The 57,671-nt window shown below is 58.4% G+C and carries 48 protein-coding genes (1 of these 48 running past the window's edge); 25 read left to right on the forward strand and 23 right to left on the reverse strand.

Going from position 1 to position 57,671, the window contains the following annotated elements; all coding sequences use genetic code 11:
• The 13 genes from AC097W_RS18850 to AC097W_RS18910 all read right to left on the reverse strand — a co-directional run.
• Positions 1–691: acyltransferase family protein (locus AC097W_RS18850; RefSeq protein ID WP_479604174.1), on the reverse strand; the 691-nt coding region annotated here is incomplete at its 3' end.
• 22 nt (positions 692–713) lie between these two features.
• On the reverse strand, positions 714–1,394 hold the full coding sequence (locus AC097W_RS18855; protein ID WP_479604175.1) for a class I SAM-dependent methyltransferase: 681 nt from the start codon (positions 1,392–1,394) through the stop codon (positions 714–716).
• Between the two features lie 3 nt (positions 1,395–1,397).
• On the reverse strand, positions 1,398–2,396 hold the full coding sequence (locus AC097W_RS18860; RefSeq protein WP_479604176.1) for a glycosyltransferase family 2 protein: 999 nt from the start codon (positions 2,394–2,396) through the stop codon (positions 1,398–1,400).
• Positions 2,396–3,844, reverse strand: coding sequence for a lipopolysaccharide biosynthesis protein (locus tag AC097W_RS18865; protein ID WP_479604177.1), 1,449 nt, complete (start codon positions 3,842–3,844; stop codon positions 2,396–2,398). The genes AC097W_RS18860 and AC097W_RS18865 overlap by 1 nt, the downstream gene beginning before the upstream one ends.
• Complete coding sequence (locus AC097W_RS18870) at positions 3,841–4,857, reverse strand: glycosyltransferase family 2 protein (protein ID WP_479604178.1); 1,017 nt, start codon at positions 4,855–4,857, stop codon at positions 3,841–3,843. Before AC097W_RS18870 ends, AC097W_RS18865 begins: the two co-directional genes overlap by 4 nt.
• Positions 4,858–4,862: 5 nt before the next feature.
• Positions 4,863–5,906, reverse strand: a complete 1,044-nt coding sequence (locus tag AC097W_RS18875) for a GNAT family N-acetyltransferase (protein ID WP_479604179.1) — start codon at positions 5,904–5,906, stop codon at positions 4,863–4,865.
• A 7-nt stretch (positions 5,907–5,913) separates the two neighbouring features.
• A complete protein-coding gene (locus AC097W_RS18880) occupies positions 5,914–7,071 on the reverse strand; it encodes a DegT/DnrJ/EryC1/StrS family aminotransferase (protein WP_479604180.1) in 1,158 nt (385 codons plus the stop codon).
• A 101-nt stretch (positions 7,072–7,172) separates the two neighbouring features.
• Positions 7,173–7,922, reverse strand: coding sequence for a tetratricopeptide repeat protein (locus AC097W_RS18885; RefSeq protein ID WP_479604181.1), 750 nt, complete (start codon positions 7,920–7,922; stop codon positions 7,173–7,175).
• Positions 7,919–8,815: a hydrolase 1, exosortase A system-associated gene (locus AC097W_RS18890; RefSeq protein ID WP_479604182.1), complete on the reverse strand. Its 897-nt coding sequence runs from the start codon at positions 8,813–8,815 to the stop codon at positions 7,919–7,921. The genes AC097W_RS18885 and AC097W_RS18890 overlap by 4 nt, the downstream gene beginning before the upstream one ends.
• Positions 8,812–9,663, reverse strand: a complete 852-nt coding sequence (locus AC097W_RS18895; RefSeq protein ID WP_479604183.1) for a hydrolase 2, exosortase A system-associated — start codon at positions 9,661–9,663, stop codon at positions 8,812–8,814. The genes AC097W_RS18890 and AC097W_RS18895 overlap by 4 nt, the downstream gene beginning before the upstream one ends.
• 161 nt (positions 9,664–9,824) lie before the next feature.
• Complete coding sequence (locus AC097W_RS18900; RefSeq protein WP_479604184.1) at positions 9,825–11,294, reverse strand: lipopolysaccharide biosynthesis protein; 1,470 nt, start codon at positions 11,292–11,294, stop codon at positions 9,825–9,827.
• Between the two features lie 21 nt (positions 11,295–11,315).
• Positions 11,316–11,567: an acyl carrier protein gene (locus AC097W_RS18905; RefSeq protein ID WP_479604185.1), complete on the reverse strand. Its 252-nt coding sequence runs from the start codon at positions 11,565–11,567 to the stop codon at positions 11,316–11,318.
• Between the two features lie 98 nt (positions 11,568–11,665).
• Positions 11,666–12,079, reverse strand: a complete 414-nt coding sequence (locus tag AC097W_RS18910; RefSeq protein ID WP_479604186.1) for a hypothetical protein — start codon at positions 12,077–12,079, stop codon at positions 11,666–11,668.
• Positions 12,080–12,178: 99 nt separating this feature from the next.
• Here AC097W_RS18910 and AC097W_RS18915 point away from each other — a divergent pair, with 99 nt between their 5' ends.
• From AC097W_RS18915 to AC097W_RS18965, 11 genes are all read left to right on the forward strand, one after another.
• Positions 12,179–13,783, forward strand: a complete 1,605-nt coding sequence (locus tag AC097W_RS18915) for an acyl-CoA ligase (AMP-forming), exosortase A system-associated (protein WP_479604187.1) — start codon at positions 12,179–12,181, stop codon at positions 13,781–13,783.
• 53 nt (positions 13,784–13,836) lie between these two features.
• Complete coding sequence (locus AC097W_RS18920; RefSeq protein ID WP_479604188.1) at positions 13,837–15,042, forward strand: pyridoxal-dependent decarboxylase, exosortase A system-associated; 1,206 nt, start codon at positions 13,837–13,839, stop codon at positions 15,040–15,042.
• 32 nt (positions 15,043–15,074) lie between these two features.
• Positions 15,075–16,991: a hypothetical protein gene (locus tag AC097W_RS18925; RefSeq protein ID WP_479604189.1), complete on the forward strand. Its 1,917-nt coding sequence runs from the start codon at positions 15,075–15,077 to the stop codon at positions 16,989–16,991.
• A 102-nt stretch (positions 16,992–17,093) separates the two neighbouring features.
• Positions 17,094–18,476, forward strand: coding sequence for a TIGR03013 family XrtA/PEP-CTERM system glycosyltransferase (locus AC097W_RS18930; RefSeq protein ID WP_479604190.1), 1,383 nt, complete (start codon positions 17,094–17,096; stop codon positions 18,474–18,476).
• 37 nt (positions 18,477–18,513) lie between these two features.
• On the forward strand, positions 18,514–20,544 hold the full coding sequence (gene prsK / locus AC097W_RS18935) for an XrtA/PEP-CTERM system histidine kinase PrsK (protein ID WP_479604191.1): 2,031 nt from the start codon (positions 18,514–18,516) through the stop codon (positions 20,542–20,544).
• Positions 20,545–20,570: 26 nt separating this feature from the next.
• Positions 20,571–21,932, forward strand: coding sequence for a PEP-CTERM-box response regulator transcription factor (prsR, locus tag AC097W_RS18940; RefSeq protein ID WP_479604192.1), 1,362 nt, complete (start codon positions 20,571–20,573; stop codon positions 21,930–21,932).
• A gap of 34 nt (positions 21,933–21,966) precedes the next feature.
• Positions 21,967–24,741: an XrtA/PEP-CTERM system TPR-repeat protein PrsT gene (prsT, locus tag AC097W_RS18945; protein ID WP_479604193.1), complete on the forward strand. Its 2,775-nt coding sequence runs from the start codon at positions 21,967–21,969 to the stop codon at positions 24,739–24,741.
• A gap of 192 nt (positions 24,742–24,933) precedes the next feature.
• On the forward strand, positions 24,934–25,542 hold the full coding sequence (locus tag AC097W_RS18950; protein WP_479604194.1) for a hypothetical protein: 609 nt from the start codon (positions 24,934–24,936) through the stop codon (positions 25,540–25,542).
• A gap of 260 nt (positions 25,543–25,802) precedes the next feature.
• Entirely contained in the window at positions 25,803–26,717 is a 915-nt protein-coding gene (locus AC097W_RS18955) for an HprK-related kinase A (protein ID WP_479604195.1), read from the forward strand.
• Positions 26,714–27,793: a nucleotidyltransferase domain-containing protein gene (locus AC097W_RS18960; protein ID WP_479604196.1), complete on the forward strand. Its 1,080-nt coding sequence runs from the start codon at positions 26,714–26,716 to the stop codon at positions 27,791–27,793. Before AC097W_RS18955 ends, AC097W_RS18960 begins: the two co-directional genes overlap by 4 nt.
• An 80-nt stretch (positions 27,794–27,873) precedes the next feature.
• Positions 27,874–28,614 (forward strand): S1 family peptidase, encoded by a 741-nt coding sequence (locus AC097W_RS18965; protein ID WP_479604197.1) that lies wholly within the window; start codon positions 27,874–27,876, stop codon positions 28,612–28,614.
• On the opposite strand, the gene AC097W_RS18970 is transcribed toward AC097W_RS18965, so the two are convergent.
• Positions 28,607–29,935 carry a GNAT family N-acetyltransferase gene (locus AC097W_RS18970; protein WP_479604198.1) on the reverse strand — a complete coding sequence of 443 codons (1,329 nt, stop codon included), beginning with the start codon at positions 29,933–29,935 and terminating at the stop codon, positions 28,607–28,609. The two genes, AC097W_RS18965 and AC097W_RS18970, sit on opposite strands and share 8 nt — an antisense overlap.
• Before the next feature lie 144 nt (positions 29,936–30,079).
• On the opposite strand from AC097W_RS18970, the gene prsT (AC097W_RS18975) reads away from it, so the two are divergent.
• The 10 genes from prsT (AC097W_RS18975) (at position 30,080) to AC097W_RS19020 (ending at position 41,960) form a co-directional block, all read left to right on the forward strand.
• Positions 30,080–32,944: an XrtA/PEP-CTERM system TPR-repeat protein PrsT gene (gene prsT / locus AC097W_RS18975; protein ID WP_479604199.1), complete on the forward strand. Its 2,865-nt coding sequence runs from the start codon at positions 30,080–30,082 to the stop codon at positions 32,942–32,944.
• Positions 32,945–33,115: 171 nt separating this feature from the next.
• Complete coding sequence (xdp1, locus tag AC097W_RS18980) at positions 33,116–34,003, forward strand: exosortase-dependent surface protein XDP1 (RefSeq protein WP_479604200.1); 888 nt, start codon at positions 33,116–33,118, stop codon at positions 34,001–34,003.
• A 151-nt stretch (positions 34,004–34,154) separates the two neighbouring features.
• On the forward strand, positions 34,155–35,228 hold the full coding sequence (gene rfbB, locus AC097W_RS18985; protein WP_479604201.1) for a dTDP-glucose 4,6-dehydratase: 1,074 nt from the start codon (positions 34,155–34,157) through the stop codon (positions 35,226–35,228).
• The gene (gene rfbD / locus AC097W_RS18990) at positions 35,225–36,136 is read left to right on the forward strand and encodes a dTDP-4-dehydrorhamnose reductase (protein WP_479604202.1); all 912 of its coding nucleotides are present in this window, start codon (positions 35,225–35,227) and stop codon (positions 36,134–36,136) included. Before rfbB ends, rfbD begins: the two co-directional genes overlap by 4 nt.
• Positions 36,133–37,026 (forward strand): glucose-1-phosphate thymidylyltransferase RfbA, encoded by an 894-nt coding sequence (gene rfbA, locus AC097W_RS18995; protein WP_479604203.1) that lies wholly within the window; start codon positions 36,133–36,135, stop codon positions 37,024–37,026. Before rfbD ends, rfbA begins: the two co-directional genes overlap by 4 nt.
• On the forward strand, positions 37,026–37,568 hold the full coding sequence (gene rfbC / locus AC097W_RS19000) for a dTDP-4-dehydrorhamnose 3,5-epimerase (RefSeq protein ID WP_479604204.1): 543 nt from the start codon (positions 37,026–37,028) through the stop codon (positions 37,566–37,568). Before rfbA ends, rfbC begins: the two co-directional genes overlap by 1 nt.
• A gap of 74 nt (positions 37,569–37,642) precedes the next feature.
• On the forward strand, positions 37,643–38,662 hold the full coding sequence (galE, locus tag AC097W_RS19005; RefSeq protein ID WP_479604205.1) for a UDP-glucose 4-epimerase GalE: 1,020 nt from the start codon (positions 37,643–37,645) through the stop codon (positions 38,660–38,662).
• 18 nt (positions 38,663–38,680) lie between these two features.
• On the forward strand, positions 38,681–39,784 hold the full coding sequence (locus AC097W_RS19010) for a nucleotidyltransferase family protein (protein ID WP_479604206.1): 1,104 nt from the start codon (positions 38,681–38,683) through the stop codon (positions 39,782–39,784).
• Between the two features lie 37 nt (positions 39,785–39,821).
• On the forward strand, positions 39,822–41,291 hold the full coding sequence (locus AC097W_RS19015) for a mannose-1-phosphate guanylyltransferase/mannose-6-phosphate isomerase (protein WP_479604207.1): 1,470 nt from the start codon (positions 39,822–39,824) through the stop codon (positions 41,289–41,291).
• Positions 41,292–41,351: 60 nt separating this feature from the next.
• Positions 41,352–41,960, forward strand: a complete 609-nt coding sequence (locus AC097W_RS19020; protein ID WP_479604208.1) for a hypothetical protein — start codon at positions 41,352–41,354, stop codon at positions 41,958–41,960.
• Positions 41,961–41,969: 9 nt separating this feature from the next.
• Here the strand turns inward: AC097W_RS19020 and AC097W_RS19025 are convergent, their stop codons facing one another.
• Positions 41,970–42,392 (reverse strand): phospholipase A, encoded by a 423-nt coding sequence (locus tag AC097W_RS19025; protein WP_479604209.1) that lies wholly within the window; start codon positions 42,390–42,392, stop codon positions 41,970–41,972.
• Between the two features lie 300 nt (positions 42,393–42,692).
• Positions 42,693–44,819 (reverse strand): ATP-dependent helicase, encoded by a 2,127-nt coding sequence (locus tag AC097W_RS19030; protein WP_479604295.1) that lies wholly within the window; start codon positions 44,817–44,819, stop codon positions 42,693–42,695.
• 114 nt (positions 44,820–44,933) lie between these two features.
• Here AC097W_RS19030 and AC097W_RS19035 point away from each other — a divergent pair, with 114 nt between their 5' ends.
• Positions 44,934–45,908 carry an AEC family transporter gene (locus tag AC097W_RS19035; RefSeq protein ID WP_479604210.1) on the forward strand — a complete coding sequence of 325 codons (975 nt, stop codon included), beginning with the start codon at positions 44,934–44,936 and terminating at the stop codon, positions 45,906–45,908.
• 10 nt (positions 45,909–45,918) lie between these two features.
• Here the strand turns inward: AC097W_RS19035 and AC097W_RS19040 are convergent, their stop codons facing one another.
• Positions 45,919–46,461, reverse strand: coding sequence for a hypothetical protein (locus AC097W_RS19040; protein WP_479604211.1), 543 nt, complete (start codon positions 46,459–46,461; stop codon positions 45,919–45,921).
• Between the two features lie 102 nt (positions 46,462–46,563).
• On the opposite strand from AC097W_RS19040, the gene AC097W_RS19045 reads away from it, so the two are divergent.
• Positions 46,564–47,562, forward strand: coding sequence for a hypothetical protein (locus AC097W_RS19045; protein WP_479604212.1), 999 nt, complete (start codon positions 46,564–46,566; stop codon positions 47,560–47,562).
• On the opposite strand, the gene priA is transcribed toward AC097W_RS19045, so the two are convergent.
• From priA to AC097W_RS19075, 6 genes are all read right to left on the reverse strand, one after another.
• Positions 47,559–49,784, reverse strand: a complete 2,226-nt coding sequence (gene priA, locus AC097W_RS19050; protein WP_479604213.1) for a replication restart helicase PriA — start codon at positions 49,782–49,784, stop codon at positions 47,559–47,561. The two genes, AC097W_RS19045 and priA, sit on opposite strands and share 4 nt — an antisense overlap.
• 371 nt (positions 49,785–50,155) lie before the next feature.
• Positions 50,156–51,322, reverse strand: coding sequence for a uroporphyrinogen decarboxylase (gene hemE / locus AC097W_RS19055; RefSeq protein ID WP_479604214.1), 1,167 nt, complete (start codon positions 51,320–51,322; stop codon positions 50,156–50,158).
• Positions 51,323–51,408: 86 nt separating this feature from the next.
• Positions 51,409–51,843, reverse strand: coding sequence for a CoA-binding protein (locus AC097W_RS19060; protein WP_479604215.1), 435 nt, complete (start codon positions 51,841–51,843; stop codon positions 51,409–51,411).
• Positions 51,840–54,140, reverse strand: a complete 2,301-nt coding sequence (locus tag AC097W_RS19065) for a protein-disulfide reductase DsbD family protein (protein ID WP_479604216.1) — start codon at positions 54,138–54,140, stop codon at positions 51,840–51,842. The genes AC097W_RS19060 and AC097W_RS19065 overlap by 4 nt, the downstream gene beginning before the upstream one ends.
• Before the next feature lie 131 nt (positions 54,141–54,271).
• The gene (locus tag AC097W_RS19070) at positions 54,272–54,847 is read right to left on the reverse strand and encodes a porin family protein (RefSeq protein WP_479604217.1); all 576 of its coding nucleotides are present in this window, start codon (positions 54,845–54,847) and stop codon (positions 54,272–54,274) included.
• 142 nt (positions 54,848–54,989) lie between these two features.
• A complete protein-coding gene (locus AC097W_RS19075; RefSeq protein WP_479604218.1) occupies positions 54,990–55,307 on the reverse strand; it encodes a DUF167 domain-containing protein in 318 nt (105 codons plus the stop codon).
• A 45-nt stretch (positions 55,308–55,352) separates the two neighbouring features.
• Between AC097W_RS19075 and AC097W_RS19080 the strand changes: the two genes are divergently transcribed.
• Positions 55,353–56,951, forward strand: coding sequence for a B12-binding domain-containing radical SAM protein (locus AC097W_RS19080; RefSeq protein ID WP_479604219.1), 1,599 nt, complete (start codon positions 55,353–55,355; stop codon positions 56,949–56,951).
• Positions 56,948–57,671 carry the 5' portion of a creatininase family protein gene (locus AC097W_RS19085; protein WP_479604220.1) on the forward strand. 125 nt of this gene lie beyond the right edge of the window, so 724 of the gene's 849 nt are visible here — the first part of the coding sequence; its start codon is at positions 56,948–56,950; its stop codon lies beyond the right edge, outside the window. Before AC097W_RS19080 ends, AC097W_RS19085 begins: the two co-directional genes overlap by 4 nt.

A 57,671-nucleotide genomic window follows, 5' to 3' on the forward strand; every position in this document is an offset into this window, starting at 1 on the left:
CGGCCAGCACCGGGTAATTGAATGACTGAAGTGTGCACGTGTCCACCTTATTGAAGTGGACACCATGCTCCCAACTATTGCCGCCTCCAACAAGATGGGTTTGCCGCGCGCTTACAGTAATGGTGAGGGCGACACACATATAAACTGAGAATTCACGTCGTACGGGAATCATCGCCCCCAACAACACGTACATCAGCAACTCATACTTGATCGTCCAGAGCGAACCGTTGAACTCCCCAGCCAGTGGCAGGTTGTCGAAGACACCCGGGACGTCCCCTTGGTTGCCGAATGCAGGGTTCTGGAATAGGTAGGTCCAAGTATGAATGTCAGCGAAGTATTCACCCATTGTGAACTGCGTAAGCAAGGGCCCGGCTACAAAGACGCTCGCTACCAAAAGAACAATCAGCGCAGGCATGATGCGGAGCAATCGTTTTATTGTGAACAACCTTACTGTGGCGCTCGCCAAACAACTCTTGGTGATCAGGTAACCACTGATCGCGAAAAAGACCCAGACCGCGAGGTTGCCCAAAGTCGATTTATACCCAATCAAAGGTTCAGGCAAGCCGCTGAGCGCAAAGCTATGCGAAAACAAGACTGCAAATGCCGCCAGAGTGCGGAGCAGGTCGAAGCAATTGTCGCGCGATAGCAAGCTTGCGCTTTCATCGTTGTGACTAGTGTTGGAGTGCGTCATAGTTGCATTTCGGACGCCTGCCTCAATTGGTCGGCTTGAGGCGTGCTACAAACAGATACTGGAACGCAAGGAATGGCCCCATGCCCAAGATGGCGAAACGGCGGGCATGTCGGTTGATTGGGTGAGGGCGTTCCAAAAGTCGATAGTTGCTTGTCATCTGCACTATCTCCAGATGTTCGGATGCAAACATGTCGAAGATATTTTTCTTCGTAAAGAAACGCATGTGGGTGCGGTCATGAATACCTCGATCTCTGTACGGCCATTCCCCCTTGACAACGAGGTGGTATATGGTATCTATGTGACGTACATTTGGAATCGAGGCCACGACGATGCTGTCCGGTGTCAAGTAAGGACGTATCCGCCCTAGCATCTTCCATGGATCACGCAAGTGCTCCAGAATGTCCGCAAAAATTACGACGTCAAATTTCTGACCTGCCAAACCGGCCAATGATTCTGGGGCCTCTATGTCACCGATAAAGACCTGATCGATACGGCTTGCCGCAACTGCACCCATCGGCTCAGAGAGTTCCATTCCAATGACTGTTGCAATAGGCCAATGCTGCTTAATAGAAGCACCCAAAGTACCATCGCTGCAGCCAACGTCAAGAACCATTTTCGGGCTTGCTGGCAACAGTTGGAGAATGTCGGGGCGAGGGCCGGTGTAAGCTTGCTTAAACTTTTCTGTAGAGTCTATGTGAGCCATTGCTTAATATTCCTTTAGGGCAGAGTTGCGGGGGTGAGGAGGTCCGGGCAACCAATGAGGCCCCTTCTCAAGGCACTTGCGACGATGCCTAGAAATTGCAGGAAGCTCAAATAGAAGTACCTGCAGCACGGCCATAAGAGTGGCGTAAGCCTCAATCCAGTTGAGATGGCTCAACAAGGCGGTTAGACCCAACAAGGAGCGTTCGCTGAGCGCGTGCCACGCGTTTTTCCAGATTTTCCCGCTCGGCTGTTTGATGTCTCTTACAAGTGAAGACCGTAGCCGTGAGGTCTTGCGCCGAATTTTTAGAGACCTGGTTTCACTCTTGACCTGACTGTGAAAGCCACGACCATGATAGAAAAGCGCAGCGGGTACCACGGCGACCTGGTAACCATGATGACATGCCCGGCTGCACAAATCATCGTCTTCGCAATACATGAAAAATAAGGGGTCGAAGCCACCAACTTCTTTAAGGAAACGGCGCGTTAAAAGCCATGCAGCCGCTGGTGCAGCGGCAACCGTGTATTGGGTTTTCAAGGGCCTTCCCAGCAGGGCGTCGTCCAGCATCGCCGAGGCATGGACGGCCAGGTAGTAACGCAAAAAGGTGGGGTCTGTTGCCCGGCCCTCGGCGTCCAGTTGCATCGGGCAAAGGATGCCAATCGTGGGATTTTTGGCTGATAGCCTGAGCAAGAGTTCGAGCGCATCTGTCGCGACGTGAGCATCTTGATTGAGGAGGAATACATGTTCTGCGCCAAGATCCAACGCGCGTGCGATGCCGATATTATTGGCGCGACCGAACCCTAGATTGGCCCCGGTTTCTATCAACTCCACACCGCGGTGAGAACGCACGATGGCCACGGTCTCGTCTTGCGATGCATTGTCAACGACGATTATTCGCGCTGACACGGTACTCTGTTGTATGGAGTCCAGGCATTGCGGTAACCAAGGTGCACCGTTATAGGTAACGATGATGCAGGCCAATACAGGTTCTGGTTGCGCTGCCATCACGTTGCTTCTCTTGAGAAACGGGGGGTCATTTTTCTTATCTCCTCGAACACAGGGTGGTGTGTGGCGCGCACGACCACCATCCAGATTGTTGCTCCGACCATGGCTGCAAGTAGCAGGGTGGCCAATGCAGGTAAGTTGGCCGCGCGACAACCCCACGCGGCAAGAGCCAGAGAGGCAGCGCATGCGGCCGACACCCAAGCGCTTGACAGGCTGGGTTTGAACATTTGGCGCGCGCTCATGTTCAGTATCTGTTGTAAATGATGGATGTAGAGCAGCAGCATGACCAGTTGGCTTATCCCCCATACCGCCGCAACGGCTTGGAGACCAAAGAATGAAGCGATGAAGATACCTGCCAAATGAACCGGACTGTATTGCAGTGAAATTTTGAGTCGTCGGGCCACATTGCCCGTGGCAGACAGTAGGTTCGGCCCAAGCGCATAAAGGTAGGCTGGCATCATGGCAAGAGCCAGAATGCTGGCAATGGGTGCGGCTGCAGCCCATTGAGGGCCAAACAACACGTTCACAATTTCCTTCGCCATCAAAGCGACAAAGGCAAAGAAAGGCCATGCAACGCTAGTGAAGATGGCAGTGCCGCGTGCAAACGTTTCTGCCAGGTCGCGACCGGCCCGATGATCATTTGCAAACGATGGGGTTGCTACCCGCAGGATCGCTGCGGAGACGTTGTTGTAAAACAATTCGAGCAAGCCGAACGCTCTGCTGAACAGCCCTACCGAAGCGAATCCGAATTGCTTGGCGATGACGAATTCATGTGCGTTTCGCGTGAGGGTTTCAATGACGCGCGATGTAACGAACATGGAGCCGTAACGCAAGACGCTTTCTGCATTTTTCAGGCTGGGCAGCAGGAAGGATTCGCGAGGACGATAGTAGCCAACAAGCAGGGTTTGTACCAGGATGCTCGCCACGGGAGCCCAAGCCAAGCTCATGTAGCCAAACCCCGCATAGGCCAGACTGACAGCAGTCACCGATTGAACCGTGTTGCTGGTGATCTGGATCACAAAAATTTTCCGAAAAGCCATTTCCCGGTTGAGCAATGCAAAGGCTGGCGAGGTAAAGGGCAAGATCAAAAAGTTGAGCGACAGTACGGCCAATACATCGGCTACTCCGGGCTCGCCGAAGTAGCTTGCCGCCAGTCCACGTGTACCAAAGATGAAGGCACCAATCGACCAAGCGATGACGATGGCTATTCCAAAGGCGGCGCGAAGCTTCTCGCGAGTGAGATCTTTTTCTTGTATGAGGTATTCAGTGACGCCAAAGTCGCGCAGGACGCCCGCAATGGTGGTTACCGCCGCACACAGGGAAAAAATTCCGACCTGCAGAGGGGTCAACAATCGGGCTAGTACCATCGTGCTCGCCACAGTAACAATCAGGCTTGCGTAACGCTCTGCGAAGGACCATACCAGCGCGCCCCGGACGGTAAGACTCACCGTCGGCCCCCGGTATCTGTTTGGTCTGCTCTGCCCCGTGTGACCAGCGCGCTTTTGACGATGCTGAGCACATGCGTCAGCATATGAAACGAGGGCGGGTTCTCTCGGAAAAACAGAGTGATGGTCTTCCAGTGCACCGGTTTTTTGTGGCGCAACCTGTGAACCATGTCCTGAAGCATGCCAGTCTGAAGTTCGGTCATCCGTTTGCGCAGGCTCTCCTTGGTTGCTTCGGCCTTCGCATAGTTGTCAAGTACCTTGCGACGAAAGCGTGCTTCGTCAACGATGCGCATGGCCAGACCATCTGTGCCCCAGCCGCTGCCGTACCACATGTTGATGCCTTCTCCACAGCGTACCTCTGCTCCGGTGGAGTAGACAAAGCGGGCGCCATGGGCGATCAGGTCCATCCAGTACAGATAGTCGCCACCGCCATGGCGGTGCGCCTGCGGAAAGCGGGCTGCACCCAGCGCAGCGACTGATATCACGAGCGAAGGCATAAAAATGATGTTGGCAGTGGCGATTTGATGAATCATGTCTCCTTGGTAGGCCCGCAGAGTCGGGTCGCCATTCACCGCAGGATGGTCTTCGTGCCGTACGCGTTTTGCCTTGTCGAACTCGTTGGTGGAGTCGCCTAAATGAAACAGGTTGGCAAAGTAGGCGCTGTAGCCAAGCGACAGCGAGAGCACGGCGCGCGACAGGTGGTTGCCGATCCATTCATCGTCAGAATCCAGATAGGCCACCAGATTGGTGTCTGGGTCCAGGTTGACCAAGCCGGTATTGCGAGCCTCGTTGGGCCCCGCATTAGGTTGGTGCAACACGCGAATATTCAGCTCCGCGGCTGGTGGGTGGTCGCGCAACTCTTGCTCTGCCGGTAGCGGCGATCCATCGTCGATGATCAGAACATACAAGGCCTCGGGCGGGTAGTGCTGGGCCGCAATGGAGGCGATCGAACGCGCCAACACGCCTGACTTACGTTGAAAAAAAGGAATAATTACCGCGATCTTGGACGTAGGCATGTGAGTCAACTGTTTGTGTCAATCTGTTTCGCAGCCTGGCGTCGCTGCGCCAGTTGTGCATGCAGAGTGTTGATGATTGGCCAACGGTAGCTCGTGGCGTGGTAGATGGGGCGCGTGTTGGTTGTCCAGCGGGTGTGCCATTCCATCACCTTGCCATAAAACTCGATGCGCTGATAGCGGCCTTCTTCGAATAATTGCCTAAACTGATCTTGCCGCATCAAAGTTGAGGGGGATACATTCTTATAGCTCTCGTCATAAGTTGTCTTCAAAATGATGATGACAGAGCCACTGTCGATGCATAGGTCCATAGATACCACTTTGTCGCCAAAGCAGTAGCGGTAGATTCGCCCACGCCCCGACGCGCAGAAATTCTCCAGCATCTTGCGGTAGAACCGGCCCTGCGCATTGTCGGGGTGTATGGCTGTGCCATCAGCCGCTTTCCAGCCAGCGCTTTCCAGTGCACCGTAGTCTTGCATGGCTTGCGCAACCTGCGTTGGATCGGTGATGCATTCGATTCTGGTTTCGGTGCCCTCAGTCAGCAGTTTGTTGCGCTGCTTTTTTGTATTCTGACGCAAGTTCTTTCCGAGTGCGTCCCAATAGTCGTCAAAACTACCGGAAATTTCCACCCAGGCTGTGTCTATGTAGTCGAGGGTGCGCAGTGTTGGGTTGTCGTCGGGGCGCGGCTGCAACATGGAGTCCAGTTGGGTTACGCCCAGTGCCAGCGCCAAGCCAGGCAATTGGGTCAACAATTCCCTGGCTTGACTTGCCAGGTGCATGTCAGAGTTTGCTACCCAGGCACCCAGGGGAAGCTGGGACGGCTGAAACGTTTCCCAACGCCCTTTGCCGCAGGGCCGAACAATCGCACCGGCTCCTAGCTTGCCTTGCTCGTGATTGAGCGCAAGCAGCTCGTTGCCAGCGCCAAACTCCGCAAGCAGGGGTAGCAGGAAAGGGCTTTCCAGGAACGCGGCATGGTTGCATCCGCGCTGCAAATGGTCCCACTCTGCTGCTCGTTCGTGGAGTCGGGCGATTGGGTAAAGTTTCCAGGTCATGGGGTGTCTAGGCAGTGTGTTCGGCGGCCGCGTCTCGTGACCTTGATTGAGGCAAGACAGCCTCAATCAAGGCCGCGGGGTCTGCGATTGGTGGGTTTGTGGCGTAAAGCTGGATGATTGCGTTGGCAATCGTCTGAATGTCTGCGTCGGTCAGATCCTGATGGCACGCCAATTGCAGGATGTGATGGGACCACAGAGTGCCGGTATCGCCAGTGATTTGCGGTACGGTGGGCCAGAGACGGTCCCAGCGCGAAACCGGTATCCTGATTTTCCTCAGTCTGGCGTAGCCTGGATCTGGTTCGGCCACCCACAAAGGAAAGACGTAAGGGGCGGAGTCGTCTGGTAATGACGCATGTAAAGGGTGAAAACCGTTGAACCCGGAAAGGAGCTTTGCGAGCTCAAGAAAATGCCGCCGTCGGCGGTCGACAATCCTGGCGCGCGGCAGGCAACGAGCTACCCAGGTTGAGGCCCAAGTCAAAGCACGGTGCGACAATGTTGCGTCGATTGTGAATCCGTCAGGCAACGGTTCCTCTTGTCCCATGTCAAGTTGTTGTACTTGTGCCGCGTCAGAAACGGCAGGCCTGAACCGGTCACGCAGTGAAAATGCGCCCAGCAATAGGTCATTGAGGCCGGTGAGACGTCGAAAACTCGCTGCCACGTGGAGTATGTCAACGGCCGCCTTAAATTGCTGTTTGACAGATGGTTTGCTGAGTTCTGGAGTGGGTTCAAGGGTAATGTTGCGCTTCAGGCAGCCTCCCTCCGGTACAGGAAGAAATTTTGTCAAGCTACCAATGGCAATGTCTCCCCATTGACCAACCGGGCGGGAGCCACTGATGCCGAAAAGTGAATGCGCACAGTCCTCTATCAAGGAGATCCCGACCTGATCACACCATTCGCGCAGCGCCTGCATGGGCTGCGGCAGGCCAAAGTAATGGGCGGCAAGGATGATTCTTACGCCATCAAGTGGTTGCTGCTTCAGCCAGTCAAGCTGTGGGCCGCCCAAGGCATTGATGGGGTAAAAAATGGGTTCGGCGTCCAGGGCAACGACCGGGGCAATCATGGTGGGGCAATGATAAGTCGGCACCAGCACTTTGTCGCCGGGCTTAAGGCCAAGTAGCTCCATGGCCAACAAGATAGACGCCCTGCCGCTGATGGTTATGTCCACGCCAGCTTGGTCCAACAGGCAGGGCAGCGCGGCACGGTGGATGCCGTCAAAGGCGCACCAACTCATCACGGGCAGTCGTGGGATGGGAACACACGAATCACTCATTGAGATGATGCCGGTGCTGATGCCGGTGCTAGTGGCGCTGCCACTGGCTCGCGCCAATGACCGGTGCTGGTCAGCTTGTCGCGCAATTCCGTGCGCTGCATGCCCAGTCCATAGGCGATATGCGCCTCGGTCAAAGCCCGGTCAAATTCATTCAGGTCGAAATATATCAATCCGATGTTATAGCGTGTAAAGGGATTGTCCTTCGCTGCAGCGGCTGCAATTTCCAACTGACTCAGAGCGTCAGGAACGCGTTTCTTTTTCCCAAGGTAGGTAGCGTAGATCATGCGAACGATGGTGTCATCGGGTTGGAAACGTATGGCGCGGTCGAACCAGCATTCCACGTTGTAGCGCGTGCCACGGGGGGGATCCATTTTTAACCGATCAGACAGACGCACCATGGCATCAAGCGCTCTGTGATGATTTGGAAAAGCGCGCAATGTGTAGTCAAGCTCGGGCCCGACATCGCTTTTGGGCCCCTGACCACCATGAGACAGGGCTTCCATTTCAGGGCGAAAGTGCGCACTGTGCACAAGGTAAAGGGGGTTGTTTTTGTTTGTCTTGAAATCTTGGCTTCCGGCGTGTTGTCGGTAGTCAAAAGGGCCGAAATGGTTCGCAAGATCACCACAGATTGAAGCTCCTGTTTGGGCCTTGGCACTGGCACAAAAGGCAAGACCCAATGTTAGAGCGCAGAGCCAGCGGCGCATTTGCTGCCATGCTAAATTCTGCTGAAGTCGGAATTGGCTCATCTTGTATTCCCTCGTCGAGTTGAAGTCGCTGGACCTGTGTTCAGCCAAGTGGCGCAAAGCAACTCCACTTGCTGACTTTGCGTTGAATCAGAAAAAGTATGGTCAGCGTGCTGCAAATCATGCCTTAAAAGCATGGCCCTATCCAGTGCGTTGGACCAATGCGCGTCTTGCGCCACGTACTCCAGAAACTCTTTGGCCGTGTAGTCTTCGCCGCTCAAAATCAGCAGCATTGGGCCGCTGAATTCCGCCCATCCCAAGGCCATGCTGGTTTGAAAGGGCTGGCTGTCATGCGTCTTTGCTCGTGCACGCTGACTCGAAAAAGCAGTCTTGACGTTGCGTATCAAGCCACTTGCCGCGCTGGTGGCCACCTTCCCGCTGAGCAACTTGATCCAGAAATCTTTTTGCCGCAGCCGCTGGGTGTAGTAGTGCTTGACCTGCGTTTTAGCCAGGCTGGCTTCTGAGCGCACCCACGGGTTGAGCAGGCACAGGCCGTTGATGCGTGCATCATGCGTAGCCCGGCAATACAGAAGGGCGGCGGATGCGCCATCGCACAAACCCCAAAGAACCACGCCTTGCACAGCCGGGACCGCCATTTGCAGGGCGTTGATCGCCGCTGCAATGTCGTCATTCACGTTCTCAAAGGTGTGCAGCTCGCCCGTGCTGTCGCCCATGCCACGGTAGTCGAAGCGCAGCACGGGTGTGCCTGCCATGGCCAGCGCGCGGGCTAGCAGCACAAACTGGCGATGGCTACCCCCCCGGTATTGCGGACCGCCGACAACGATGACCACACCAGTGCTTGCGGTTGGCCTTGCTTTGGATTCCGGAAGCGAGAGGATGCCCACCAGGCACTCGCCCTGGCAATCGAATGTGATGGCTTGTTCCCGATAGCTCATGGCCTGCCCGGCTCCATCAGGGCCGCATTGGTGGAGCTGATCAGTGCCGGGGCGTCCTCAATCTCGCTGGTTTGCCAGAATGAGGGGCCATTCACCAGATGGCTGCGTATTGCATAGCCAGCATGCTGCCAGTCGGCAATGGCTTTGATGGCCACAGGTGTCAGGCCGGAATCAGGGCGCGTGGACAATTCGATCCATTCCACCCGCCCCGCAAGGGCTCGGGCTGGTGGCTTCAGGTTGGCCTGCTCCAGCCCGTTGGCCAGGGAGGGAGCCAAAAGGTAGCCGGCAATCTCAACCGGTCGGTCTTGCGCCAGATCTGCACGAAGGCCTTCCATGACGCCTTTGGCGTTGCCGCTAGCGAGGTCAGCTGCTGCCTTGAGACGCAGAAACTGCTGCAGCAGTGGTTTGCCAGCCGGAGTAGGCGCCCAAAACAAAAAATTGCATGGCTCTTCTATCATTTGTGCAGCTTGCGCTGCCAAAAGGCAGCCGGCGCGCAGGCCCCAGAGCCAAAGCGGCGGGCGCGGTATCTGCAGCGTGGTACCGTCCGTGCGCTTGCGCAGCCAATCACAGGCGTCTGTTACATCTCTCACCCAAGCTGACCAGGTTGCGTCGCCGAAGTTGCCGCTGCTGTCGCCACAGCCCAGCAGGTCGATCTGCAGCACATCAAAGCCGGCTTGCGCCAACGCTCGCGCCTGCAATGCAGCCATGCGGCGGGATTTGTTCATTTCTTCCGCGAAGGGGTGCACGTATACGACTTGGCCACGCGCTACCGTACCGGGCGTTCTGACCGCCGGGTGGTACAGGCAAAAGCGTTGCCCACCGGCCACAGGCAGAAAAAATGCTTCCACGCTCACCCCGCCCCGCCTGATGGGGTCATTGGTCGGCGTTGTAGCCGACGGATGACTTCCTGGTTTGTGTGCAATTGAGGCTCCCTGTAGTTTGATAGCTCAAAGCCTTTTTTTAATTGTATTAGGCGTCAGTTTTTGCAGTGAAAGGTGCATTGCCCGAATCATTCGTGTTCGTTTGACGTTTTGCGTCTCGTATTGCTTAGCACCTTGGCGCTCAGGCTCCTTAGTTCGTCCAGGAGCGGGTGGGCAAAGAAGTGCAAAGCAATCAGCCAGGAAAGCGCCGCGAGTAAGGTGGCACCAACCAGCACGCCTTGGTAGTTGGCCTCTGTCTGCGGCACCAGGAGTACCAGTAGCAGCACAGGGCCACTGCAGCATGCTGCCACCCCGGCGCTCCCCACGCAGGCTCGGAGCACGTCAGCAAGGCGCAAACCAATGATGCGATGCAGAAATTGGTGAGAAATAACCGCGCCCATCAATCCGGCCCCAGCAAGCCCCCAGCATGCCCCGACCATCCCAAACGGAACCACCAGAACCAGGCTGGCTAGCCGTATGGCCTGCACCAAAAGCTGCAGCCGATTGCTCTGGTCAACTCGACCATGCGCGATCATGACCTCTCCGGCCAAAAAGTAAGGCAGTTCAAATACGGCTGCGAGGCACAGAATCTGGGCCAAGGGGACGGCCGGCATCCATTGGACTCCGTAAAGCAAGCGAATGGTCGAGAAGGCAAGAATGCCTATGACCAGAAAGAAAGGCCAACCAATGCCGGTCAGCATGCTGGTTGCCTTGAGATAGCCGATGCGCGTCTCCTGGCCGGCACGTGCAGCTTGGGAAAAATACGGAAGACACACCGGCAAAACAGCCCTGAGCACGGTCCGGTTAAAGATCTCCATCAAACCATTCGCACGGCTGAAGAATGCAACCGATGCCATGTCCAATATCCGGCCAACAACCGCTTCCGGCGCGCTCTTTCCAATCTGACCAAACAGATAAATGCCAATGGCGTGTTTGCCAAACCGGGCTACGTCGGCCACCCCCTTGAGTGAGGGCAGGCTCGGAAAACCCTTGGGGCGCATGACCACCGAGATAGCGACCGTAACCACGACGCCGGCGAGCGATGACCAGGCCAGACTCAAGTACCCATAGCCACGCCAAGCTCCGACCGTCGCAACAACAAAAGAGGTGGTGTTGCCGAGAAGCCCGGCAATAAAGATGGGGCGATAGTTGAGCTCACGGCGGAAATACGCCATGGTCACTGCGCCGAACGGAATGATCAAAAAATTGACCGCCTGAATCCGCATGACGTCTGCCACGCCCGGTTGTCGATAGAAGTCCGCCACAGCGCCGCTGGAAGCGAATAGCAAAAGTGCCATCAGCCATGACACCACCAAGTTGGCAGCAAAGGCCGCACGAATCTTGGCTGCCGTCAGATCTTTTTCCTGAATCAGGTATTCGGCCACTCCAAAGTCGCGAAATGTGCTGGCAAGCGCCGCCAGCGCCGCGGCCACCGCAAATATGCCAATCTCGGTTGGCGTCAGAAGACGGGAGATGATGAGCGTGCTGGCCAACTGCAGGCTGACCCCAAGATAGCTGTCTGCCAAGGAATACAGCAGAGAGCGTCTAACCGAACTCACGCAGTCCCTTTAAGGCTTGACTTAGCCTGCGAGCTTTTCGGTAACAAAGTCAGCCAGCGAGCCCACTGTGGCAAAAGTGCTGCCGTCAATGTCGTCATCATCCACCACCAGGCCAAAGTGGGTTTCCAGTCCGGTGATCAGCGTGACGACAGCCATGGAGTCCAGCTCGGGAATGGCCCCCAGCAACGGGGTGTCGCGGGTAAAGCCGCTGGATCGGCCATCCAGGCTTAAAACTTCATCCAGCAGGCGGATGACTTCTTGTGTTACGTTCAATTCTGACTCCCTGGGGCGTTGGTTGGTTTTGATGCAGATTGTATTGCTATCAAATGTATAGCTACTTGCGCAGGTTTTACGGGGGCTGCAGGCTGTTTTTATATAAATGCTGCGATGCAACCCGTGATGAGTATCGGCAGATAGGGAAACGCGACCGTTGGGCGGCAGGCGCTCATGGCATAGCTGGCGATCAGACCTGCGCCGCCGGGGCGATTTGTGGCCCAATCGGTGTGCAGCTGCATGGCGTGCCGCGCGGGTTGCTCCTCCCGGAGCAGGGATTCCACCACCAGCAGGCGATCCGCCAGGCGGGATTGGTAGGTTTTGATGATGCCTTCCTGCCCCCAGAGCAGCATCACGGCAAGCGCTAGCCAGCCCAACGGCACTCGGGCGGCTAAACCCGCTACGCCGAGTGCGAGACAAGTCAGTTTGATCAGCAGCGCATGTCTTTCGTGCTGTTCGTGGTTGCCTTGCAGGGTTTGCCATTCCTGGGCGAGTGAATTGTGGTTGTCCATGGGGGGTGGCAATGCCAAGAAAAATTGCAGAGCGTGTACGATACCCGAGGTCATTTCTGTTGACCTCGATACCCGCTTCCTGCATTCACCCGACCAGCCATGACTGAATCCACTTTGCTGCATGAATTGATAGCGGTCTCTGCCCAGCGTACGCCGCAAGCCATTGCGCTGACCTACGGCGCAGACTCGCTGAGCTACCAGGAACTGCAGGCAGCGACTTCCCATTTTTCAGCCGGTTTGATGCAGTTGGGCCTGCAACGCGGCGAGCGGGTCGCCATCTACCTTGAGAAGCGGTTTGAGACGGTGATTGCCAGCTTTAGCGCACCGGCTGCGGGCGGTGTCTTTGTGCCGCTGAATCCGCTGCTTAAGCCTGAGCAGGTCGCCTTCATTTTGCGCGACTGCAACGTGCGCGTGCTGGTGACCTCGCCCGAGCGCTTGACCTTGCTGGCGCCGGTGCTGGCCGAATGCCATGATTTGCGGGATGTCGTGCTGACGGGCGCGGAGGTTCCCGCTGCGCCGCAGCCGCCGCATCTGGCCTTCACCAGTTGGAATGCCCTCCTAATGAGTCCGCCCCAAGCGGGGCACCGGGTGATTGACACCGACATGGTGGCCATTCTCTACACCTCGGGCAGCACGGGTCGCCCCAAAGGGGTGGTGCTGTCGCACCGCAACATGGTGGCCGGCGCCAAGAGCGTGGCGTCCTATCTTGAAAATCAGGCAACGGACACCCTGTTGGCTGCGTTACCCCTGTCGTTTGATGCGGGCTTTAGCCAGTTGACAACCGCCTTCCATGTGGGCGCGCGGGTGGTGCTGCTCAATTATTTGCTGCCGCGCGATGTGCTCAAAGCCATGGCCAAGGAGAAGGTCAGCGGCCTCACGGTGGTGCCGCCCCTCTACATTCAATTGGCCCAGCTGGAATGGCCTGCCGAGGTCGGCGAGCACCTGCGCTACTTTGCCAACACCGGCGGGCGCATGCCGGGCGAGACGCTGGCCCTGCTGCGTAAGCGGGTGCCCAAGGCGCTGCCTTTTTTGATGTATGGCCTGACGGAAGCCTTTCGGTCTACGTTTTTGCCGCCTGCCGAGGTGGACCGCCGCCCCGACTCGATTGGCAAGGCCATTCCCAATGCCGAAATTCTGGTGCTGCGCGAAGACGGCTCGCCCTGCGCGCCCAATGAGCCCGGCGAACTGGTGCACCGCGGTGCGCTGGTGGGCCTGGGGTACTGGAACGACGCCGAAAAGACCGCCGAACGCTACCAATTGCTGGCCCCCGATGCGCCCGGACGCCAGCCCGGGCTGCAGTTGCCGGAGTACGCCGTGTTTTCGGGCGATACCGTGCGCCAGGATGAGGAGGGCTTCCTGTACTTCATTGGCCGGCGTGACGAGATGATGAAAACATCCGGCTACCGCGTCAGCCCCACCGAAGTGGAAGAGGTGCTGTACGCCACCCGGATGGTGGGGGAGTGCGTGGCCTTCGGAGTGGACCACCCATTGCTGGGTCATGCTATACAAGTGATAGCTACTCCGGCAGACTCTACGGGGGCTATCGACCTGAAAGCCTTGAATCTGGAGTGCCGGGCGCGTATGCCGGCCTACATGGTGCCAGCCCACATTGATGTGCGACCCGGCCCGTTGCCGCGCAACCCCAACGGAAAGATTGACCGCAAGCTGCTGGCCACCGAGTGGGCCGAACGCACACCACAGTGAACCGATGACTCCCAATGACCCCTACTGAACGCCCACTTCCCGTCCATGCCCCCATGGACCAGTTCCCTGTCGTTGACGGTGAACTGCAAATTGGCGGTATGCCGCTCTCGCGCCTGGTGGAGCGTGTGGGGCAAACTCCTTTTTACGCCTATGACCGCAGCCTGCTGCGCGCGCGGGTCGGCGTACTGCGGGCCGTGTTGCCCAAGGCCATCAAACTGCACTACGCCATGAAAGCCAACCCGATGCCTGCCGTGGTGGGCCTGATGGCGGGGCTGGTGGATGGCGTGGATGTGGCCTCCGCCGGCGAGTTGCAGGTGGCCTTGAATGCGGGTGCCAACCCCCAGGAGATCAGCTTTGCCGGGCCGGGAAAGAAAACTAACGAACTGCGCCAATCGGTGGCAGCAGGCGTGTTGATCAACATTGAGTCGTTCCGCGAAGTATCGGAACTGGCAACCATTTCCGCGGAGTTGGGCTTGCCAGCGCGGGTGGCGGTGCGCGTGAACCCTGACTTTGAGCTCAAAGGCTCGGGCATGAAGATGGGCGGAGGCCCCAAGCAGTTTGGTGTGGACGTGGAACAAATGCCCGCGCTGATGGATTTGATTCGCAGCACCGGCGTGCAGTTTGAGGGGTTTCATCTGTTTGCGGGCTCCCAAAACCTCAAGGCCGAGTCCATTTGCGATGCCCAGCGCAAGTCCTATGAGTTGGCCCTGCGCTTGGCGGAACTGGCCCCCGCACCGGTGCGCTTCCTCAACCTGGGCGGAGGCTTTGGCATTCCCTATTTTCCGGGCGAGCAGCGGCTTGATCTGGCGCCGATAGGTGACAACCTGGCCCACATCTGCGAACGCGCTGCCACGGAGTTGCCCGAAGCGGGCATCGTGATTGAGCTGGGGCGCTACCTGGTGGGTGAGGCCGGCGTGTACGTGGCGCGGGTGGTGGATCGCAAGGTCTCACGCGGGCAGGTGTATCTGGTGACAGACGGTGGGCTGCACCACCATCTCTCCGCCTCAGGCAACTTTGGGCAGGTGGTGCGGAAAAATTATCCTGTCGCCATTGGTAACCGCATGCACGCTAGGGAGCAGGAGGTGGCGTCGGTGGTCGGACCCTTGTGTACGCCGCTGGATTTGCTGGCGGACCGCATGGCCTTGCCGCGCGCCGATGTGGGTGACTTGGCGGTGGTGTTCCAGTCGGGGGCCTATGGCGCAAGTGCCAGTCCGCAAGGGTTTTTGGGGCATCCACACTGCGTTGAAGTACTGGTCTAAGGGGCGTTGCACTGAACCATCTGGCCCGCCTTTTGCTGGCGCTTTCCTGTCTGCTGGCGGGCGCCGCGTTGGCCTGGAACCACCCGTTGTGGCCAATGGGTGCAACGCTTGTCTTGTGGGTCTGGTGCGTCATGGCGGCGTCGTTTCCGGCGGCATGGCTCTTTGTGGTACCGGCCTGTCTGCCATTTTTGAACTTTGCGCCCTGGACCGGGTGGCTGGTGTTCGATGAGTTTGATATCTTGCTGTTGGGCACTTTGGCGGGCGGTTACGGGCGCTGGGCTTTGGAGCATCGAGGGCCCGCAGAGTGCGCTCCGCCGCGTCTGCCGGCTCTTATCCCTGTGTTGCAGGGTCTGCTGGGTATTGCCAGCCTGTGGGCGCTGCACCGCGGGTTGGAGGATTCCGGGGGTTTTGCCTTTGATTGGTTCGCCGGGTACGGCGATGCCCTCAACAGTGTGCGGGTGTTCAAGAGCCTGGGTTTTGCACTGCTCCTGCTGCCCTTGCTGCGGCGGGAGTTTCGTCATTCAACTGCAAGGGCCAGTCAGCGGCTGGCGGCGGGCATGGTTGCTGGGCTGGGCCTATTGACGCTGGCCGTGGTGTGGGAGCGAGCGGCCTTTGTCGGACTGCTGGATTTTTCAACCAATTACCGCACCGTGGGTCTTTTCTGGGAAATGCACGTGGGGGGTGCCGCTATTGACAGCTATCTGGCGCTTGCGTCGCCATTCGTCGTTTGGGCACTGGCAGTGGCCAGAAGGCGCCTGACGTGGGTTGCTGCCGCCGTGTTGGCACTCCTGACGGCGTATGCCTGCCTGACCACTTTCTCACGTGGCGTGTACCTGTCAGTCGTTGCCCCTCTGGGTTTGCTGGCGGTATTGCTTTGGAGGCAAAAGCATGCATCAACGCAACGCAAAAGCAAAAATTTGTGGTGGGAAGGTTGGCGAGCCAAGGGCAGCGCGGCGCTGGTTTTCTTGATAGCGTTGGAGGTGGCAGCCGTGCTGGGAGCGGGGTCATTCATGGCGGAGCGGCTGGCCAAAACCAGTCAGGATTTGGGTAGCAGGATGGAGCATTGGCAGCGCGGTATGGGCTTGCTGCAGGGCCCGGCCGACTGGTGGCTCGGCAAGGGGCTGGGACGGCTACCCGGCAACTATGCGGCGAAGGTGCCAAACGAGGGGTTTTCTGGCACGGTAGAGCTGCATTCCGGGAAGAAGGCTGGCCAGCCAATCAATGGATTCATGTCCCTGCGCAGTGCGGAAAACCTGGACGATCTGGGCGGATCGTATGCCCTGACACAACGCGTGCAGGTGGACTCAGCGGGTGGGTACCGTGTCAGCATGGCGGTGCGGGTGCAGGAGCCGACGGATTTGTATGTGGCGCTGTGCGAGCGGCACTTGTTGTACGACCGCGCGTGCCAGGACATGCTGGTGACGGTATTGCCGGGGAAAACGGCTTGGCAAACGGTGGCGTTCCCGTTGAGGGGGCCTCCACTGGGCGGCGGCACCTGGTACGCGCCACGCATGCACCTGTTTGAAATTTCAGTGGCCAGTCCCGCAGGGGCGGCAGACATTGATAACCTGGATCTGACTGGTGAACGTGCTCGGAGTCTGCTCGAAAACGGAGATTTTTCGAGGGGTCTGACCCAGTGGTTTCCTGCAGCACAGTCCTATTTCCTGCCATGGCACATCGATAACCTGTATCTGGAGGTTCTGATTGAGCGGGGTCTGGTTGGCTTACTGCTGCTGGGTGCGCTGATCGCTGTGGCGTTGTGGCACCTGTCGCTGGGGCAAGCCCGGACGAAGGCGCTTTCGCCTTTCCTGGCAGCGTCGCTGGCTGGGCTTCTGGTGGTGGGGGTGGTTAGCAGCGTGATGGACGTCCCCAGGGTGGCTTTTTTGTTCTTTTTGCTGCTGTTTGCATCGACCGAACTCGCCCGCCAGCCTGAAAGCGAGGCCTGCTAGAATTTTTTAACGGTCAAAACCGTGGTTTCTTTACCCATTCACTGCTTTAATGGGCGTAGAAGATGGGGTCCGATAACAGGCTCGACAATCGGGAATTTGGGAATGATAAAAATACTAGGTCACTATTTTCATAAACGCACACTGCTGCAGATGTGCTTTGATTTAGGGCTGGTGGTCACCGCCATGCTGGTTGCTGTTCTGGTGCAAGTGGCAGAACCGGCCTACCTGGTACCCCGTATTTTGGCCAACTCGCTGGTGCTGGGCTTGGGCGTTCTGATCATCAACCACGGCCTTGGGTTTTACCAGCGTGGACATAACCGGACCATTGGGCAGACGCATGCCCGGGCGGTGCTTGCATTTTGTGCATCCGTGCCGCTAGCCTATCTGGTCTGGAAATTCTCTTACCAGAGTGGTGACGACCGGCGTGCCGTGATGTCGGCTTTGATCGCTGTCTTGATTCTGATGCTGGTAACCAGAATCTATGTGGCCAACTCCACCCCGGCTGAAAGCATGCGCCAGCGGGTGTTGATTCTGGGTACCGGAAAACCCGCCAAACATGTCGGGAAAAGCCTGAAAAATTCAGACCCCAATGTTGATCTTGTTGGCTACTTCCCCAGCCCTAACGAAACAGTACCTGAGGTTTCAGCATGGGGGCTTCTGGTTTCCGACAAGCCCCTGTCGGACATCGTGGTCGACGAGAGAGTCGACGAAATCGTGGTCGCGCTCTCAGAGCGCCGCGGCGGTAGCATGCCGCTGCGTGAACTGCTGGATTGCAAGTTGCGTGGCGTGCGGGTGGTCGATGTGGCGACCCATTTCGAAAAAACCCTGGGGCAAATCAGGCTGGACTCCATATCCGCTGGCTGGCTCATATTTGGGGATGGCTTTGGTCACGGCTGGGCGCGGGCTGCCGTGAAGCGGGTTTTTGACATTGTCTGCGCGTCGATTCTGATTGTCGTCACGTTGCCCATCATGGTCATCACCGGTATTTTGATACTGATCGAGAGTGGTGGGCCCATGCTGTACCTGCAAGAGCGCGTAGGGTTGAATGGTCGTCTCTTCAACGTGGTGAAGTTTCGCAGCATGCGAATCGACGCCGAAAAAGATGGCACGCCCCGCTGGGCCAGTGCTTCGGATGATCGGGTGACACGGGTGGGGCGGGTGATCCGCAAACTGCGTATTGATGAGTTGCCGCAGCTTTTTGGCGTGCTGGGCGGTGCGATGAGTTTGGTGGGCCCTCGCCCTGAACGCCCGTTTTTTGTCGACAAATTGACGAAAGAAATCCCTTTCTTTGCGGTGCGACAAAGTGTCAAGCCAGGCGTAACTGGCTGGGCGCAAGTACGCTACCAATATGGTGCTTCAGTAGAAGATGCAGCTGAAAAGCTGCAATACGATTTGTACTACGTAAAAAATCACAACCTCTTCCTCGACATTGTCATTTTGTTTGAGACCGTAGGGGTGGTGTTGATGCGCAAGGGTGCCCAGTAGCATGGCCGTGATGGCCTGGAGCCAGTTCCTTGTTGGAATGGCTTACTCGCTCTTTGTGTTCCGTCTGGCGCAGCAGGGGAGTCCAGGCCCCTCGCACGATCGCTCCAATGCGCTGGTGGTTGCGACCGTAGTGTGCACCGCCCTGTGGGGCTGGTTTGGACTGGCGTTCTCTTTCACAGCCAATCCGCTGTGGTTGTTGTTCAGCAACCTGCTGGATTTGCTTCGCTATGGTGGGTGGTTCGCGTTCCTGTTGACGCTGCTCCGTCCGGCTCCCTCCAGTGCACGCTCCGTCCGGTTGCCGTGGTTGGCGGTTGTGGCGGGTGCGCTGATACTGTTGGGTGTGGTGTCCCTGTTGCTTGCGAGTTTCGGCATCGGTAACCTGGCGCTGGTTTCGCAGTTGCGTCTTGTTGGCGTCATGGCAACCTCGATTTTTGCGCTGGTCTTGCTGGAGCAAGTGTTTCGCAATGCCACCGAAGATTCCCGCTGGAACCTCAAACCTTTGTCCCTTGGGTTGGCCGGAGCTTTCCTGTTTGATCTGTACTTGTTTTCAGAAGCGGTCATGTTCAACCGCGTGGACACGGATGCGCTCAGCATAAGGGGTGGTGTGCACGTGCTGGTTTTGCCGTTGCTCGTGCTTTCCATGACACGGCGCAGCGACTGGATATCGAAGATTCGTCTTTCGCCCAAGGCGGCATTTCATTCCGCAACGCTATTGATTGCAGGCGCATACCTCGTTTTTATGTCTGCGGTAGGCTACTACGTGCGGTACTTTGGTGGCGAGTGGGGCCGGGCGCTGCAAGTCGGGTTTGTCTTCTTCACCCTGATTCTGCTGATGGTGCTGGCCATGTCGGGTTCCATGCGCGCGAGTCTTCGGGTGTTCCTGGGAAAACATTTCTTTCGATACCGCTACGACTACCGCGACGAGTGGCTCAAGTTCACCAAGACATTGTCAAGTCGCAACACGCCTCAGGAAATGGGGCAGCAAGTCGTTCGTGGTTTGGCGGAGATGCTGGAAAGTCCTGGCGGAAGCCTGTGGATGCGATCCAAAGGCGAGGCTGATTTCAGTCAGACTGCCTGCTGGAACATGGCCCAGACCGCAGATCGGGAAAAGGCGGATTCACCGCTGTGCGAATTCATGGCCACCAGCGGTTGGGTCGTCAACCTGGAGGAATACCGATCTTTTTCGCGCCGGTATGGTCAGATGCAGCTGCCGCTTTGGCTGCAGGACCTTGCGCAGGCGTGGTTGGTGGTTCCTTTACTGGTAGGGTCGGAGTTGATTGGCTTTGTGGTGCTGGCCAGTGCGCGCACGCGCGTGGAGGTGAATTGGGAAGTCAATGATCTGCTGAAAACTGCCGGCCAGCAGGCGGCGAGCTTTCTGGCGCAAATGCAGGCGACCGAGGCGCTGCTGGAGGTCCGCAAGTTTGATGCGTTCAATCGCATGTCCGCCTTCGTGGTGCATGATTTGAAAAACATCGTGACCCAGCTGTCCCTGATGATGAAAAATGCCAAGCGTCTGGGGGATAACCCGGAGTTTCAGCAGGACATGCTGATTACCGTTGAGAACTCTCTGGAACGAATGCGCCAACTCATGTTGCAGTTACGCGAGGGGGCCACTCCGCCGGGGGCCGCTTTTGGCGTCAATCTGGGCAGTATTGTTGGCCGCATCGAAGCAGTAGCCTTGGGGCGGGGTCGGGTGCTTGAGGTTCAAATGGGTGATGTGGTGCTGGCGCGCGGTCATGAAGAGCGGCTGGAGCGCATCATCGGTCACGTTGTACAAAACGCATTTGATGCAACAGACCCGTCGGGGCGTGTCTGGCTCACCCTTGACCGCGTAGGTGGCCAAGCCCGAGTGATGGTGGGCGATACGGGGCAGGGCATGTCGCCAGAATTCCTGCGTGATCGTCTTTTCAAGCCGTTTCAAACCACCAAACAGTCGGGAATGGGCATTGGTGCATACGAAAGTTTCCAATACGTTCAGGAATTAGGTGGCAAGATTGATGTGGCAAGCGCGGTGGGTGCTGGAACCACGGTCACTTTACTATTGCCGGTGTTTGACGCGCAAAGGTAATCAGGCATTCACATTTGAGAAGTTTCATGACATCCGAAAAATCTCGTTCGTTGTTGATCGTCGAAGACGATCTGGCGCTGCAAAAGCAAATCAAGTGGTCACTTGACCGCTTTGATTCGGTGACGGCCCATGATCGGGAAAGTGCGCTGGTGCAATTGCGCAAAAGCACGCCCGCAGTGGTGACCATGGATCTGGGGCTGCCGCCAGATGCCGACTCGGTGTCAGAAGGGTTCAAGCTGCTGGAGCAGATCATGGCGGTGGACCCTGATATCAAGGTGATTGTCTTGACGGGTCAAAACGACCAGGCCAACGCCCTTCGGGCGGTAGCCATGGGCGCGTATGATTTTTTTGCCAAGCCGTTTGAGCCGGAGTTGCTCAATCTGACGGTTGAGCGTGCCTTTCGGCTGTTCGAACTCCAGAGCGAGAATCGCCGTTTACGCGAAATGCATCAGCCCGACGCATTGTTTGGATTGATTACGCGTGATCCGGAGATGATGCGCATTAGCCGTACCATCGAAAAGGTGGCCAGTTCGAACGCAACCGTGATGTTGCTGGGTGAAAGCGGTACCGGCAAGGAGGTTTTGGCGCGTGGGTTGCACGGCGCATCACCTCGCCGCAACGGCAAGTTTGTCGCCATTAACTGTGCGGCTATTCCTGAGAATTTGCTGGAGAGCGAGTTGTTCGGGTTTGAGAAAGGCGCGTTCACGGGGGCCTCAAAGCAGACCATGGGCAAAATTGAAACGGCGCATGGCGGCACTTTGATGCTCGACGAAATTGGAGATTTGCCGTTTCCGCTACAGGCGAAGTTGCTTCGATTTTTACAGGAAAGAACGATTGAGCGCTTGGGCGGGCGCCAGGAAATCCCGGTGGATGTTCGTATCGTTTGCGCGACCCACCAGGATCTCAACGCTCTGAGCAAAGAAGGACGCTTCCGCGAGGATTTGTATTACCGGTTGGCCGAAATAGTAATCAACATCCCGCCACTGCGTTCCCGTGTGGGAGATGCAGCCATGCTGGCGCACGCGTTTGTCAAAAAATTTGCCCAGGAACAGAATCGACCGGCTATGACTTTGAGCGAAGACGCGGTCAGGGCGGTCGAACTACACCGCTGGCCTGGCAATATTCGGGAGCTGGAGAACTGCATCAAGCGTGCCATCATCATGGCCGATGGCAAGCAGATTACCAGTGACGATTTGGGCTTGAAAAGCGTTGTTGAGGATGCGGCCGACAACTCGCTGGACCTGCGCATGATTCGTGACAACGCGGAGCGGGGAGCCATTATTTCGGCACTCGGCCGGGTGAATGGAAATATGGTGAAAGCTTCGGAGTTGTTGGGTGTCAGTCGGCCCACGCTCTACGATTTGATGCACCGGTTGGGTTTGAAATAAGTTGCTGGATGCGTGTTTGTAACTGAGGGTAAAAATGAACTCCAAGAAATCTTTTTCTCGCTATCAGCTCCCTGCTTTGTTGATGGCACTGATGCTGGTGGCCTGTGGCGAAAAGCCGGAAGCGATGCTGAACTCCGCAAAAGACTATTTGGCAAAAAACGACAGTAAGGCTGCCGTTATCCAGATCAAGAATGCGCTACAAAGTAATCCAGATCTTCCGGAGGCGCGGTACTTACTGGGCGTGGCATTGCTGGACGGCGGGGATCCGGTGAGTGCTGAAACCGAGTTGCGAAAGGCATTGGCCTTGAAAGTGCCACAAGCCCAAGTGGCCCCTTACTTGGCTAAAGCGATGCTCGCCCAGGGTCAGGCCAAGAAAGTGACGGATGAGTTTGGCCAAGTAGTGTTGAGTCAGACGCCCGAGATGGCCAGCCTGCAAACCACGCTCGCTGAGTCGTTTGCCGCGCAAGGGCTTGCCGATTTATCGCAGGCCGCTCTCGGTGCTGCACTAAAGGCGGATGCCACCTATGCTCCCGCACTACTGCTGCAGGCACGTCAAAAAGCCGGCCAGCGCGATTTTGATGGTGCGTTGGCATTGGTGGATGGCTTGATTGCCAAATCCCCCAAGAACTATGAGGCATTGAAACTCAAGGGCGACTTGTTGCTGTACGCAAAAAACCAACCCGATGAGGCGTTGACGGCCTATCGCCAAAGCGTGGACGCGCGGCCCGACTTTATGGCCGCGCATTCTGCGGCTACGAGCATTTTGTTTCAGCAAGGAAAGCTGGATGATGCGGAGAAGCAAATCGCAAAGATGAAGGCGTTTGCGCCCAGCAACCCCCAGACCAAGTACATGGAGGCCCAACTGGCGTTTCAGCGGAAGGATTTCAAGCTGGCCAGAGGCAATTTGCAGCAAGTTCTCAAAGGTGCCCCCAACAACATACTGGCATTGCAGCTTGCTGGAGCAATTGAGCTTCAGTTGGATTCCGTTTTGCAAGCCGAGAGCTACTTGAGCAAGGCATTACAGCTGTCACCCGACCTGCCGTTGGCACGCCGATTGCTGGTAACGGCCTACCTGCGCTCCGGTAACACAACCAAGGCGTTGGCAACAATGGCGCCCGGTCTCAACAAGGAGAACGTGGACCCCGCATTGCTATCGCTGGCTGGTGAGGTGTATCTGCAAGCCGGGGACGTCAAAAAGGCAGAGGACTACTTTGCCAAGGCCAGCAAGCAGGATCCCCAGAACGCAAGAAAGCGGACCGCCCTTGCGGTAGCCCAGCTAATGGGCGGGCAAGTGGATTCAGCGTTTGGTGAACTGGAGAATATTGCTGCTTCGGACAAAGGCACGACTGCGGATATGGCATTGATAAGTGCGCACCTGCGGCGCCAGGAGTTTGACAAGGCGTTAAAGGCCATCGAAGCCCTTGAGCGAAAGCAACCCGATAAGCCCGTGGCGGCCATCTTGCAAGGGCGCACTTACGTTGCCAAAAAGGAGATGTCGCTGGCGCGGAAGAGCTTTGAGCGGGCGCTGGTCATTGATCCGACCTACTTTCCCGCAGTTGCAAGCCTGGCTGCGATGGACGTGGAGGAAAAAAAGCCCGAAGACGCGAAGAAGCGATTTGAGTCGGTGCTGGGAAAAGACCCGAAAAATGCGCAAGCACTGCTGGCATTGGCAGAACTGAGCGCCCGTTCAGGGGCGGCTAAAGAAGAGGTTGCCAAACTGATCGGCAATGCGGTCGCCGCCAACCCTGCTGATGCAGCTCCGCGCTTGTTGCTGGTTGACTTCCACTTGCGCAACAAAGATGTCAAGCAGGCGCTGGCGTCTGCCCAGGATGGGGTCGCCGCTATACCGGACAACCCTGAGCTATTGGATGCACTGGGTCTCGCGCAGCAGGCTTCGGGGGAGTTTAATCAGGCCATCACGACGTTCAACAAAGTTGCGGCTTTACAGCCATTGTCGCCGCAGCCTTACGTGCGATTGGCTGAAGCACATTTGGCCGCCAATGACAAGGCGGCCTCGGCGCAGGACCTGCGTAAAGCCCTTGAGCTCAAGCCAGACCTTCAGCAGGCGCAGCGGGGCTCCATCATGCTGGACGTTGACGGCAAGCGGTTCCCAAGTGCATTGAGTACGGCGCGGACCATGCAAAAGCAGAGTCCCACCGACCCCATCGGGTATGTGCTAGAGGGGGATGTCTATGTCGCTCAAAAAAATTGGGATAGTGCCCTTGCTGCATACGGCAATGGACTCAAGCAAGCTCCGTCTGCGGAACTGGCTCTGAAATATCACGGGGTGAATGTTGCTTCTGGAAAGAATGCCGACGCAGAGAAGTTCGCATCTACATGGCAAAAAGATCACCCTAAAGACGTTGCGTTTTTACTGTATCTGGCCGATGCGGCAATGGCTCGCAAAGACTACGGCCAGGCCGAGCGCAATTATTTGGCAGTGCTCAAATTGCAGGAGAGAAATGCAGTCGCCTACAACAATTTGGCGTGGGTAACTGCCAGGCTTAATAAAGCGGGGGCAATTGCTTACGCGGAGAAAGCGATTGCCATTGCGCCCAATCAGCCCGCGTTCATGGACACCCTGGCAATGTTGTTGTCCGAAAAAAATGAACACGCCAAGGCGATCGAGTTGCAAAAGAAAGTCGTCGCCTTGCAGCCAGAAACCCTGCTTTTTAAACTCAACCTTGCAAAGATGCAGATCAAGGCGGGAGATAAAATTGGCGCCAAGTCAACATTAGATGAGCTTACCAAGCGGGGAGACAAGTTCGACGGGCAGGCGGAGGTAGCTGCGTTGCTAAAGTCGTTATAAATAAGTGTGTCGGAAAAATTGACAGCGCAGCTTCATTTCGCCCTGCCTGAAGGAGGGAGTTGATGGGCAGGCCTTTCCAATCAACGGGTTATGTGGCAGCTGGTTTATTGGCGCAAAAATTGCTTGTTATGGTTTTGGCGGTACGATAAACTGTGCGAACCGATTTCGTCATCGGATATTGGGAGAATGGATATGAACGAGAACCCTGTAGGCGATGCCGCAGCGAATAATGATTTGCCTCAAGACGTCGGTGTCGACCAGAATCGCCGCAGGCTTGGTACGTTGGGTGTCACTGGTAGCGCGGTGTTAATGTCTTTGTCCAGTAAATCAGCTGTCGCGGGTTGGGGTTCTTGTACTGGTTCTGAATTGGCGTCGGGCAACCTGTCGAAAGCTGGAACGGCTAATCCTTGCGGATGCAGTCCTGGCTTCTGGTGGAACGATAATGGCGTAGCGCTTCGAGGGACAGCCCCCTCTTTACTGGCCTACCCTTTTACACTTGTATTCAACACCTATTTTGGGCGTAATTTTCTCTCCAATGCGAATACAATTTTTCAAAATTGTGGACCAAGCGCTAACCCAACGTACACAGTGGCGGCACCTGTAAGTACAGCCATGCATGCAATTGCCGCATTGCTCAATGCGGCGTACTATGGCGCCCGCTACCCTGTCATTGGCATGCAAACTCCGGCAGCCGTGAAGACTGCGTTTCAAAACGCATTTGACAATGGAACCCTCGTTGGTTTTGTAGCCCAGGTTGATGTGTACAAAGCTGGAGTCTGGTGCAACGGAACCAACGGGTGATCCTTCGTAATGCGGATATGCAGCGGGGTCAAATGGCGTGAATATGACGACGGAATCGTCGTTTACGTGCCCGCAACCTGTGAGACCCATATTCTGGCAAAGCATTTTTCCGCATTTTTTCACGCATCATCACCTCTGGCTGCTTCTTTGAAATCTGGAGCGGGTACGCTGGAGACATTCGACTGCGAGGCCGCGATTTCTTCGTTCCCAGTTCAATTCGTCGAAGAGTTGTTGTCACTAAAAATCCTTGACTCTGGCAATTGAAAATTCACCAACTTTCCTTGGCAGAGGTGCGAGTACGCTTGGCATTTCAGGGTTTGCGCATCCCTTGCGGACCATTCAACGTCAGCATCCATTCCGGCCTGGCACCCTTGGCTTGGGTGTTGCACAAGATCTATGCTGATTTCCCGATAGCGGATGAATCGGCCTATGTTGATTTTGAGGTGAAACTCGAAGCGCCGAACTACTTGCGCAAGTTCGTGCGGAAGCAGGTAAGCTTCAGCTGTGACGGGCGAATTCCTTTTAAGCCGTTGCCTATTGGCCAAGCGTTTCCCATGATGGAATGGGGCTTGAATTGGGTGATTTCGTCTCATGCACACAGCTACCTGGTTATTCATGCGGCGGTCGTAGAGAAGAATGGCCGGGCTCTGATTTTGGCAGCGGACCCTGGCTCAGGAAAGAGCACGCTGTGCGCAGCATTGGTACACCGAGGCTGGCGCCTTCTGTCCGATGAGTTGGCTCTGGTTGATCTCGTAAGTGGGCAAGTGTTGCCCATCGCGAGGCCGATCAGTCTAAAGAATGCATCTATAGGGGTTGTCGGGGCGCTTGGCGCTGACGTCGAATTGAGTCCGGTGTGCCACGACACCGCCAAGGGATCCATTGCCCACATGAAGCCGCCTGCCGCCAGCGTGGGCTCGATCGCTTTGTCCGCCAAGCCTGCTTTGGTGGTTTTCCCCAAATATGCCAAGGGCACCCACCTCTTCAGCGAAAAGGTCGGATCTGCTCAGGCCTTCCTTGAAATTGCACGGCATACTTTCAACTTTTCAGTGCTGGCTGGGGATGGTTTCGATGCAATCGGCCGTCTAATTGACCAAGTCCACGCATCCCGTATTTCCTATTCGTCCTTCGATCAGGTCGTTCCGGAAATTGAACGCTTGTGGCAGGAAACTGAATGACGGCAATCGTCGCGAATCCCCATTTACTGGCCTCGGTTCTGTCCAAGCCTGATTTGGCGGCTGAATTGGATACGCGCAACTGGGAGCGCCTTGTGTGGCAAAGTCGCGCGGCAGAACTGATGGGGCAGCTGCATCACACCCTCGGTTCCACCGGAAACCTGGACTGTGCGCCCGAAGAAGCACGACGCCATCTAGACGCCGCCTGGACGATCTCTGAAAAACATGCAGTCGCAGTGCGCCATGAACTCCGTGGATTGCAAGAAATTCTTCAGCCACTGGGGGTCCCCGTCATCTTGCTGAAGGGTGCAGCCTACTGCGCTCAGAATAATCGAGCGTCAGTCGGTAGAATTTTCAACGACATCGACATATTGGTACCCAAGTCAGCGTTGCCAGCGGTCGAAGAGCGCCTGACATGGGCAGGCTGGTTTGCAACACACACCAATGCGTACGACGAACGTTACTATCGGGACTGGATGCATGAGATTCCTCCGCTAGAGCACAAAAATAGAGCCACTGCGCTGGATGTCCATCACACCATTCTTCCTCCAACCTCCGGCATACGTCCAGATCCCAATGATTTCTTCACGGCAGCCAAGCCATTAGCTGGTGAATGGTCGTTCTTCAAGGTACTGTCGCGGGAGGATATGGTCATCCACTCGGCATGCCATTTGTTCTTTGGGGAGTTCCATAAAGGACTTCGGGATCTCTTGGATCTCCACGCGCTCCTCACCGATTTTGGTGCAGACAGCCAGTTTTGGGATGCTCTGCTAGACCGGGCTGATCATTTGGGTCTGACTCAACCGGTGGTTGATGTACTCCAGCAGTCCTGCCGGATATATAACACCCCTGTACCTGCTTCAATACGTGGCAATTTACAAAAACGTACGTCGACGCGTTGGCCTCGCTGGATGAGGGCATGGCTTTTTGAACATGCGTTGCGTCCCAATCACTCTTCGGCCGCGGGGATATCCACACCGATGGGGCACTGGATGATTTTTGCACGCAGCCATTGGTTGCGAATGCCGTTGCCGTTGCTGATCTATCACATTTCGCACAAGCTATTTGCGGAAAAGTGATATACCCAAACATTTTGGGGTGCGTCTATATGATCAGGCAGCGTTTGTCATCTTTCTTGCCTTTGTTTCGAGTCTACGTAATGGCGTTGCTCGGTATCGGTCACGCCGCCCAAGCGGACCTTCCCGACTCCATCACGCGAGTCAAGCCTTCGGTGGTCATCGTTGGGACCTTCCGCACGACCGACAGCCCGCGGTTCAGGCTGCGAGGTACAGGCTTTGTGGTGGGGAATGGCCAGCAGGTTATAACGAATGCGCATGTTCTTCCCGATGCTACTGAGGATACCTCGGATTTGAACTTGGTAGTGCAGGTCAGAGGGGTAGATGGTGCGCTGCAAATGCGAGCCGCCACTTTGCAGGATCGTGATGTGCAGCACGATCTCGCGCTGCTTCGCATCGAGGGTGCTCCGGTATCTGCGCTCGTTGTAAGAGATTCTGGTACGGTCCGGGAAGGACATGCAGTTGCGTTTATGGGCTTCCCGATTGGTGGCGCGCTGGGGTTCTCTCCTGTTACGCACCGCGCCACAGTGTCGTCAATCACCTCTGCGGCGCTGCCTACCCCGACAGCACAGCAACTCAATGAAAAAGCAATTCGTAGTTTGCGCGCCGGCAGCTTTGAAATATTTCAACTCGATGGCACAGCCTACCCAGGCAACAGTGGTGGTCCACTCTTTGATCCGGACAACGGTGAAGTCATCGGCGTAGTCAACATGGTTTTTCTCAAAGGGACGCGTGAGTCAGCGCTGACCCACCCGTCGGGTATCAGTTACGCGATACCCTCCAAGTTTGTTCTTCAGCTTTTGCAAGGACGCAGCGCTAAATAATCGTCTGCCCGTCGCTCAGAAACTGGGTTGCATTCGTCAAGTCTTCGTGCGTAGCGCCTGTATGCAGGACGCCTACAAACTTACGCCAGGGCAGATCGGGTTCTTCCAGTTTGAATCCATAGAATCCGGTAGAGCCTCTGAACTCGCCCCTGATGACTTTAGCCTTGATCGTTGACTTCTCGTCGTTGCCCAGTTGAATGATGGCCTCGCCCCACACATTGGACCGAAGAGGGTGCTTGGAATAGGCAAGGAACCCGGTTTCAGACAGTTCAACGACGCGTAACGCGAAAGGCCCTTTATTCTTTTGGTCGGGGTACGCAAATTTTCCTGGACACATCAACGAATAACGCTGGTGCTTCCTGCGTTTACTGTGGGGAGATGAATCGGCGAAAGTTGTCGGCAAAACTGACTGGTATTTTTCAGTGTCATAAATGGAATGGAGCAATGATTTATGTCGCTCGTCCAACTGGCTGAAAGTGGAGGTGCATTCGTTAAAAAAGTAGTCCAGCAGGTCAGGAGTCATGACCGGGTCATTGGTCGTGAAGTAACGTCTCGAAGGCATGATGATGTTTTGCATCCGCGTTCGCACGAAATATGCATAGAGGTTTTTGGCTGGAGACTTCTTGCCATAGACTTGCTTGAGAATCGACTCCGCCCTTTGCAGGTCAAGGCTGGCGCCCACTGCTGGCGCACCGTTTGCAAAATCGTAGTTGTCCACGACGGATTGTTCAAGTCGCTTGAAAAACAGAAGTGACTCGTACATCTCGATACGGTCCGGGTTGACCGCAATCACCAGGTGACGTGTATCAAAAAAGTTCGTGCAGTACTCGTACATGAACTTCATCAACGGAAACAGGATCGACCCTCCTGTCTTCCTGAACTTGGGGTGCACGGCCAAGGCAGACACCTCCGCTATCTGGCCGCCCTTGGCGCGCACTTGGTGCAAATTAAACACCGACTGGAGGGGGAATCCGAAAACACTCTCGCGAATCAAGGATAGTGTTCCAACCACCTCGCCGTCGAACTTGGCACACAGTGTCGTAGTTGTGGGTAGGGCGTGATAGATGGTGGCGCGCATGCCCGATGGGTCAGGCCGCATGAATCCGCTTCCTACATAGGCGTCATGCAGCAGACGAAAGCAGGCCTCCAGTTCTTCCTTGGTATCGGCAATTTTGAGAACAAGTCGGCTGTCGGGTTGCGGATCGCAGTTCACAAAGGCGCGGTAAACCGCAAAACGCAGTTTTCTGGGCAGGATGCCGAAGGCTCGCCGCATTGCGTGGTGCAGACGCCTTTTGATGGATGAGGCAAATGAATGTTGCATATATTCCGTCGCGGAGGGGTTGCCAAGCCACTTGGGTCACAACGCATTACAGCCAGAGTGTAATGCGTTGACGTTGCCTGAGGTGCATCTGCAAATCGGGTGTCATGCGATACCATCATCCTGGTTAATTCTGATTGATGAAAAATGGCCAAATTTAAATTGTTGGATGCGCTTGGCAATTCTCGGAACCGGCTTGTCAACCTCACGGGTTTGCGCAATAGCGCTGTTGGTGCGTTGTTGGGTGTCTTGTGTGTATCTGTTTCACTGGAGGCGCGGGCTGCCGATAGCAAAGCTTCCCGGTTCTACGAAGATGCTTTGGTGCGGTACGAGAAAAAGGACATCCCCGGCGCCATCATTCAGCTCAAAAACGCATTGCAGGTCGATAAAACCTTGTTGCCGGTGCAAGTGCTGCTGGGCAAGGCGCTTATGCAAAACGGGGAAGTCGCGGCTGCTGAAGTGGCCATGCTGGAGGCCTTGCGTCTGGGTGTGAACCGGGCTGAGATCGTTATTCCCCTTGGTCAAGCCTACTTGGCGCAAGGTAAACACTTGCCTATGCTCGAACAATCCACGTTCAACCCCGCCGGACTGCCGCCAGCTACCCAGCTGCAATTGCAGTTGCTCAGAGCCGCCGCCTTTGCTGACCTGGGCAGGTCCCGCGAAGCCATGAAGGCAATAGAAGAGGCGCGAAGTATTGACAGCCGGTCTGCCGATGTCTGGCTGGCTGAGGTTTCGGTTCGCATTCGAGCCCGCCAATTCAAAGAGGCGATGGAGGCAGCCGACAAGGCCATACTCTTGACGCCTGACTCGCCCGAGGGTTGGTATCAAAAGGGATCCATTCAGCACGTTCGGGGTGATATGACTGCGGCATTGCAGTCCTATGACCGTGTACTGCAATCCCAGCCGGAGAATATTGAGGCGAGGGTGTCTCGCGCCGGTATTTACCTGGATCTGGGTCGGTATGCTGACGCAGGCAAAGACGTTTCAGAGCTGCAGCGACTGTCGCCTGAAGACCCTCGCGGGGCCTATATGAAAGCATTATTGGCTGAACGGGAGGGCGACACCGCCACTGCCAATGCTGCACTCAAGGATGTGACTGATTTGCTGGACCCCGTACCCATTGACTTTATTCGTTACCGTCCGCAGTTGCTGATGCTCAATGGCTTGGCCCATTACAGTTTGAACCAGCGCGAAAAAGCCAAACAGTACCTGGAGGCGTTTCAGAAGGTCCAGCCCAACAGCCCTGCCACCAAACTGCTCGCTCGCATTTACATGGCTGAGGGCAATCCCGCTACAGCAGTTATCTTGCTGGAGGGCTACCTTCGGGCCCAGCCGGGTGATGGTCAGGCGCTGACTCAATTGGCCTCGGCACAGATGTCCTTGGGCCGTCCTGCCAAGGCTACTGCGCTGATGCAAGACGCACTCAAGACCCAGGATAACCCGGCGTTTCGCACGGTGCTGGGCCTAAGTCTGGTGGGCGCAGGCCAATCCGCCAGCGGTCTTGCTGAACTGGAAATGGCTTACAAGAACGACCCGCGACAAACGCAGGCCGCTACCGCGCTGGTTCAAATGTATCTGCGTAGTGGACAGTCCCGAAAGGCTATTCCGGTTGTCGAGGCGCTGGTGAAAATTCAGCCTACCAATCCTGGCTATCACAACATGCTGGGCATGGCACAGGGCCAGTCGGGCAATGCAGCCGCTGCACGCACCTCATTTGAAAAAGCCATTCAACTCAATGGTTCCCTTGTGTCACCCAAACTCAACCTGTCTAGGCTGGAGATCGCCACCAAGGCTTATGACACTGCGTCAGTTCGGCTCAACGATATTCTGAAAGCTGACCCACGCAACAGCGAGGCGGCCTTTGAGCTGGCCGTCATTGCCGACCGGAAAGGCCAGCAAGCCGAGGCCCAGCGCTGGATTGAAAAAGCCCGAGACATCGCCGGACCTCAGGACCTTCGCTGGGGCCTGGCCTTGGTAGACTTTCACTTGCGCTATGGTCATCCGGCGGCGGCACTGGAGGCGGCCAAGACCGTCTATGCGAAGGCGCCAGAAGATTTGGCGACTTTGATGGCCTATAGCCGCGCCCAGCTAGCCAATGGCGATGCTGCTGCTGCCAAGACGACCTTGGGTGCGGCAACTCGGTTTGCCGATTACAACGCGCCGCGGCAGGTTGAAATTGCCAACCTTCAGCTTGCAGCCAGCAATCCGGCTGGTGCCGCATACAGCCTGGAGAAGGCGCTTTCCAGCAGTCCCGACTATTTGCCCGCCCAAGCCCTGATGACGGCCGTGGACTTGCGCACAGGCAATGTCGCCAAGGCAGACAAGCGTGCGCTTGGCATCGTCACCCTCAACCCCAAACGGGCGGTTGGATTCAGCCTGCAAGGCGATATAGCCATGGTCAAGGGCCAAACTGGTTCTGCAGTCGACGCTTACCGGAGGGCCCACCGCGCAGAGCCTTCCAGCAGCACACTTTTGCAGCTATTCCGGGCACTTTCCTCGTCGGAGGGTGAAAAGACAGGCCAGCAATTGATAGAAGGCTGGCTCAAAGTCAATACACAGGACAACGCTGCTCGCAAGGCGCTGGCCGATAGTTATGCGCGCGCCGGAAATTTCAGTGCAGCCCGTCTTACCTACGATGCGGCGTTAAAAATCAATCCCGATGACGCGGAAGCTTTGAATAATTTGGCCAATGTACAGTTACGCCTGAAAGATCCAGGCGCCGTCAAAACAGCAGAACTTGCGCTTGGCAAGGCGCCGGGTAACCCGTTGCTCATTGATACGCTGGGTTGGGCGCTATTGCAAAACGGCCAGCCGGACCGTGCGGTTCAGGTGCTGCGGGATGCGCGCCTGCGCGAGCCAGGCAACCCGGAGATTCGCTACCACTTGGCCGTGGCACTTGCGCAAACGGGGCGTAAGGTGGAGGCGAAGGAAGAGTTGGAAGTGGCCTTGAAGGGCGGGCGCAATTTTGAGTCTGCGGCCGAAGCGGAGAAACTTTTGCGATTGGTTCGCTAATGCAGCAGTTGAAAGGTGTCAGCTTTTTTTACAGCGCTGAGTGATATGGGAGACGTGCTTGGGACAAGTCATTGAATCGTAAAGAATTTTTAGTTTGGCTCGATAATTGCATTCCATGTCAAGAATCAGATTAGATTGCTGGCTACGCGACAGGATCAAGGGGTTTAGACCATGCTTACTATCAAAAATTTTTCATTTCAAATCACCAGACTGATGGTGGCCTTGGCTTTCGTTGCGTCGGTTCCGGCTGTGTTTGCGGCGGCGACATGGACACAAAATCTGCAGCAGGACTGCCAGATGAATGCAACAAGCCAGGCTTGCGCTGGCATTCCTTCCGTTACGGTCAGTGGCTGGACCACCGGAACGGGTTCCAAGGCTTCCCCCACTACAGGGACCACGTTCGCGGCTGCGACGGTTTACAACTGGGGGACGGGTTTGGGCGTCGTCTCTGGCAATGAAAACTCATCAGCCACCGGACCACATGCAATAGATAATGGTTACGGGATTGAAGCATTGATGCTCAATTTCACGTCCGGGCCTGTCAATCTTTCAAGTCTCGCGATAGGTTGGAACGGTACCGACAATCCCTGTATCAGTGCCAACAACGGAACGGGTAGCTGTGCTTTCTCGGCCACCGGGGGGAGGGTCAATTACAACGATTCGGATCTCTCCGTATTGGCTTGGGCTGGTGCTGCGGGCACAAAGCCTACGATGGCAGGTTCTGGTTTGCTTTCCGCTGGTTGGAGCTTGGTTGGTAACTACGCTAACGTAGGTGCTTCCAATGGTACGACTGCAGGCGGAACAGCGACCATCAACGCCGCGAGTACCTATTCCAGCTACTGGCTGATCAGCGCATACAGCGTCGCCTACGGAACGGGGACTAATTTGGGTGGGGGTAACGATTCTTTCAAAGTCCTGTCTGTCAGTGGTAACACTTGCAGTGGTACTTTGACTGGCACAACATGCAACAAAACGCCGGAGCCAGGTTCCTTGGCGCTTTTGGGAGCCGCTCTGGTGGGTTTCGTTGCCACGCGTCGCCGCAAGCAAACCACCCTCTGATTCAGAACTGCCTCCTGTAAAAAGCACTGGTCTCCGGTGCTTTTTTTTGTGCTCAACCATTTGACTCCAGGTTTCACCCAAGTGCCGCAGTGGTCCTGTCGCTGTCGCTTTTATCGTGGACAATTCAGAACCAAGTTCCAGGGGCGAAAAAATGACGATTCTCATCACCGGCGGCGCCGGTTTCATCGGCAGCAATTTCTGTCTGGACTGGCTCGACCAGTCGGACGAAACGGTGGTCAATCTTGATAAGCTCACCTACGCAGGCAATCTGCAAAATCTCGCCTCTTTGGCGGACGACGCGCGGCATGTGTTTGTGCATGGTGATTTTGGCGATGCGGCGCTGGTCGCTGACCTGCTGACGCGCTACCAGCCGCGCGCGGTGTTGAACTTTGCTGCTGAATCGCATGTGGACCGGTCCATTCATGGGCCCGCGGACTTCATCTACACCAATATTGTTGGCACTTTCAATCTGCTTGAAAACGTTCGAGCTTATTGGGGCGGCTTGCCAGCGGAGGCCAAGGTGGCGTTCCGGTTTTTGCATGTTTCTACCGATGAGGTGTATGGATCCCTCGCAAACGGCGAAGCGGCCTTCACCGAGACCCATCGGTACGAGCCCAATAGTCCGTACAGCGCCAGCAAGGCTGCCAGCGACCATCTGGTGCGCGCCTACCACCACACCTATGGTTTGCCAGTGCTCACTACCAATTGCAGTAACAACTATGGACCGTTCCACTTTCCCGAGAAGCTGATTCCGCTGATGATCGTCAATGCACAGGCCGGCAAGCCCCTGCCAGTGTATGGCGATGGCCAGCAGATTCGCGACTGGCTCTACGTCAAAGATCACTGTAGTGCTATCCGCCGTGTGCTCGAGGCCGGCAGGCTGGGGGAGGTCTACAACGTGGGCGGCTGGAACGAGAAGCCCAACCTGGATATCGTGCATACCGTCTGCGCCCTGCTGGACGAACTCAAACCCCGTGCAGACGGAAAGCCCTACCAGGAACAAATTACCTACGTAACCGACCGCCCGGGCCATGACCGTCGATACGCCATTGACGCCCGCAAGATTGAGCAGGAGTTGCGCTGGAAGCCCGCCGAAACCTTTGAGACCGGCATTCGCAAAACGGTGCAGTGGTATCTGGACAACCCCGACTGGGTCGCCAACGTGCTCAGTGGCGGCTATCGGGAATGGGTCGCGAAGCAATACGGCGAAGGAGCCCAGCCATGAAGATTCTGCTGTTCGGTCGGGGCGGCCAGGTGGGCTGGGAGCTGCAGCGTTCTTTGAGCGTGCTGGGCGAGGTGGTGGCACTGGACTTTGATGCCACCCAGAATCCTCAGCAGTTGTGTGGTGACTTCAGCAATTTGGCTGGTTTGGCCGAGACCATTCGCGTGGTGAGGCCCGATGTGATCGTGAACGCCGCCGCCCACACTGCGGTGGACAAGGCCGAGAGCGAGCCCGGGTTGGCCCGCACCCTGAATGCACTGGCGCCAGCCGTGTTGGCAGCCGAATCGCAGGCTCTGGGTTCCTGGCTGGTCCACTACTCCACCGACTACGTGTTTGACGGCAGTGGCACCCAGCCCTGGCGCGAGGCGGACGCCACTGGGCCCTTGAGTGTGTATGGCCAGACCAAGCTCGAAGGCGAAACAGCGGTTGCCACCTGCCACCGCCACCTCATTTTTCGAACCAGTTGGGTGTATGCCGCACGCGGAGGCAACTTTGCCAAAACCATGTTGCGTCTGGCCAAAGACCGCGAGGCGCTGACCGTGATTGCCGACCAGTTTGGCGCGCCCACGTCGGCCGAACTGCTGGCCGACGTCACCGCCCATGCCCTGCGTGCGGCGCTGCAAAAACCCGAGCTGGCGGGCTTGTACCACTGCGTGGCATCGGGCGAAACCAGCTGGCATGGTTACGCCAGTTACGTGCTGGCCCAAGCCCAGGCGCTGGGTTGGCAACTCAAGGCCACTGCTGACAAGGTGGCGCCCATTGCGACCTCCAGTTACCCCACGCCTGCGCAGCGTCCGCTCAATTCGCGGCTCGACACCACTCGGCTGCAGGCTGTTTTTCAACTCACACTGCCGCACTGGCAGCTTCAGGTGCAGCGCATGCTGCAAGAAATTTCCGGGGAAAACACATGACCACAACCCAAGCCCGCAAAGGCATCATCCTTGCTGGTGGCTCTGGCACGCGCCTGTACCCCGCCACGCAGGTGGTCAGCAAGCAGCTGCTGCCCATCTACGACAAGCCCATGATCTATTACCCGCTGAGCGTTCTGCTCTTGGCGGGCATTCGCGAGGTGCTGATCATTTCCACCCCGCAAGACACGCCGCGCTTTGAGCAGTTGCTCGGCGACGGAAGCCAGTGGGGCTTGCAGCTCAGCTACGCAGTGCAACCCTCACCCGATGGACTGGCGCAGGCCTTTTTGATCGGCGAAAGGTTTCTGAATGGCGCCCCCAGCGCCCTGGTTCTGGGCGACAACATCTTCTATGGCCACGACTTTGCAGGCCTGCTCAGCAGCGCCAATGCCCAGACGCAGGGCGCCACGGTGTTTGCCTATGCGGTACAAGACCCGGAACGCTACGGTGTGGTCGAATTCAATGAACAGGGCCGTGCCATCAGCCTGGAAGAAAAGCCCAAGGCACCCAAGTCACGGTACGCCGTGACGGGCTTGTATTTTTATGACACCCAGGTCGTAGCGCTCGCCAAACAGGTCAAGCCGTCTGCCCGCGGCGAGCTGGAAATAACCGACCTGAACCGCCTCTACCTGGAGCAGGGCACGCTGGATGTGCAAACCATGGGCCGCGGCTATGCGTGGCTGGACACCGGCACCCACGAGTCCATGCTGGAAGCAAGCCAGTTCATCTACACCATTGAAAACCGCCAGGGTCTCAAAGTGGCCGCTCCCGAAGAGATCGCCTGGCGCTCGGGGTGGATCACAGACGCGCAGCTGGAGAAGCTGGCTGCGCCGCTGGCCAAGTCGGGCTACGGCCAGTATTTGCAACGCCTGTTGAAAGAGACGGTGTATTGATGAAGGTAACGCCGTGCGCCATCGCCGATGTGCTGCTGATTGAACCCAGGGTGTTTGGTGATGCACGGGGTTTCTTTTTTGAGAGCTTTAACCAGCGCGCTTTTGCACAGGCCACTGGGCTGGATGTGAATTTTGTGCAGGACAACCACTCCAAATCCGCCAAGGGTGTGCTGCGTGGCTTGCACTACCAGGTGATCCATCCGCAAGGCAAGCTGGTGCGGGTGGTGGCCGGCGAGGTGTTTGACGTGGCCGTCGATATTCGCCCGGATTCGCCTACATTTGGCCGGTGGGTGGGTGAAATGCTGTCAGCCGATAATAATCGCCAGCTATGGATTCCGCCCGGTTTGGCGCACGGATTTTTGGTGTTGTCCGACAGCGCAGAGTTCTTGTACAAAACGACGGACTATTACGCTCCCGAGCATGAGCGTTGCCTTGCCTGGAATGACCCCGCCGTTGCAATCGCGTGGCCTGATCTTGGCAGTCCGCCACAACTCTCGGCCAAAGACGCGGCTGGAGCCGCACTCGCCAGTTGCCTGAATTAGCCGTTTAAGCTGCCCACTTTGGCAAACGGGTTTTGGCTTGGTAATGTTATTCACCCTACTCACGAAAGCAGCAATTGACGATTTTTATCACCGGCGGCGCGGGCTACATTGGCTCCCACACCTGCGTTGAGTTGTTGAACGCGGGGCAGCAGGTGGCCGTGTTTGACAACTTCTCCAACAGCCAGCCTGAAGCGCTGGCGCGGGTGGAGCGCATTACCGGCAAGCGGCCTGCGCTGTATCAGGGCGATATACGGGATCGTGCCGCTCTGGCAGCGGCACTGCGCGACAGCGGCGCCACGGCCGTTATCCATTTCGCGGGTCTCAAGGCGGTGGGTGAGTCGGTGCAAAACCCGCTGGCTTACTATGACAACAATGTGGTGGGCACCGTTCGCCTGCTGGAGGCGATGGGCGAGTGTGGGGTCAAGACGCTGGTGTTCAGCTCATCAGCAACCGTGTACGGTGACCCGCAGCGTTTGCCGTTGATGGAAGACCATCCCCTGTCCACCACCAACCCCTACGGGCAGACCAAGCTGGTGATTGAAGAGATGCTGCGCGACCTGCACCGCAGTGATGCCAGTTGGCGTATCAGCATCCTGCGCTATTTCAATCCGGTGGGAGCCCACCGCAGTGGCCTGATTGGAGAGGACCCACAGGGAATCCCGAACAACCTGTTGCCTTTTGTCGCGCAGGTGGCGGTGGGGCGGCGCGCATTTCTCAATGTCTGGGGTAACGACTACGCCACACCCGACGGAACCGGTGTGCGTGATTACATCCATGTGGTGGACCTCGCAATGGGCCACCTGAAAGCGCTGGAGCGGCTGGAGAATCACGCCGAATGCCGGGCCATTAATCTCGGCACCGGTGTGGGCTACAGCGTGCTGGATATGGTGCGGGCATTCGAAAAAGCCAGTGGGCGACCCGTGCCTTACGAAATTGCACCCCGACGTGAGGGTGATATCGCTTCCTGTTATGCCGATCCCGGGACGGCGCAAGCCCTTCTGTGCTGGAGCGCACAGAGCGGACTGGATGCCATGTGCGAGGATGCGTGGCGCTGGCAACGCAACAACCCCAACGGGTATGCGGCAACAAAATAATGAAGAAGGGGGCAAAGTATGGCTAAGGGGATGATTCTTGCAGCGGGGCAGGGCACACGGGTGCGTCCGCTGACCAAATACCTGCCCAAACCCATGGTGCCCATTCTGGGCAAGCCGGTAATGGAGTACCTGATCGAGCACATGGCCCGTCATGGCATTACCGAGATCATGGTCAACGTCGCCTACCACCACCTCAAAATTGAGCAGTACTTTGGTGATGGTCACCGCTGGGGGGTGCAGATTGGCTATTCCTACGAGGGAGCGCGTGAGCATGGCGAAGTGGTCCCCAAGCCCCAGGGATCGGCTGGGGGCATGCGCCGCATCCAGGATTTCAGTGGTTTCTTTGACGAAACGACGCTGGTCCTGTGCGGTGACGCGCTGATTGACCTGGACATCGGGGCCGCCCTCTACGAGCACAAGACAAAAGGCGCCATTGCCAGCGTGGTGGCGCTGGACGTGCCCCTCAAGGACGTCGAAAGTTACGGCATTGTGGTGGCCGATCCGGAGGGGCGTATCAAGTCGTTTCAGGAAAAGCCCAAGCCTGAAGAGGCCAAATCCACGCTTGCCAGCACCGGCATCTACATTTTTGAGCCAGAAGTTCTAGATCTCGTGCCGTCCGGGCAGGTGTACGACATTGGCTCGCAGCTGTTTCCCGAGCTGGTGGCGCAAAAGCTTCCTTTCTATGCCCAAAACCGCTTTTTCAACTGGATTGATATCGGGCGGGTGAGCGACTATTGGTCGGTGCTGCAGCGGGTGCTGCGCGGCGAGATTGCCGAGATGACCATGCCGGGACGTGAAGTGCGGCCTGGTGTGTGGGTGGGGCTCAATACCTGCGTGGCATGGGACGAGGTCGAGATTCAAGGCCCGGTGTACATCGGCTCGAGCGTCAAGATCGAACCGGGCGCGAGCATTGTGGGGCCTTGCTGGATTGGCCATGGCAGCGTGATTCGTGCCGGGGCGACGGTGACCCGCAGCGTCTTGCTGGAGTACACCCGCATTGCGGCTGGCATGCACTTCAAGGAAATGATCATCTCCCCCGAATACTGCGTCAACCGGGCAGGCGAAACCCTGTACCGCGGCGATGAGACCGTGCAACTGCGCTGGGGCGACGCCCGCGCCTGACTTGCCCGCAGAACCCGAAACCGTAAACCCGACTTCCATGAAAATTCAACCCGTTGTTTTGTCCGGTGGCTCCGGCACCCGCTTGTGGCCCCTCTCGCGTGAAAAATACCCCAAACAGTTGCTGGCACTGGTGGGCGAGGATTCGCTGCTGCAAGCCACCGTGCGCCGCGCTGATGGCATTCCTGGCATCACGCTGGCCGAGCCCATGGTGGTGTGCAACGAGGAATACCGCTTTGTGATTGCCGAGCAACTGCGCCTGATGGGCCGTAGTGGCGTCATTGTGCTCGAACCTTTAGGCCGGAATACGGCTCCAGCCCTCACGCTGGCTGCGCTAGCTGCTATTAAAAAAGAAGCAGACGCCGCCGATGTGGTTTTGCTCGTGATGCCCGCTGACCATGTGATTCTGGACAACACCGCCTTCCAGAACGCCGTACGCCAGGGTGCTGCGCTGGCAGAGCACGGTGCGGTGGTGACGTTCGGCATTACACCGGATGCCCCCGAGACCGGCTATGGCTACATCCAGTCGGGAGACGCCTATGAAGCGGCGGGTGATGCATCTGCTTCAGGAGCCCGGCGCATCGCCCGCTTTGTGGAAAAGCCCGACCAGTCCACTGCGCAGACCTATCTGGATGCCGGAACCTACCTGTGGAACAGCGGCATCTTCATGGTGCGCGCCTCCGTCTGGCTGGCTGCCATTCAAGCCTGCCGGCCCGACATTTCGGCAACCTGCCAGACCGCGTGGGAGCAAGGCAAGACCGATGGCGAGTTCGTGCGGGTGGGCAAGGACGCATTTGCCCAGTGCCCTAGTGATTCGATCGACTATGCGGTGATGGAGCGCCTGGCATCTGCCACCGGGCCTTCCACCTTGCCCGTGGGTGTGGTGATCCCGCTGAGCGCGGGCTGGTCAGACGTGGGTTCGTGGGACGCGTTGTGGCAGGTGCTGCCCAAAGACGCTTGTGGCAACGTGGCACAAGGCGATGTGCTGCTACAGGACTGCGCCAACACGCTGGCCTTGTCAGAAGGCCGGCTGATTGCGTGCGTGGGCGTGAGCGACCTGATCGTGGTGGAAACTGCCGATGCCATTCTGGTAGCGCACAAAGACAAGACGCAGGACGTCAAGAAAATTGTCGACCGCCTCAAGGCGCAAACGCGTCCCGAGGGCAGCATCCACCGCAAGGTGTTCCGCCCCTGGGGCTGGTACGACGGAGTGGATGCGGGCGAGCGCTTTCAGGTCAAGCGCATTGTGGTCAAGCCGCAGGGCATTTTGTCGCTGCAGATGCACCACCATCGCGCCGAGCACTGGATTGTGGTGAGTGGCACCGCCAAAGTCACCCGGGGCGACGAGACTTTTCTGGTCTCCGAGAACGAATCCACCTTCATTCCGTTAGGCACAACGCACCGGCTGGAAAACCCAGGGCGCGTGCCACTGGAGATGATTGAGGTGCAGTCGGGCTCCTACCTGGGTGAGGACGATATCGTTCGGTTTGAGGATGTGTACGGCCGTTAATTCGGTCGCAATGTTGTATGGGCTGCGGTAATATCCGCTCAGATTAACCAGGGTTTCTACATGTTCAGTGGTTTTTTTGGCAAAGGCGACAAAACTGCCAAACCGCCGTCCAAGGATGCGGTGAGTACCCGCGGGCTGGAGGTTATTGAGGACGACCCTAACACCGGCTGGGACCTATGGGAAAAGGCGGTGGCGGAACAGGACTCCCGGTATTCAGGACTGGAGTTTGGCGCTGAGCTGCGAGCCGAGCCTGAAGCCCAGCCTGAATCTGTTTCGGGATCGTTGCCCGTGCTGGCCATGCATGTGGAGTCTGACTCTGGGGCGGTTGGTGATTTCAATGAGCCCACGCAGCCGATGCCGCTTGAGGAAAAACCGGCCGCGCAGCGCCTGGATGACTCGCTGCGGATCATCGAGCGGCACCACAAACGCATAGCCAACACCATACGCGACTTGTGGGGTTACAAGGAGTGCAGCAAGTACGTGAACAAGCTCATCATGAGTGGTGGCGATGGCATGGGCCAGGCGCGCGTCGGCTTCAACCAGGAAGCGGTTGCGGCCATGCTGGTGTTGACGGATCTGCACGACGAGGAATTTGGACCGGTTGAGGAAACGACCGGCTTTGGCTTCTCCGATTCAACCATGGGCACCGGGTGGGACGGCTTGCGCTGATTGCGCGGCCTACCAGTCCAGCAGGGTCAGTCCCACGCTGAGAACAGTGCGCTTGCGGTTGTAGTCCAGCAACGTATCCCCGTAGCCGCTGAATACTTCTGTGTGAAGCCGCAGACCGCTGCGCTCATCGGCATTGGCCGACCGCCCTGGTGTACCCAGCTGGTGCAACCATCCCAGGCGAACAGAGCCGTTGGCGTTGGCCTGCAGGGAATGGCGCACGACCAATGACAAGGCATTCCCGGTATCGATGTTCCAGGTGGTCGCCAGTTCAGCGCGCCCCACCAGATCAGAAATCTCGGGGTTGTCATCGGTGGCTGCGTCCTCGGGCATGCGCTGCCAGATGCTGGCGTTCACCACCCACTGGCTGCCAAATTCCAGCCCGGCCTTGGCAATCACCCGATTCCAGCTGCGCGACAGATCGTTGTTGAACAACTGCCAGTACGACTGCTGGCTGTAGGCGAACCACAGTGAATCCAGACGGTTGGGGTCGTCGCCGTGTGCCCCGCGGTGAGGGAATTCGGGGCGGTATTGACGCTGTCAGAGCCGATGACCGAGAGGCTCAGGGGCTTGTCGATCCGCAGGCCAAATGTGCCGCAGTCGCTGGCAGGCTCCAGCTCCCAGAATCGAGACAAAGGCGAGAGTTGCGGGCTCTTGCAGTCAATTTTGGCGTTAGCCCCCGTGGATATTACGCAAGCAGCTATAAAAAATATAGCAAATGGGTGTGTTGGACTCTCATCGGCTGAGCGCAGCCGCAGCAGCGGAGGCCAGCGCCTTTTGGGCGAATTCCGCGCGCAGGGCCTTGAGCTTTTCGCGCGGGTCTTCCTTGATCGTCTCTTTGTCCAGCGCCATCTCCGCAATGAAGCGGCTGGGCAGTGCGGCAACCATTTCCCGGCCCTTCTTGCGCCGGCGCGTCCAGCTCACCGCCAGGCTGCGCTGGGCACGGGTGATGCCCACATACATCAGGCGGCGTTCTTCCTGCAGTCGCACCGCCATGTCTTCATTGACCGATTCGTGGGCTTTCTCGGAGCCACCCGCCGACTCAGCGCCGTCGTTGAGCTTGAACGGCAGCATGCCCTCATTCACGCCGACCAGAATCACATGCGGCCACTCCAGCCCCTTGGCTGCGTGCAGGGTTGAGAGGGTAACCACGTCCTGGTCTTTCTCGCGTTCGCTGATGGTGGAGAGCAGGGCAATGGTTTGCGCCACTTCCAGCAGGGTCTTGATTTCCCGGGTGGTGGTCGCACCGGCCGTGTCGTCCAGCTGGCCGCCGCAGCGCAGGGCCATCCAGTCGCAAAATTCCATCACGTTGTTCCACTTGGCAGAGGCTACTTTTTCGCTGTCCTCACCGTCGTACAGGTGCTTCTCATACCCGATGTCCTTGAGCCAATCGGTCATGAACGTGCGTGCGGCTTCCGCGCCCGAGGTGTTGCGGGCACGGTATTCCAGGTCATTCACATAGCGGCCAAACTCGTGCAGGCTGCCCACTGCCTTGGCCGCGAGCACGGAGGGCAACGAATTGGAGAACAGCGCCTCGAACAGGCTGAGCTTGTACTGGCTGGCAAACACCCCCAGTGTGCCCAGCGTCTGGTGCCCAATGCCGCGCTTGGGTGTGGTGACGGTACGCAAAAACGCCGGGTCGTCGTCGCTATTGGCCCACAGGCGGAACCAGGCACACAGGTCGCGAATTTCCGCCCGGTCAAAAAAGCCCTGACCGCCTGACACCTTGTACGGAATGCCCGCCTTGCGCAGCGCCTTCTCGAATGGCTTGGCCTGGTGATTGGCGCGGTACAGCACGGCAAAGTCGCGAAACTCCTTGAACTGCTTGCCCGCCTGCGCCAGCAGGCCCTCGGCCCGCAGGCTCTGGATGCGGGCCACCGCGCGCTCGGCCTCGTGCTCTTCGTTGTCGGCGTCCACCACGCGCACGGGTTCGCCTTCACCCAGATCGCTCCACAGGTTTTTGGGGTAAAGCTTGGGGTTGGGGCCAATCACGTTGTTGGCGGCCCGCAGGATGGCGCTGGTGGAGCGGTAGTTTTGCTCCAGCGTGATGACTTTGAGCTGGGGGAACTCAATGGGCAGCTTTTTCAGATTGTCCAACGTGGCACCGCGCCAGCCGTAGATGGACTGGTCATCGTCGCCCACGGCGGTAAAGCGGGCTTCGCCGGGCGGGTTGCCGCCCACCAGCAGTTTGAGCACTTCGTACTGGGTGGCATTGGTGTCCTGGTATTCGTCCACCAGCACATGGCCCATCATTCCCTGCCACTTGTGGCGCACATGCTCATAGTCGCGCAGCAGTTTGAGTGGCAGGCTGATCAGGTCGTCAAAGTCCACGCTCTGGTAGGCGGTGAGGCGCTCCTCGTAGCGTGCCATCACGGTGGCGGAGATGCGGGCGTTGTCGTCCTCGGCCAGGGCCAGCGCCTGTGCCGCGTTCAGCCCGGCGCTTTTCCAGCCGCTGATAGTCCACTGCCACTGGCGGGCGGTGGCGGCATCGGTGCTGCCACCGGCGTCTTTGAGGATGCTGGTGACATCGTCACTGTCCAGGATGCTGAACTGGGGCTTGAGCCCCAGCGCAGCGCCGTCCAGCCGCAGCATGCGCACGCCCAGTGCATGAAACGTGCACACCACTACGTCCTTGGCAGGCTTGCCAATCAGCCCCTTGGCGCGTTCACGCATCTCGGCGGCGGCTTTGTTGGTAAACGTGATGGCGGCAATGCGCTGCGGTGGCATGCCGCTCTCGATGAGCCGTCCGATCTTGTGGGTGATCACGCGGGTCTTGCCCGAACCGGCGCCCGCCAGCACCAGACAGGGGCCGTGCAGGTAGTTGACGGCTTCCTGTTGGGCCGGATTCAGGCCGTGACCCATGGGGGATGCGGCAGTGGGGGATGGAGGGAGGGACATTCAGACGGGTTCAGCAAACAAGCGCGCCATCTTACCGGGTGGGCGTAAAGCGCCCATAAATGCCACGACAATGGGCGGGTGCTGCAAATCCTCTCGGTCACCTTCCCCTTCTTCGCGCTCGTACTCTGCGGTTTCATTGCCGCCCGCCGGGGCATGCTGCCGCTGCAGGCCATACCGGGGCTCAACGGCTTCGTGCTGTTTTTTGCCCTGCCGTGCATGCTGTACCGGTTTGGCGCCAGTACCCCCATCGCCCAGCTGCTCGACCCCAGCGTGGCGCTGACCTACCTGCTGTGCGCACTGGTCATGGTGGCTTTTGTAGTGGCCGTCACCCTGCATGGGCGCATTGGCTGGAATGATGCGTCGTTTGGCGCGCTGGTCGGCGCTTTTCCCAACACCGGCTTCATGGGAGTGCCGCTGCTGGTGGCGCTGCTGGGCCCCAAGGCGGCCGGGCCGGCGATTGTGACGATTCTGGTGGACATGGTAGTGACCTCCTCGCTGTGCATTGCCTTGTCCCGTCTGGGTGACAAGAGCCACGGCGGTGGCGCCTCGGCTGGCCTGGCGGCCAAAAATGCGCTCAAGGGCGTGGCCGCCAACCCCATGCCCTGGTCCATTTTGCTGGGGGCGCTGGTGTCGGCCCTGCAGCTCGATTTGCCCAAACCCGTGGTGCAAACCGTGGGCCTGCTGGCCGACTCCGCATCGCCCGTGGCCTTGTTCACCATTGGTGCGGTGCTGGCACGTTCCCAGATCATGGCCGATTCCGGCGAGGCCCACCCGGTGCACTGGATGGAAGTGGTGCCCGTAGCCGCCATCAAGCTGTTTTTGCACCCCTTGCTTGTCTTGCTGGTGGGTTCCGCCGCCATTCAGCTGGGCGTGCCGCTGGACCGCTTTGCCCTGACGGTGCTGGTCTTGCTGGCCGCGTTGCCCAGCGCCAGCAATGTGTCACTGCTGGCCGAGCGCTTTGGCGCGGACAACGGACGCATTGCGCGGATTATTCTGGTGTCGACGGCAGCCGCCTTCTTCACGTTTTCAGGCGCGGTGGCCTTGATGACGTGAGCCAGCCGGGTTAGACCAGATCAATGTCCTGGGCGAAGGATGCGGCTACTGATCCGAAATCGCCCATGATCTTGTGCCAGTCGTATCCGCGATGGGTTCCGAGGTATTCAAAGAACGAAGAGGCCGGGTCGTTCAGCAGGATCGCCAGGGCGTACCCATCGGTGTTGTCACTTAGCTTGATCATCGCATCGTATTTCGTACCGGTTGCCAGCGCATCATCAACCACGACCGGGGCGGGATCAAAAAATACGTTGGGCAAATCCCGGCGCAGGCTCAGGCCAAAGTCCGATGTGAAGACGGCTTTTGCTTCATCAAAACTGCGCATGTCTGAAAAATGGCCATAGGGGCGAATCTCGAAATATGCATGCAACGGGGGCATTTCTTCGCGGTCTACGGACATGTCGAACGCAGCGTCAACCGCTTGCCGGTCGCCTTTTTTGAGGCGCAAGCGAACAATAAGCGCCTCAGAGATGCCAGAAAATCCTTCCGCCTGAAAATGGCGAACGATTCGCTCGGCCATGGCATCGGCAGGAAGACTGGATGGGGTTGTCATGGGTATTTTCTTTCGCAAAGACGCGCAGTGTACCCAAGCCGCTTTTTTGGCGTGAAAACCCCCGTATCCTCAGACCATGTTCATCCACACCGTTTTTTTTCCGTGGCGAGTCTAAGTCAGCGTTTTTCGGTCTATCTGTCCAATCCGTTAGCGCTTCTGGCGCTGTTTGTGGCCGCTTCCATTGTGATGATCTGGCGCCTTCGGGCAATAGAAAACAAGGGCTTCGAGGGGACCGTCCTCGGGTCTTTGATCATGCCGTATTGCTCTGGATTTGCGAATCTGGTTTTCGCCTATGTAATGAGCCAATCCCCAGGCAATGGCCGATTGGTCGTCGAGAACTGCGTGGTCAACAACGTCACCAATCTGACGCTGATTCTGGGCCTGTCGGCGATTTTTTCGGCTTCGGCTATCACCCCCAAAAGCAAGCCCAATGCCAAAAAGAAAGCACAGTCCGACGTTTATCGCTTGTACCGGCTTGACCTGCTGTTCACCCTGGTGGCCCTTTTTCTGTTTACTGGCGCCTTGTGGGCACTGGCCAAAGACAAGGTGATTGATTTTTACGATGGCTTGGTTCTGGTTGGCCTGTTTCTGTTCTGGCAGGTGCTGCATGTGTTTGAAATACTCAAAAACAACGTCAGAAAGAACCGGTCGTTCCATTGGTCGATTGCGATCGACCTGGTGCTGATCGCCGCCAGTGCCTATTGCATCTACCTGAGCGTCGATCACCTGGTTGACTGGATTTCCAAAGCGGATGGCAAGGTCTTGAGTTCGGCGAATCTGGGCTGGTTGAGCGGCGTGCTGATGGTGTTGCCCAACGCGTTTATCGCGCTCTACTACGGCTACGTGGGGCGGCAGGACATCGTTGTCAGTTCCCAAATTGGCGACAGCCATATCTGTATTCCCATGTGCATCGGCTTGTTTGCCTTGTTTGACCGGATTGATGTTCCCGGCTACTTTCAAATGGGGGCGTTCATCATTCTGGGCGCTGCCGCAGTGCACTTTTTGTCGATCGCGATTCTGGGGCGCCTGCCGCGCATCCTGGGGTTTGGCATGGTCGGCGCATATGCGGTTTTTATGTATCTGGGAATTGTCCAGTCCTAAATCGCCAGCGGGTCCACATCCACGGCCCAGCGAATCAGCCCTTTGCCCTCGGGCCCCTGCCGGGTGGCGTGCAGCACCGATTGCCAGCCACTCAAAAACCGTTGCAGGGCCGCCCGCGACGGGCTCTCAATCAACATCTGGGCGCGCTCGATATTGGCGACCCGTTGAATGCTCATGGGTACCGCCGGGTACAGCGTGACCTGCGCCAGAACGTCCGCCCAGCCCTCCCATAGCGCCATATCCGTGCTGGCCGCCGCGCTGGCGGCATTCAAAAAGGCTTGGGCCACCTCTTGCGTGCGGGCCTCTGCGCGCACCAGGGCCTGGGCGCTGAACGGCGGCAGACCGGCTTGCTCGCGCTCCATCAATTGCGCTGTTGCAAAAGCGGGGTAGTCGTGGCGCTTGAGGGCGGCGTAGAGCGGGTGTGCGGGCTGGAAGGTCTGAATCCACATTTCGCTGCCCGCGCCCAGCGCGGCATCGCGCCCAGCGCGCCCGGTGGCTTGCATCAGCAGGCTGAACAGGCGTTCGGGTGCGCGAAAGTCGCTGGAAAACAGGGCGCCATCGGGGTTGACGGCGGCCACCAGCGTGATGCGTCGAAAGTCGTGGCCCTTGGCAATCATCTGCGTGCCGACCAGCACGTCCACATCGCCCGCATGCACGGCGGCCAGCTGGCTCTCCAACTCGCCTTTGAGGCGGGTGGTATCGGCGTCAATGCGGGCCACGCGGATCGGCTCGCCTTCGGGGAATTCCGCGCTGACGGAGTTCGGGCGGCGCACGTCGGCCAGCAGCTCCGCCAGGTGTTCTTCGAGCCGCTCGGTGCCACGCCCCAGTGGAGCAATGTCGGGGTTGCCGCAAGTGGGGCAGGCGCGCGGCACGCGCTCGGTGAAGCCGCAATGGTGGCAGCGCAGCGTGCGGTCGATCTTGTGGAATACGCGAAAAGCGCTGCAATGCGGGCATTCGCTCTTCCAGCCGCAGTCAGCACAGTGCAGCACCGGGGCGTAGCCACGCCGGTTCAAAAACACCATGCACTGCTCACCGCGCAGAACCCGCTCCTTGATGGCCTCCAGCAGCGGGATCGAGAACACGGCGTTGCGGTGCTGGTGGTTCATGTCCACCCGGCGCACCAGGGGCAGGCCTGCGGGTGTGCCCGCGGCGGCGCGGGTGCGCTCCTGGGCGGTTTGAGCAGAGGCTGCATCCGGTGTGGTGCCGATGCGGCTGGGCATGTGCAGGCGCAAGTAGCGGCCGCCCTCGGCTGCGGGGCGACTGTGGTGCCAGCTTTCCAGAGATGGCGTGGCCGAACCCAGCAGAACCTTGGCACCTTCGAGCTTGCCCCGGTACACCGCCAGATCGCGGGCCGAATAGCGCGCGCCTTCGCTGCTTTTGTAGCTGGGGTCGTGTTCTTCGTCCACTACGATCAGGCGCAGCCGGGGCATGGAGGCAAACACCGCCATGCGGGTGCCCAGAACAATGCGCGCGGCACCACTGTGGGCAGCCAGCCAGCTTTTGAGGCGCTGCGGGTTGGTCATGCCGCTGTGCAGTGACACCACGGCGTCCTCTCCATACAGGGGTGTGAAGCGTTCCTTGAAGCGGGCTTCCAGCTGGGGTGTGAGGTTGATCTCTGGCACCATGACCAGGGCCTGGGCTTCGGGGTCGCTGGCCAGCAGGGTCTGCACGCTGTTGAGGTAAACCTCGGTTTTGCCACTGCCGGTGGCGCCAAACAACAGGAACGGGCCGGGATGATCGTTGATCTGGGCGACGACAGTGGCTTGCTCGGGCGTCAGTGCGGGAATGGCGAGAGGGCTGCTGTTGGGGACTGCCCCGGTGTCGCTTGCGGATTTGCCCTGAGCCACTGTGCCGCGTTTGAGGCGGCGCTGCATTTGCTGGGGGGAGAGTTCACGCAACTGGGGCGGCAGGGCCGCCAGCGCCACCTCGCCCAAAGAGCGCTGGTAATACTGTGCCGTGAAGCCAATCAGCTGTTGCCAGGCGGTGCTCAACGGGGCAATGCCGTCGAGCGTCCCGGCGATGGCCTTGATCTTGCCAGGGTCCAGTTCGCCCGTGGCCTGTGCGGCGTCGCCATCCCACACCACGCCCAGGGTCTCGCGTTTGCCCAGGGGCACGCGCACCAGGGTACCGGGCGCAAGTAGCGCCTCACTTCGGTAGCTCAGCACCGAACCCAGCGAAGCATGGGCCGGGGTTTGAACGAGAACACACAGCCAGTGGCTCATGGGCGGAGCGCAATCACCGGAAAGAAACGGGGGAGGCTAAAGACCACTTGGGGCAACTAATTGAAGTAATTCTGCGAAACCGGAGCTAAGTGCTTGATTTGAAAGCATTTTGCCGTGTATCCAAGATTTCTGTGGATAACTTTGTTGATATCTTGTCCTGACCCCCGCCAAAGCCTTGTAAATCAAGGGTTTCAACGAAATGCCCACAAAAAAAGCAAAAGTTAAATTCCTTATGAATCAAGCACTTACAGGCGCTATCCCTTTTATAGCGCCGACCACCCAAACGGTGGAGGCAACCGGAGCCGCTCTGCATTTTTTGTGCATAAGTGCAAGGAGCGGCTTCAAACCCGGGTAAAAAAATGGTAAGGGATTCAAGCCCGCAGTTTGCGGGAATGGCTGTGCACCGCTTCCACCAGCGCAGCCACATGGTCTGGCGGGGTGAACTGGCTGATGCCGTGGCCCAGGTTGAAGATGTGCGTGGGGCCGGTGCCGGTGCCCTGGTAGGGCGCGCCAAAACTGTCGAGCACCCGTGCCACTTCGGCTGCAATTTGAGGTGCGCCTGCAAACAGCACGTTGGGGTCGATATTGCCTTGCAGCGCCTTGCCTGGGCCGTTCTCCAGGCCGCCGACCTGCGCGCGCGCACGGGCCAGGTTCACGGTCCAGTCCAGGCCCAGCACGTCGCAGTCCAGCGCCGCCATCTCTTGCAGCCACAGGCCGCCGCCTTTGGTGAAAACAATGCGCGGGATGGTCTCGCCCTGGGGACCCTGGCGCTTGAGTTGGGACAGCACGCGCTTGGTGTACGCCAGGCTGAATTCCTGAAAGGCGCCATCGGCCAGCACGCCGCCCCAGCTGTCAAAAATCATGACCGCCTGTGCGCCGGCATCGATCTGGGCGTTCAGGTACACGGCCACCGCGTCAGCATTGACGGCCAGGATGCGGTGCATCAGGTCGGGGCGGCTGTAAAGCATGGTCTTGACCCGGCGGTAGTCGTCCGAGCCCGCACCTTCGACCATGTAGCACGCCAGTGTCCAGGGGCTGCCAGAGAACCCGATCAGCGGCACGCTACCCTTGCCATCGGCTTGCGTCAGCGCCTTGCGGATGGAGCTGACCGCGTCAAACACGTAGCGCAGCTTCTCCATGTCGGGCACTTCCAGCTTGGCGACAGCCGCTTCGTCGCGCACGGGGGATGCAAAACGCGGACCTTCGCCCTGTGCAAAGCTGAGACCCAAACCCATGGCGTCGGGCACGGTGAGGATGTCGCTGAACAAAATAGCAGCGTCCAGCGGGTAGCGTGCCAGCGGCTGCAGCGTCACTTCGGTGGCGTAGTCGCGGTTGGTGGCCAGGCCCATGAAGCTGCCCGCTTTGGCCCGGGTGGCGCAGTACTCCGGCAGGTAACGGCCGGCCTGGCGCATCAGCCACACGGGGGTGTGGTCTGTGGCTTGGCGCAGGCAGGCCCGCAAGAAGGTTGCGTTGTGCAGGTTGGAAAAAGTGGGGTCCTGGGTGGCGGGGCTGCCGGGGGCGTTGTGCTGGTCGTTCATGGATTCAATTGTCGCAGTTCGCGTGGGGAGTCAGCTTGACTCTGGTCAAGAATAGCCTGCAACGCAGGAGCCCGGCTGGCGGTGGCTCAGGAGGCCGTGCCGTGGCGGGCATGTTCCACCATCAGGCATTTGTTCTGTACCACCAGCAGCCCTGCCGCGCGGGCCTGGGCTGCGGCCGCCTCGTGGGCGATGCCCATCTGCAGCCAGATGGCTTTGGCGCCAATGGCAATGGCGTCGGCCACCACGGGTGGCACATCGTCGCTGTTACGAAACACGTTGACCAGCTCAATGGGGTGCTGGCGCGCAGCGTCGGCCAGCGTGGGATAGCACTTTTCGCCCAGTATCTCGGCCGCGTTGGGGTTGATGGGGATGATGCGCCAGCCTTTGGCCTGCATGTAGCGCGACACCTCGTGGCTATCACGGTGCGCCTTGGGCGAGAGGCCCACCACCGCCACGGTGCGCATGTGGTCCAGGATGGTCGCCATGGCTTGCTGCTGGGTCCTGTCGTTGGTCGGGTTCATAGTTGGGCGACTGCGGTGCGCAGGTCCTGTGCATTCAAAATTTCGGAAAACACCACCGGCGTGCGCCCGGCCTGGTACAGAACATAAACCGGTACGCCACTGCGCCCGAGTTGCTCCAACGCCTGGGTGATGGCGGGGTCGCGCCGGGTCCAGTCGGCGCGCAGCAGGGTAACTTGGCGGGCGCGCAGGTCGGCCAGAACCTCGGGGTTGCCCAGCGTGGTCTTCTTGTTGTACTGGCACGTAATGCACCAGGCGGCGGTGAAATCCACAAACACCGGGTGGCCGGCGGCCAGTTCGGCGTCGACCCGCCCCGGCGTCCAGGCTTGCCAAACGGCGGCACCATCAGCGGGGTTGGCAGCGTCTGCGGAACTTGTCGTGGCGGGTGTGCTGTCGTCCATTTTAAGAATGTTTGGGCCTATAGCCCCCGTCAATACTGCGCAGACCGCTATAGAAGTGATAGCAAATACCCAGCGGCTGCGTCCCTCCAGACCCAACGACCAGACCAGCAGCGCCAGACCCAGCAGCAGCGCCAGCAAGGCGCCTGCGCCGTCCACGCCGCTCAAATGCCCCAGTACCCACACCAGCCATACGACCGTGGCCAGCATGGGAAAAGCCATGAAACGCCGAAAGGTGTCCATCCAGGCGCCGGGCCTGGGTAGCCACTGGCCTACGGCTGGAACCCAGCTCGCCGCTAAAAAGGGCAAGGCCAGGCCCAGGCCCAGCGCAGCAAAAATACCCAGGGCCTGCGCACCCGGCAGGCTGATGGCATAGCCCAGTGACGCGCCCATGAAGGGCGCGGTGCAGGGTGAGGCAATGGCCACGGCCAGTACGCCGGACAAAAACGCGTCCACCACCGGGTGGCGTGCCTGCATCGACGCGAGCCGGTGGGGCAGCAGGCTGCCCACATCAAACAACCCCGCCAGATTCAGCCCCAGTAGCGTGAACAGCGCGGCAAGCACTGCCACGACGGCCGGAGACTGCAGCTGAAAGCCCCACCCTAGCTGTTCACCCGTAGCGCGCAGCGCCAGCATCAATGCGCCCAGGCCCACAAACGACAGCACCACGCCCAGCGTGTAGGCCAGGCCCTGGGCTCTCTGGGACGCCCGGCTGTGCTCTCCGTGCCGGGCAAACCCCAGCACCTTGATGGCCAGCACCGGGAGCACGCAGGGCATGAGATTCAAAATGAGGCCGCCCACCACAGCGGCGGCCATGGCCCACAGCCAGGTACCCCATCCTCCGTCCTGGATTGCAGGGGGTTTGGCGTTGTTGGCCAGGGCTGCCTGCAGCGCGGGTGACACCCCGGCTGTAGTTGCAACGGGTGGCCAGACGCCGTTGACCTGGGCCACCGTTTGCAGGCTTTGCCCATCCAGTGTGAGCACCATCGGCAGCGCCGTTGCGGAGCCCTCGCGCTGGGCCGAGAGCGGCAGATAGGCCGTCCAGGTGCCGTTGTTCCAGGACTGGGTGCCCGCCTGCGGGGCTGCGCCACTGGCACTGACCGTATCGCTGGACTGGGGCGCTGTGGGCGCTTCGAGTAGATTGGGTGTTTCGGGAAAACCATTGAGCGCCTTGCCCTGCCACGCCGCAGGCAGGCCGGTGACGGAGAGGGTCAGGGCATCGCCTGTGACCTTGGCCTGCGCCGAGCCAGAAAACGGCTGCGGGCTGGCTGCTGCACGGGTTGCCGCAAAGTCCGCGGCATGCAGCGCGGTAGAGCCTTGCACGGGTACCCGCAGCACAAAATTGCCTTCCTGGGGAATGCACTCTTGGCGGCACACCAGCCAAGCGGCAGACAGCCGAATTTCCAGGCTGCCAGAAAGCGCAGAGGCAGATGACAAAAAGTCTTTGCCAATGGTCAATGGCACCGGCAGCAGCACCGTGTCCTCAAACCCGTAGTTCGCCAGCGTTCCGATGGCAATGCGTTTGGGGGTGGGCCAGGCGATGTCGCCCGCCGCGACGCCGGTGGGCAAGGTCCACTGCAGCGTGGTGGGCAGGCCGGAGTCGCCCGGGTTCTTCCAGTAGGTGTGCCAATGCGGCTGGTGGCTGAGCTTTAGCCCCACCCACACGGCATCACCTGCGTGGACGCCATCCGGTGCGAGCGCCACCAGTTCCGCGCGGACCTGTTCGGTCTGCACCACGGCACCCGCTTCAGTGGCTTGGGGCTGGTTTTTTAAGGTGAATTGGGCGTTTGCCCCCGTCCATATTGTGCAAGCAGCTATAAAAACAATAGCGCCTTGCAGCCGGTGGCGCCATGTGAGGCGGCGCGATGGGGGGGGTGGGAGAAAGGCGGGCAATAGAGTCATGTCACGGTGGGAGCGGGGTGGAGGGTTAAAAGTTCCAGCCGCAGGGGGCTTGCGGGACCAGGCATGGCGCCATTGTGGCATTGGCACAAAAAAGCCCACCGAAGTGGGCTCTGGGTGCATCTTCCTACGCGTCAGAACTTGTAGCCCACTCCGAGCGAGAAAATGGAAGCCTTGGGCTTGACTGCCACCCCACCGATCGTCTTTTCATTGAACTGATTCTCGTCATAGCCCACTTGGAAAAACAGGTTTTTGTCCAGCATGCCACGCAGCCCCAAACCATATCCCACGCCATCAATGCTCGTCGTGGTTTCTACGCCACCGGTTTTTGCCACATTGGTGGCAGACAGCGCCGACACTTTTCCGTATAGCAACAGGGACTCGGAAATAGCGAAGCCCGGCAGGAGGTCGAACGATGCCCCATCCTTGGTGCTGAACTCGGTGGCACCCAGCCTCCCTGCGTTTCGGCTGCCGGTACTCGCGGTCAGCCCAAGGCCCATCACAAACTGGGGACCCAGTGCAAACGCATATTGCCCCTGCAGTCCCAAGCCGGACCCATCGCCGCTGTCCGATACGCCGGCCCTCTCTGTGGTCGAACGGGCCATCTCGGCATTGGCACCCAGGCTGAAACCCTCAAAGCTCTTGGCCTGGGCAAACACCTGAGGTGCCACCAGCGCAACAGACGCAGCAATCAACAAAGCACGTTTCATGGAAACCTCCTTGAAAGAACAGTATTGCGAAAACCCGAACCAGGCAGCGGTGCCGGACAGCAACGCCCACGCTACCCACCCAAACCGTGGCTCTTGTAGTTTCAGTATAGGTATCAGAAGGATTCTGGCAAGTTGATAAATCTCAAAGGGTGTGCGTCTGTGTGAATACGTCAGGCAACTTGGCAGGCGCCTTGATACGCAGCTGCTTGTTGACGTTTTCCTGGCCAAACACCACTTCAATGTCCGCAGCCGCCACGCCGAACAGCGGCGCCAGAAACCGCACCATGTGGTCGGTCGCCTTGCCACCTCGGGGCGCCGCAGTGACGCTGACCTTCAGTTGCGTGCCTTTGGGTTTGCCAATGGCGTCCTTGCTGGCGGACGGCTTGCCCAGAATGTTGACCACCAGCACATCGCCCTCCCAGGCAAAGAAGGAGTCGCCGGTGGAATTTCTAGGGCGCATGGAAGCTGAAAACGGTTGTGGACATCGGAGTTTGATAATACGGGCATGAACCGCGTCGTGCTGGCCACCCTCAATGCCAAATACATCCATGCCTCGCTGGGCCTGCGCTACCTGTTGGCCAATATGGACCGGCACGGCGGCCCCGGCCTGCGCGCGCAGACCACGCTGCGTGAATTTGTGATCCAGCAGCGCCCCACGCAGATCGTTGAAGAGCTGCTGGCGCTGAACCCCGCCGTCATTGGACTGGGCATCTACATCTGGAACGTGGTGGAAACCACCCAGGTGGTGCGCCTGCTCAAAACCCTGCGGCCCGATATCAAAGTGGTGCTGGGCGGACCGGAAGTCAGCTTCGAGACCGGCGAGCAGGAAATTTGCCGCTTGGCCGACCACGTGGTCACCGGCTGGGGCGATGTGAGTTTCCCCAAGCTGTGCCGGGCCTTGCTGGACGGCCCCCAGCCGCTGATGAAGGTGATCGTGGGTGAGCAGCCCGCGCTCAGCGAGTTGACCATGCCCTATGGCGAGTACACCGCAGAGGATCTGGCCAAACGCCTCTTGTACGTGGAGGCCTCGCGCGGCTGCCCGTTCAAGTGCGAGTTTTGCCTGAGTTCGCTCGACAAAACCGCCTGGGCGTTTGATCTGGATGCCTTCATGGCCGAGATGGATGCGCTCTATGCCCGCGGGGCGCGCAACTTCAAGTTTGTGGACCGCACCTTCAATTTGAAGGTGGATTTTTCGGTGCGGATTTTGCAGTTTTTTCTGGAACGCATGAAGCAGCCAGACGGTAGCTTGCAGGCTTCCCCCGATTTATTTGTGCACTTTGAAGTGGTGCCAGACAGCCTGCATGACCGGCTGAAGGAGTTGATTGCGCAGTTTCCAGCGGGCTCGCTGCAGTTTGAAGTGGGCATTCAAAGCTTCAATCCCGAGGTGCAGCAGCGCATTTCGCGCAAGCAGGACAACCAGAAAACGGCCGACAACCTGCGCTGGCTGGTAACCCAGAGCCAGGCCCATGTGCATGCCGACCTGATCTTTGGACTGCCCGGTGAAACGCTGGAGAGTTTTGCAGAGGGCTTTGACCGCCTGCACGCCCTGGCACCGCACGAGATTCAGTTTGGCATTTTGAAGCGGCTGCGCGGCACGCCGATTACCCGGCACACCACCGACTTTGCGATGGTCTACGACCCGCAAACGCCGTACACAATTCTGCAAAATTCGACCATCGATTTCGTCACCCTGCAACGCATCAACCGCTTTGCACGCTATTGGGAAATGGTTGCCAACGCCGGGCGGTTTTCTCAGGCGCTGCGGTTGTTACTGGGCGCGTCGGCCTTCTATAACTTTCTGGCCTTTAGCGACTGGCTGTGGCGCAGCACCGGCAAGACCCATGAGTTTGCCTATGAAAAACTGGTGGACCTGCTGTTTGAACACCTCACGCAAGCGCGCGGCCTGCCAGAAGGCGCGGTGCGCGCGGCGGTGTTGGCCGACTACCAGGCCAGCGGTGCCCGCGGCAAACCGCAATGTCTGGCCGACGCGCTCAGTGCGGTCCGTAGCGAGACGCGGGAGCGCGCCGCTAACCCGCGCTCGCAGCGGCAAAGCCGCCATGTGCATCAGAGCGTCCATTCAACTGCCCTCAAAATACACCCATGAACTCTGTGCCCACACCTGCTGCTGTTCCCCGTTTTTGGGCCGATCTGAAAAGCCCCGACTTTGCGCGGCTGGACCGCAGTCGCTGTGTTGCGGTTTTGCCCGTGGCGGCCATTGAACAGCACGGCCCGCACCTGCCGCTCAATGTGGACACCACCTTGGTCAACGGCGTGATTGCCGCGGCCCTGCCGCATCTGGGGGCGGATGTGCCGGCGCTGTTCTTGCCAACCCAATCGGTGGGCCTGAGCCCGGAGCACGCGCAGTTTGCCGGCACTTTGACCCTCAAGGCCGAGACCGTGATCCGCCTGTGGACCGAGCTGGGTGAGAGCGTGGCTGCCAGTGGCGTGAAAAAACTGGTGCTGCTCAATTCGCATGGCGGGCAGGTGGGCGTGATGGACATCGTGGCGCGCGACTTGCGTGCCCGTCTGGGCATGCTGGTCTACAGCGTCAACTGGTTTGGTTTGCCGCTGGTGGGGCCGCAGGGCGAGGATGTGAACGCCCTGTTCAGCGCGCACGAGCACCGCTTTGGCATCCATGCAGGCGAGATTGAAACCTCCATGATGCTGGCGCTGGCGCCGCACCAGGTGGACATGACCCAGGCACACAACTTTTTATCCACCTCGGAAGACCGCGCGAAGCAGTTCGCCATTCTGGGCAATGGCAAGAGTGCCAAGCTGGGCTGGCAAATGCAGGACTACAACCCGGCCGGTGCCGTGGGCAATG

The organism is Rhodoferax sp. GT1R46 (assembly GCF_056521285.1).

Bases quoted from the DNA above. Each gene is read 5' to 3' on its own strand.
- AC097W_RS18855 (WP_479604175.1), bottom strand. From the start codon at position 1,394: ATGGCTCACATAGACTCTACAGAAAAGTTTAAGCAAGCTTACACCGGC.
- AC097W_RS18860 (WP_479604176.1), bottom strand. From the start codon at position 2,396: ATGGCAGCGCAACCAGAACCTGTATTGGCCTGCATCATCGTTACCTAT.
- AC097W_RS18870 (WP_479604178.1), bottom strand. From the start codon at position 4,857: ATGCCTACGTCCAAGATCGCGGTAATTATTCCTTTTTTTCAACGTAAG.
- AC097W_RS18875 (WP_479604179.1), bottom strand. From the start codon at position 5,906: ATGACCTGGAAACTTTACCCAATCGCCCGACTCCACGAACGAGCAGCA.
- AC097W_RS18885 (WP_479604181.1), bottom strand. From the start codon at position 7,922: ATGAGCCAATTCCGACTTCAGCAGAATTTAGCATGGCAGCAAATGCGC.
- AC097W_RS18890 (WP_479604182.1), bottom strand. From the start codon at position 8,815: ATGAGCTATCGGGAACAAGCCATCACATTCGATTGCCAGGGCGAGTGC.
- AC097W_RS18910 (WP_479604186.1), bottom strand. From the start codon at position 12,079: ATGGACAACCACAATTCACTCGCCCAGGAATGGCAAACCCTGCAAGGC.
- AC097W_RS18915 (WP_479604187.1), top strand. From the start codon at position 12,179: ATGACTGAATCCACTTTGCTGCATGAATTGATAGCGGTCTCTGCCCAG.
- AC097W_RS18920 (WP_479604188.1), top strand. From the start codon at position 13,837: ATGGACCAGTTCCCTGTCGTTGACGGTGAACTGCAAATTGGCGGTATG.
- AC097W_RS18930 (WP_479604190.1), top strand. From the start codon at position 17,094: ATGATAAAAATACTAGGTCACTATTTTCATAAACGCACACTGCTGCAG.
- prsK (WP_479604191.1), top strand. From the start codon at position 18,514: ATGGCTTACTCGCTCTTTGTGTTCCGTCTGGCGCAGCAGGGGAGTCCA.
- prsR (WP_479604192.1), top strand. From the start codon at position 20,571: ATGACATCCGAAAAATCTCGTTCGTTGTTGATCGTCGAAGACGATCTG.
- prsT (WP_479604193.1), top strand. From the start codon at position 21,967: ATGAACTCCAAGAAATCTTTTTCTCGCTATCAGCTCCCTGCTTTGTTG.
- AC097W_RS18950 (WP_479604194.1), top strand. From the start codon at position 24,934: ATGAACGAGAACCCTGTAGGCGATGCCGCAGCGAATAATGATTTGCCT.
- AC097W_RS18960 (WP_479604196.1), top strand. From the start codon at position 26,714: ATGACGGCAATCGTCGCGAATCCCCATTTACTGGCCTCGGTTCTGTCC.
- AC097W_RS18965 (WP_479604197.1), top strand. From the start codon at position 27,874: ATGGCGTTGCTCGGTATCGGTCACGCCGCCCAAGCGGACCTTCCCGAC.
- AC097W_RS18970 (WP_479604198.1), bottom strand. From the start codon at position 29,935: ATGCAACATTCATTTGCCTCATCCATCAAAAGGCGTCTGCACCACGCA.
- prsT (WP_479604199.1), top strand. From the start codon at position 30,080: ATGGCCAAATTTAAATTGTTGGATGCGCTTGGCAATTCTCGGAACCGG.
- xdp1 (WP_479604200.1), top strand. From the start codon at position 33,116: ATGCTTACTATCAAAAATTTTTCATTTCAAATCACCAGACTGATGGTG.
- rfbB (WP_479604201.1), top strand. From the start codon at position 34,155: ATGACGATTCTCATCACCGGCGGCGCCGGTTTCATCGGCAGCAATTTC.
- rfbD (WP_479604202.1), top strand. From the start codon at position 35,225: ATGAAGATTCTGCTGTTCGGTCGGGGCGGCCAGGTGGGCTGGGAGCTG.
- rfbA (WP_479604203.1), top strand. From the start codon at position 36,133: ATGACCACAACCCAAGCCCGCAAAGGCATCATCCTTGCTGGTGGCTCT.
- rfbC (WP_479604204.1), top strand. From the start codon at position 37,026: ATGAAGGTAACGCCGTGCGCCATCGCCGATGTGCTGCTGATTGAACCC.
- AC097W_RS19010 (WP_479604206.1), top strand. From the start codon at position 38,681: ATGGCTAAGGGGATGATTCTTGCAGCGGGGCAGGGCACACGGGTGCGT.
- AC097W_RS19015 (WP_479604207.1), top strand. From the start codon at position 39,822: ATGAAAATTCAACCCGTTGTTTTGTCCGGTGGCTCCGGCACCCGCTTG.
- AC097W_RS19020 (WP_479604208.1), top strand. From the start codon at position 41,352: ATGTTCAGTGGTTTTTTTGGCAAAGGCGACAAAACTGCCAAACCGCCG.
- AC097W_RS19030 (WP_479604295.1), bottom strand. From the start codon at position 44,819: ATGGGTCACGGCCTGAATCCGGCCCAACAGGAAGCCGTCAACTACCTG.
- AC097W_RS19040 (WP_479604211.1), bottom strand. From the start codon at position 46,461: ATGACAACCCCATCCAGTCTTCCTGCCGATGCCATGGCCGAGCGAATC.
- priA (WP_479604213.1), bottom strand. From the start codon at position 49,784: ATGAGCCACTGGCTGTGTGTTCTCGTTCAAACCCCGGCCCATGCTTCG.
- hemE (WP_479604214.1), bottom strand. From the start codon at position 51,322: ATGAACGACCAGCACAACGCCCCCGGCAGCCCCGCCACCCAGGACCCC.
- AC097W_RS19060 (WP_479604215.1), bottom strand. From the start codon at position 51,843: ATGAACCCGACCAACGACAGGACCCAGCAGCAAGCCATGGCGACCATC.
- AC097W_RS19065 (WP_479604216.1), bottom strand. From the start codon at position 54,140: ATGACTCTATTGCCCGCCTTTCTCCCACCCCCCCCATCGCGCCGCCTC.
- AC097W_RS19070 (WP_479604217.1), bottom strand. From the start codon at position 54,847: ATGAAACGTGCTTTGTTGATTGCTGCGTCTGTTGCGCTGGTGGCACCT.
- AC097W_RS19075 (WP_479604218.1), bottom strand. From the start codon at position 55,307: ATGCGCCCTAGAAATTCCACCGGCGACTCCTTCTTTGCCTGGGAGGGC.
- AC097W_RS19080 (WP_479604219.1), top strand. From the start codon at position 55,353: ATGAACCGCGTCGTGCTGGCCACCCTCAATGCCAAATACATCCATGCC.